General features: G+C 41.3%; 49 protein-coding genes and 2 pseudogenes (2 of these 51 running past the window's edge). 4 read left to right on the top strand and 47 right to left on the bottom strand.

The window, feature by feature from the left end; translation table 11 throughout:
• From Q0G26_RS02820 to Q0G26_RS02690, 27 genes and pseudogenes are all read right to left on the bottom strand, one after another.
• Positions 1-103: pseudogene (locus Q0G26_RS02820) on the bottom strand (4Fe-4S binding protein); its annotated part reaches 8 nt to the left of the window's first position; the annotation flags it as partial.
• 49 nt (positions 104-152) lie between these two features.
• Positions 153-617 (bottom strand): hypothetical protein, encoded by a 465-nt coding sequence (locus Q0G26_RS02815; protein WP_293828419.1) that lies wholly within the window; start codon positions 615-617, stop codon positions 153-155.
• Between the two features lie 8 nt (positions 618-625).
• Positions 626-1,033, bottom strand: coding sequence for a hypothetical protein (locus Q0G26_RS02810; RefSeq protein WP_293828416.1), 408 nt, complete (start codon positions 1,031-1,033; stop codon positions 626-628).
• Positions 1,034-1,449: 416 nt separating this feature from the next.
• Positions 1,450-2,250: a hypothetical protein gene (locus Q0G26_RS02805; RefSeq protein WP_293828414.1), complete on the bottom strand. Its 801-nt coding sequence runs from the start codon at positions 2,248-2,250 to the stop codon at positions 1,450-1,452.
• Positions 2,251-2,537: 287 nt separating this feature from the next.
• Entirely contained in the window at positions 2,538-3,113 is a 576-nt protein-coding gene (locus tag Q0G26_RS02800; protein WP_293828412.1) for a 4Fe-4S binding protein, read from the bottom strand.
• The gene (locus Q0G26_RS02795) at positions 3,106-3,297 is read right to left on the bottom strand and encodes a 4Fe-4S binding protein (protein WP_021719326.1); all 192 of its coding nucleotides are present in this window, start codon (positions 3,295-3,297) and stop codon (positions 3,106-3,108) included. Before Q0G26_RS02795 ends, Q0G26_RS02800 begins: the two co-directional genes overlap by 8 nt.
• 13 nt (positions 3,298-3,310) lie before the next feature.
• Entirely contained in the window at positions 3,311-4,573 is a 1,263-nt protein-coding gene (locus Q0G26_RS02790) for an FAD-dependent oxidoreductase (protein WP_293828410.1), read from the bottom strand.
• Between the two features lie 47 nt (positions 4,574-4,620).
• Positions 4,621-5,382 carry a NifB/NifX family molybdenum-iron cluster-binding protein gene (locus tag Q0G26_RS02785; protein ID WP_293828408.1) on the bottom strand — a complete coding sequence of 254 codons (762 nt, stop codon included), beginning with the start codon at positions 5,380-5,382 and terminating at the stop codon, positions 4,621-4,623.
• Between the two features lie 99 nt (positions 5,383-5,481).
• Positions 5,482-6,000, bottom strand: coding sequence for a DUF6125 family protein (locus Q0G26_RS02780; protein WP_293828406.1), 519 nt, complete (start codon positions 5,998-6,000; stop codon positions 5,482-5,484).
• A 36-nt stretch (positions 6,001-6,036) separates the two neighbouring features.
• Complete coding sequence (locus tag Q0G26_RS02775) at positions 6,037-7,152, bottom strand: Coenzyme F420 hydrogenase/dehydrogenase, beta subunit C-terminal domain (protein WP_293828404.1); 1,116 nt, start codon at positions 7,150-7,152, stop codon at positions 6,037-6,039.
• Positions 7,153-7,441: 289 nt separating this feature from the next.
• Positions 7,442-9,235: a nuclease domain-containing protein gene (locus tag Q0G26_RS02770; RefSeq protein ID WP_293828402.1), complete on the bottom strand. Its 1,794-nt coding sequence runs from the start codon at positions 9,233-9,235 to the stop codon at positions 7,442-7,444.
• The gene (locus tag Q0G26_RS02765) at positions 9,219-11,063 is read right to left on the bottom strand and encodes an AAA family ATPase (protein WP_293828400.1); all 1,845 of its coding nucleotides are present in this window, start codon (positions 11,061-11,063) and stop codon (positions 9,219-9,221) included. Before Q0G26_RS02765 ends, Q0G26_RS02770 begins: the two co-directional genes overlap by 17 nt.
• A 44-nt stretch (positions 11,064-11,107) precedes the next feature.
• The gene (locus tag Q0G26_RS02760) at positions 11,108-12,259 is read right to left on the bottom strand and encodes a hypothetical protein (RefSeq protein ID WP_293828397.1); all 1,152 of its coding nucleotides are present in this window, start codon (positions 12,257-12,259) and stop codon (positions 11,108-11,110) included.
• A 213-nt stretch (positions 12,260-12,472) separates the two neighbouring features.
• Positions 12,473-14,956, bottom strand: coding sequence for an excinuclease ABC subunit UvrA (locus Q0G26_RS02755; RefSeq protein WP_293828395.1), 2,484 nt, complete (start codon positions 14,954-14,956; stop codon positions 12,473-12,475).
• A 497-nt stretch (positions 14,957-15,453) separates the two neighbouring features.
• Positions 15,454-16,293: a MerR family transcriptional regulator gene (locus Q0G26_RS02750; RefSeq protein WP_293828393.1), complete on the bottom strand. Its 840-nt coding sequence runs from the start codon at positions 16,291-16,293 to the stop codon at positions 15,454-15,456.
• Between the two features lie 11 nt (positions 16,294-16,304).
• Positions 16,305-17,300, bottom strand: a complete 996-nt coding sequence (locus tag Q0G26_RS02745) for an ABC transporter substrate-binding protein (protein ID WP_293828390.1) — start codon at positions 17,298-17,300, stop codon at positions 16,305-16,307.
• The gene (locus tag Q0G26_RS02740; protein ID WP_293828384.1) at positions 17,293-20,715 is read right to left on the bottom strand and encodes a cobaltochelatase subunit CobN; all 3,423 of its coding nucleotides are present in this window, start codon (positions 20,713-20,715) and stop codon (positions 17,293-17,295) included. The genes Q0G26_RS02745 and Q0G26_RS02740 overlap by 8 nt, the downstream gene beginning before the upstream one ends.
• 27 nt (positions 20,716-20,742) lie before the next feature.
• Complete coding sequence (locus Q0G26_RS02735) at positions 20,743-22,860, bottom strand: TonB-dependent receptor (protein WP_293828382.1); 2,118 nt, start codon at positions 22,858-22,860, stop codon at positions 20,743-20,745.
• Positions 22,861-23,432: 572 nt separating this feature from the next.
• Positions 23,433-24,614, bottom strand: coding sequence for a metallophosphoesterase (locus Q0G26_RS02730; RefSeq protein ID WP_293828380.1), 1,182 nt, complete (start codon positions 24,612-24,614; stop codon positions 23,433-23,435).
• An 18-nt stretch (positions 24,615-24,632) separates the two neighbouring features.
• Complete coding sequence (locus Q0G26_RS02725) at positions 24,633-25,397, bottom strand: tRNA(His) guanylyltransferase Thg1 family protein (RefSeq protein ID WP_293828378.1); 765 nt, start codon at positions 25,395-25,397, stop codon at positions 24,633-24,635.
• A 3-nt stretch (positions 25,398-25,400) separates the two neighbouring features.
• Positions 25,401-25,949, bottom strand: coding sequence for an RNA 2'-phosphotransferase (locus Q0G26_RS02720; RefSeq protein ID WP_293828376.1), 549 nt, complete (start codon positions 25,947-25,949; stop codon positions 25,401-25,403).
• Between the two features lie 14 nt (positions 25,950-25,963).
• Complete coding sequence (locus tag Q0G26_RS02715; protein WP_293828374.1) at positions 25,964-26,155, bottom strand: hypothetical protein; 192 nt, start codon at positions 26,153-26,155, stop codon at positions 25,964-25,966.
• A gap of 103 nt (positions 26,156-26,258) precedes the next feature.
• Entirely contained in the window at positions 26,259-27,203 is a 945-nt protein-coding gene (locus tag Q0G26_RS02710) for a WYL domain-containing protein (protein WP_293828372.1), read from the bottom strand.
• Positions 27,204-28,457 (bottom strand): WYL domain-containing protein, encoded by a 1,254-nt coding sequence (locus Q0G26_RS02705; protein WP_293828370.1) that lies wholly within the window; start codon positions 28,455-28,457, stop codon positions 27,204-27,206.
• 313 nt (positions 28,458-28,770) lie between these two features.
• A complete protein-coding gene (locus tag Q0G26_RS02700; RefSeq protein WP_293828368.1) occupies positions 28,771-29,019 on the bottom strand; it encodes a hypothetical protein in 249 nt (82 codons plus the stop codon).
• A gap of 72 nt (positions 29,020-29,091) precedes the next feature.
• Positions 29,092-29,895, bottom strand: a complete 804-nt coding sequence (locus Q0G26_RS02695; protein WP_293828364.1) for an MBL fold metallo-hydrolase — start codon at positions 29,893-29,895, stop codon at positions 29,092-29,094.
• Between the two features lie 121 nt (positions 29,896-30,016).
• Positions 30,017-31,348 (bottom strand): RNA-binding domain-containing protein, encoded by a 1,332-nt coding sequence (locus tag Q0G26_RS02690; protein ID WP_293828357.1) that lies wholly within the window; start codon positions 31,346-31,348, stop codon positions 30,017-30,019.
• Positions 31,349-32,047: 699 nt separating this feature from the next.
• Between Q0G26_RS02690 and Q0G26_RS02685 the strand changes: the two genes are divergently transcribed.
• The gene (locus tag Q0G26_RS02685) at positions 32,048-32,716 is read left to right on the top strand and encodes a DUF6198 family protein (protein ID WP_293828355.1); all 669 of its coding nucleotides are present in this window, start codon (positions 32,048-32,050) and stop codon (positions 32,714-32,716) included.
• 151 nt (positions 32,717-32,867) lie between these two features.
• Here Q0G26_RS02685 and Q0G26_RS02680 read toward each other — a convergent pair whose 3' ends face one another.
• The 4 genes from Q0G26_RS02680 to Q0G26_RS02665 all read right to left on the bottom strand — a co-directional run bounded on the left by Q0G26_RS02680 (position 32,868) and on the right by Q0G26_RS02665 (position 36,754).
• Positions 32,868-33,644: a ZIP family metal transporter gene (locus tag Q0G26_RS02680; protein WP_293828353.1), complete on the bottom strand. Its 777-nt coding sequence runs from the start codon at positions 33,642-33,644 to the stop codon at positions 32,868-32,870.
• A gap of 104 nt (positions 33,645-33,748) precedes the next feature.
• Positions 33,749-34,759 (bottom strand): hypothetical protein, encoded by a 1,011-nt coding sequence (locus Q0G26_RS02675; protein ID WP_293828351.1) that lies wholly within the window; start codon positions 34,757-34,759, stop codon positions 33,749-33,751.
• A 164-nt stretch (positions 34,760-34,923) separates the two neighbouring features.
• Positions 34,924-35,637, bottom strand: coding sequence for a response regulator transcription factor (locus Q0G26_RS02670; protein WP_293828350.1), 714 nt, complete (start codon positions 35,635-35,637; stop codon positions 34,924-34,926).
• Positions 35,627-36,754, bottom strand: coding sequence for a DUF4118 domain-containing protein (locus tag Q0G26_RS02665; protein ID WP_293828349.1), 1,128 nt, complete (start codon positions 36,752-36,754; stop codon positions 35,627-35,629). Before Q0G26_RS02665 ends, Q0G26_RS02670 begins: the two co-directional genes overlap by 11 nt.
• Before the next feature lie 119 nt (positions 36,755-36,873).
• Between Q0G26_RS02665 and Q0G26_RS02660 the strand changes: the two genes are divergently transcribed.
• Both Q0G26_RS02660 and Q0G26_RS02655 read left to right on the top strand, forming a co-directional pair.
• Complete coding sequence (locus Q0G26_RS02660; RefSeq protein ID WP_293828348.1) at positions 36,874-38,214, top strand: potassium transporter TrkG; 1,341 nt, start codon at positions 36,874-36,876, stop codon at positions 38,212-38,214.
• A 20-nt stretch (positions 38,215-38,234) separates the two neighbouring features.
• Positions 38,235-38,882: a TrkA family potassium uptake protein gene (locus tag Q0G26_RS02655; protein WP_293828346.1), complete on the top strand. Its 648-nt coding sequence runs from the start codon at positions 38,235-38,237 to the stop codon at positions 38,880-38,882.
• Between the two features lie 148 nt (positions 38,883-39,030).
• Here Q0G26_RS02655 and Q0G26_RS02650 read toward each other — a convergent pair whose 3' ends face one another.
• The 4 genes from Q0G26_RS02650 to Q0G26_RS02635 form a co-directional block, all read right to left on the bottom strand.
• A complete protein-coding gene (locus tag Q0G26_RS02650; RefSeq protein WP_293828344.1) occupies positions 39,031-39,927 on the bottom strand; it encodes a Sir2 silent information regulator family NAD-dependent deacetylase in 897 nt (298 codons plus the stop codon).
• On the bottom strand, positions 39,872-40,651 hold the full coding sequence (locus Q0G26_RS02645; protein WP_293828342.1) for a protein-ADP-ribose hydrolase: 780 nt from the start codon (positions 40,649-40,651) through the stop codon (positions 39,872-39,874). Before Q0G26_RS02645 ends, Q0G26_RS02650 begins: the two co-directional genes overlap by 56 nt.
• Positions 40,652-40,653: 2 nt before the next feature.
• A complete protein-coding gene (locus tag Q0G26_RS02640) occupies positions 40,654-41,262 on the bottom strand; it encodes a 4Fe-4S binding protein (RefSeq protein ID WP_293828339.1) in 609 nt (202 codons plus the stop codon).
• 66 nt (positions 41,263-41,328) lie between these two features.
• Positions 41,329-41,724, bottom strand: a complete 396-nt coding sequence (locus tag Q0G26_RS02635) for a pyridoxamine 5'-phosphate oxidase family protein (protein ID WP_293828337.1) — start codon at positions 41,722-41,724, stop codon at positions 41,329-41,331.
• A 278-nt stretch (positions 41,725-42,002) separates the two neighbouring features.
• Here Q0G26_RS02635 and Q0G26_RS02630 point away from each other — a divergent pair, with 278 nt between their 5' ends.
• Entirely contained in the window at positions 42,003-42,335 is a 333-nt protein-coding gene (locus Q0G26_RS02630) for a helix-turn-helix domain-containing protein (protein WP_293812083.1), read from the top strand.
• A 72-nt stretch (positions 42,336-42,407) separates the two neighbouring features.
• On the opposite strand, the gene Q0G26_RS02625 is transcribed toward Q0G26_RS02630, so the two are convergent.
• The 12 genes and pseudogenes from Q0G26_RS02625 to Q0G26_RS02575 form a co-directional block, all read right to left on the bottom strand.
• Positions 42,408-42,977 carry a hypothetical protein gene (locus Q0G26_RS02625; protein WP_293828334.1) on the bottom strand — a complete coding sequence of 190 codons (570 nt, stop codon included), beginning with the start codon at positions 42,975-42,977 and terminating at the stop codon, positions 42,408-42,410.
• 265 nt (positions 42,978-43,242) lie between these two features.
• Positions 43,243-44,763, bottom strand: a complete 1,521-nt coding sequence (locus tag Q0G26_RS02620; RefSeq protein ID WP_293828332.1) for a DUF2130 domain-containing protein — start codon at positions 44,761-44,763, stop codon at positions 43,243-43,245.
• Positions 44,764-44,834: 71 nt separating this feature from the next.
• Complete coding sequence (locus tag Q0G26_RS02615; RefSeq protein WP_293828330.1) at positions 44,835-45,110, bottom strand: hypothetical protein; 276 nt, start codon at positions 45,108-45,110, stop codon at positions 44,835-44,837.
• An 846-nt stretch (positions 45,111-45,956) separates the two neighbouring features.
• Positions 45,957-46,367, bottom strand: a complete 411-nt coding sequence (locus tag Q0G26_RS02610; protein WP_293828327.1) for a protein rep — start codon at positions 46,365-46,367, stop codon at positions 45,957-45,959.
• Positions 46,368-46,542: 175 nt separating this feature from the next.
• Positions 46,543-46,815: pseudogene (locus tag Q0G26_RS11460) on the bottom strand (DNA methylase); the annotation flags it as partial.
• Positions 46,816-46,817: 2 nt separating this feature from the next.
• On the bottom strand, positions 46,818-47,942 hold the full coding sequence (locus Q0G26_RS02605; RefSeq protein ID WP_293828325.1) for a cysteine desulfurase family protein: 1,125 nt from the start codon (positions 47,940-47,942) through the stop codon (positions 46,818-46,820).
• A gap of 10 nt (positions 47,943-47,952) precedes the next feature.
• Complete coding sequence (locus Q0G26_RS02600) at positions 47,953-48,150, bottom strand: hypothetical protein (RefSeq protein ID WP_293828324.1); 198 nt, start codon at positions 48,148-48,150, stop codon at positions 47,953-47,955.
• Positions 48,140-49,591: a BREX system Lon protease-like protein BrxL gene (gene brxL, locus Q0G26_RS02595; RefSeq protein ID WP_293828323.1), complete on the bottom strand. Its 1,452-nt coding sequence runs from the start codon at positions 49,589-49,591 to the stop codon at positions 48,140-48,142. The genes Q0G26_RS02600 and brxL overlap by 11 nt, the downstream gene beginning before the upstream one ends.
• 12 nt (positions 49,592-49,603) lie before the next feature.
• Positions 49,604-51,934, bottom strand: coding sequence for a BREX-4 system phosphatase PglZ (gene pglZ / locus Q0G26_RS02590; protein WP_293828321.1), 2,331 nt, complete (start codon positions 51,932-51,934; stop codon positions 49,604-49,606).
• A 12-nt stretch (positions 51,935-51,946) separates the two neighbouring features.
• Positions 51,947-55,972, bottom strand: coding sequence for a hypothetical protein (locus tag Q0G26_RS02585; protein ID WP_293828317.1), 4,026 nt, complete (start codon positions 55,970-55,972; stop codon positions 51,947-51,949).
• 28 nt (positions 55,973-56,000) lie between these two features.
• Entirely contained in the window at positions 56,001-56,153 is a 153-nt protein-coding gene (locus Q0G26_RS02580) for a hypothetical protein (RefSeq protein ID WP_293828315.1), read from the bottom strand.
• A gap of 14 nt (positions 56,154-56,167) precedes the next feature.
• Positions 56,168-57,671, bottom strand: the 3' portion of a protein-coding gene (locus Q0G26_RS02575) for a phosphoadenosine phosphosulfate reductase family protein (protein ID WP_293828312.1). The gene runs 857 nt beyond the window's last position; the window shows 1,504 of its 2,361 coding nt (coding positions 858-2,361); its start codon lies off the right edge, out of view; the stop codon is at positions 56,168-56,170.

The following is a 57,671-nucleotide window of genomic DNA, read 5'->3' as shown; positions in this document are numbered from 1 at the left end:
TCATTTTGCAAATCATCTGCGTCATAGTACCCATCGGGCAAAAGGTGCACCAGGTTCTCGGCTTGAACAGCGCCATTACCACTAAGCCCAGCAACATAGAGGATTGGCTTTTATTATGTAAAAACTTTTAGCAAACATCCACACTAATCATTTTAATTCACTCCATATATTATTTTGTTTAATAAGCTAGTATCATCATACCCTTTAAGTTTTACACTTATTTTTATCACTCCGTTTCCCTCTTCTTCCAAGTAATATAGTAAGTTATTTTTTGAAAATATTTGTTTACTACTTTCAACCCTCTCCAATTTCCAATCATTATCTTGTAAAAGCTTAATGTATTTCTGTTTTACATCTAAATTATCATTACCATATTTGTAAATCGCCGTAACCGACCAATTAGCTAAACTAGGTTCTGAAAACATCACCAATTCACACGGTTCATTTACATAAATATTATGCCATGTATAATATAAATCTTTAGTATATCTTTTATTATCACCTAAACATCTATAACGAAGCAAAGGTGCAAAAAACATTCCTATAGAAATTATAGTTATCATTATCATTGCTAATGTTATAATTATCGTTTCCTTAGTAAAAAAAGACCTAAACACGTTTTCTCCTATCTTCTGATTACAGATACTTCCAAACTATTATCTTTGTTTCTTATTATGCAGTGGTTGCTTCCGTCTTTATAGCTAATAGTATTGCTATTTTGAGTCGACAAGCTCTCAGGAAATTCTTTATGATAATAATCAATTATCTCATCATTATTCATTCCTTCAATCCTTAAATTTTTCTTTAGCACGACAGCACGCTTTCCCAAGACTTCTTTTTTTATGTAAAAATCTATCCATTCACTATTTCCAGGATCCCGTATGCACAAAAATGTCTTATATATACTTAAATCAGCGTTATTTGTAATATTGCATCCGAAAATAATTTTCCAAACTACTATACAAAATATAGTTATGCTAAAAAAGCTACCTACAAAAATACCTGTTCTAACGTTCCTTCCGCAAGCAATCATCCTATCAACTCCAAATTTTAATCTTGTATACTATTTTTACAAAAAAGTCACGCTTTGAACCTTTTCAAGGTTTACTCAAACAAAATATAAGTAATCCAACAGTAAATATGAGCATCCCTTTATACACATCATTTCTTTTTCCGTACTCTAAAGTTTGAGCTTTTTTTTAAACCGATACATACAATACTATGAGTAGTACAACAATATAAGAATGCCATAATTTTATATTGCTTTTCAACAGAACTCTTATATCTTCATTAAAGATACTTGCTGCAACAATCGGCATGATGATAAAAGAATTAAGCAGCTTACTTTTTCTTGTAAAGATAGTTTTCTTGTTCTGTTTACACTTAAAACCGCTTTAAAAAACATACCAATAATTACAAAAGCCAAAATCTTCATTTTATCGCAATCCTTCATTTGAATTTTTTAAGCTCGTTGTTAAGCTTCAGTACTTGCTCACTCAGCCACTCTTCTTTGTTCAAATAGTCCTTCTCTTGATTTACAAGCTGCTGATAGCTTCTAACTACTTCGTTATCAACACAGTGCTCCTCTAGTTGCGCTTTCAGCACTCCCATATAAAACTGTAAAGCTGTGTCTGGGAAAAGTAATTCTGATTGATAAACACATTTAACTTTTTTAACAATTTCATCTTTATTCACTTTTATCAAATCTTTTGTGTACGAGTAAACTTCTCCATATAACCCAGAAAAGGCCATTTCTTTTGCCATTTCTTTTGTTATATCAGAAGCATCCTCATACATCTTATATAAAGAAGCTTCCCTAAGTTTTTCTCTATAATATATTAACGCAGCTTCAGGATAAAAAACACTTCCTGGTTGAGCATTGCCTAATTCATCTTTACCTTCAACTATTCTTATTACTTTCTCCTTATTTCCATCGCCCCAATGATATATTCTAAATTTATTTTCAGTATCTATTACGCTCTCATAAAAATCTGGCCACTCAAAATTAGAATCAATCTTAATGTTTCCTATTTTTTTCCATTTGTTATCTTCAAAAATCATGATTGTTGACAACCATGTTTTCTTAGCTATTTCTTCTACACCATATCCTGCAACGCTAGGAATAACAGCACATAATCCAAATAGTTTATAGTTAAAGGGATTCGATTTTGCTAAATATACTATATATCCCTTATTTTGATTATTATCTAACAAAACCTCTAGTACATCCCCTTGTTTCAATCTAGCCATCTTACTTCCTTGTATGATATTCATATAAGCTAAAATCATACTTTCCTTTCTTTTTATGTTGCTATTAAACACATCACGATTTAATCCACCAAGCTCCTGCTTTTCGGTACCGCAAAATCTGCACTTTTACTTTATTAAATTCGCTTCTGCAAACTTTTTTCCTGCTATAATTCCAATTACATTTTAAATCTAAAAAAAACTCCTGCAAGCAGCTTTTTCTGCTGCATACAGGAGGTTCATTTATATACACGCTATAAAAATTTTTCGTAGGCCTTGTTCCCAACCCTCTACTGCTTCATTTTGCAAATCATCTGCGTCATAGTACCCATTGGGCAAAAGGTACACCAGGTTCTAGGCTTGAACAACGCCATTACCACTAAGCCAAGCAGCATAGAGGTCAGCATTACGCTGTAAAAGCCAAAGGCATACTGCGCAACCCACGCCGAAGAGCTGCCGGAGGTATAGGCCCACGCCCAGGGAACCTTAAACGTCCAGAGCAGCGTCACTACCTCGCGCAAAGACTGTGCTTGTGTTGCTACAAGATACGTTTGCCACAGCATGTTGCCGAACATGGCCATAAAGAAGCATAAAAAGCCGAAGCGGAACCATTTGGCGACAAGAAGTTCCGGCGTAGCGCGGTTGCGTGACCATTTCCACTCGCCGCCCAGCTTTGCCAAAAGCAGTCCACGTCCGCAATAACGATTGCAGAACAGCTTGTTGCCGCCGAAAAGCGCCAATAAAACAGGCACCATAAAATCAATCATTCCCAGCCAGGCAAAAAGGATATTGAAAAAGCCCAGGACAAAATAAATTATCGGCCATAGCCAAAGATAATCATACCAATGCTGTACTTTCTTAGCCATCTGTTGCCACCCTGATGCTGCCTGCAGGACAGGTTTTGGCGCAGAGGCCGCAGCCTACGCAGCGCTCCCTATCCACTCTTGCAAAGCACCCCTTGTATATACTGATTGCCTGACGCGGGCACACCTGCGTGCAGGCACCGCAGGAAACGCATCTGTCCTCGTTTACCACTGCAAATCTTTTCATAACGCCACGTCCTTTAACGCAAATACTTCAATGCACTCTGAGCCGCAATAGCACCGTCATTAGTCGCCGTTACAACCTGACGCAGCACCTTGTCGCACACGTCACCTGCACCATACACACCGGGAACCGCAGTCGACATATCGCTGCTTACAACAAGATAGCCCTTGTCATTGGTAATACCCAAATCACGGCAGAAATCTGTTACAGGGTCCGCACCGATATACGGGAAGACGCCCCTTGCCAGCATCGTTTCCACTGCTCCCGTCTGTTTGTTGAGCACCTTGAGCCCCGCAACGCGATTATTTTCGATAATAACCTCCTGCGGTACCCGCCAGGTCAGCACCTCAATCTTCGGATTAGCGGCCACCTTTTCCTGCGTAATCTGCTCCGCGCTGATAACATCACGACGCGCCAGAATCGTAACCTGCGACGCAAATTCCGCAAGATACAGCGATTCCTCAAAGGCAGCATTGCCCGCGCCCACGATAATCACAGGCTTATTGCGGTAGAACGCCGCATCGCAGACAGCACAGAAGCTGATGCCGCGACCGATCATCTCCTGCTCACCCGGAATGTTCAGCAAGCGCTCCACAGTGCCGGTAGCGATAATCACAGCAGGTGCCGTAAACTCCGCACCGCTCGCACAGCGCACGCGGCGCTCCGCTCCTTCCATCTCCAGAGCAGCAACCTTCTCATAAAGATAGGTCGTGCCTAAGGCCATCGCCTGCTCGTAAATATCGTAGGCCAGCTGGGAGCCGTTGACGTTCTTGATACCGGGCCAGTTTTCTATTTCAAAGGTTTTAATCAGCTTGCCGCCGGGAGCAAAGGATTCCAACACCAAAGTCTTTAATCCCGCACGCCGCGCGTAAACAGCTGCCGTCAGCCCGGCAGCACCGCCGCCGATAATAATCAGGTCATAGCTTTTGTCAGGAGCCTGCTCCACCGGAGGCTCGTTGCCCAAGAGCTTTTCCAGTCTTGCCTGCAATCGTTCCTTCGGCAAAAAGCCTGCGTAACGCGAAGCAACCTCGCCGTTTTTGATAAAGAACAAACCGGGAATAATGGTTATGTCCATCTCCTCCGTCAGCTCCGGCTCCTTATCTATATCAATCTTGACGATGTCTATGCGCTCGCCCATCTCCTTGTTAATGTCCTCCAGCACATAGCTAAGCATCTTACAAGGACCGCACCAGGTCGCATAAAAATCTGCCAGAAAGGTTTTCTTTTCGGCCAGCATCTGCTTGAACTCTGCAGCCGTCGGGTTTACAATAATCGCCATTTACATCAGGCCTCCTTTTCAATGAAGTATTCGTAGTTTATCTTATATCAGTGATGTCCGCCGCAGCCATGCTCGCCACAGGTGTGACCTTCGCCGTGCTCCCCATGGTGATTGCATTTAACAGCGGGATTGTAGTCCAAATTACCTGCCAGCAAAGCCTCTACCGCTGCGTCTGCGCTGCCGCTTACGCCGCCGTACAGCTTAATGCCTGCAGCAGCCAGCGCCATCTGCGCACCGCCACCGATACCGCCGCAAATCAGAACGTCTGCCTTCAGCGCCGTCAAAACGCCTGCCAAAGCACCATGACCTTGGCCGTTGGTATTCACAACCTCGGACGCAACAACTTTGCCATCCTGCACATCATAAACCTTAAACTCCTCAGCATGTCCGAAATGTTGAAAAATCTCACCGTTTTCATAGGTTACTGCAATTCTCATAATATCTTCTCCCTTTTCCTTGTATTTTTCATATAATTTTTGCTTAAAGCAATCAACACAGCCGCAGCCTGTACTGCTGCCGTTACAGAGCCGAAAATCTCCGCCTTCAATACGCAGCGGCCGTCCTTCTACGACAAAATCCGCCAGCTTCTTGCGCGCTGTTTCGTAAATGCGCTGCACTGTTGTCCGCGCAATCTGCATAAAGGCCGCACACTGCTCCTGACTCATGCCACGCCTGTCAATCAGGCGAATCGTTTCGTATTCGTCAACAGTCAGAACAATCGGCTCCTGCTCTGCATTATTGTTTTGCGGCAAAAACTCCAGCGTTTGCGGGTAATGGCAAACCTTTCTGCATTTCACTTTTCTTGGCATCTGATTTCCTCCTCTCTAAGTCCATTATAAAGATGAAACGGGCATATGTCAATTATATTTTTGACATATGCCCATTTTAATTTTATAACAGCAAATATTCTACTCTTCTTCCAGATAAAATTCCCACGCACAGCCATCAGGACTTTCCGTACAATCTGGGAAGCAGCTCAGACAACGGCATTTAATGCGCGCGTCAATCGTGGCAGCAAAACCGCTATATTCATAAATGCCTAACGATTTGCATGGATGATACGGCATGCCCTTGCGGCTACGCGCCGTCTGCACACGGCAGTCGCGGTTACGGTAAACGAGCCTGTTGCCTTCACGAATACATTCATGCTCGTTCAGATTTCCGTAAAAGCGATAGTGCAGTGCCTGCTCCAATCCCTCTAAGCCAGGATTCTCCGGCAGCTTGAGGAATTCCTTGATGCGCTTGGCTTCGATGACGGTAAAGCGCTTCCACGCCTCCTCGTCATGGTATATGGCCTCCGCCATGCCGAATTTGCCTTCAATCGACTGGAACCAGACGCCGTCATGCGCCAGCCAGTTTTTTGCATAAATCTCTATCAGCTCCAAAAGCTGCTCCTTGCTTAACTCCGCAAGATATTTGTTGAACATGATGCATAACCTCCTTTTGTGGGGGGAGTTGTAATTTTAAAACAACGGTTTCATCTTTCCTTCTTTATCCCCCAAGCATCTCTCCACCATCTCTTTCAGCGTATACTCATCAAGATGCTCAAAGAAAAATGCCCGCTTAGGATGCAGCGGCAGCGACTTGCTAACCGCCACATTATACTCCGCACCCTTGGCAAAGTCTGTTGGCAAAAGCTCCGCTTTATCCTCAACCTGCGCCAGCAATTCCGCTCCGGCTTCACTGTTCACCAGCACCAGCGTAACGCCCTTATCATCATCAAATTCCGGGAACTGCTTATCAATGCCCCAATAATCGGCAATCGTGATATCCGCCAGGCTGCGCTTATTATTAAACGCACACTCGCCGCAAGACGGACGAATGCTGATGTTATTCAGGAACAGGCGCATATAGGTTTCCTGCCGCTTGCTCGCACCAAAACGCTGATGCTCTGTAAGAAATAATGTTTCTCCCTGCTTCCAGCCCTTTGCCTTATCGCGGAACTTCACCTGCACAACAGGCTCGCCTGCCTCCTGCGCCAGCTCCCGCAAATGCTTTTGATAAACCTTTGGACTAGGCACACCATGGCAGACAACATCAACCGTCAAAAGATTCTCCGACGGCTTTACCAAATATTTCTTTAACCCGGCAATCTGGCAAGGCGTACCGCTGAACAGAACTTTTCTGCCTGCACGCAAAATTTGCCGTACCTCGCTGTAAATCCTGCCGATTTTACTCTGCACATATTTCGAACCACGCAGCTTGGGCAAATCGTCAAGGTTATCCACCAGCACATGCTGCACATTAAGCTGTTCATCCAGCGCCGCGCCGACCACAACGCCGCCCTGCTGCAAAACTCCTTCAGCAAAAAGCGTGAACATTCCCCCGCTGGAGCTGTTAAAGCGCACAGAATTATCATTGTTCTTGGCGCCATAAACAGCAAGCAGCTCATGCTGCTGCGGCTTGTGCAGCATAGGGCAGACATTTTCGCATAAACCGCAGTCCATGCACATTTCTTCATTGACCACCGGATATAAAAAGCCTTCCTCGTCCGCAGTCATTTTTATACAGCCACGCGGGCAGATATTGGCGCAGGCACTGCAGCCTGTACAGTTTTGCTTGCTGCTCAGCTCAATCATGTCTTTAACCTCCCTGTTGCCATAGCTTGTTGTAGCTTTTATTTCAGCATAATACTCTGCTTAAGTGATTTTTCTTTTATTATATCACAAAATTCCCCTCTTGCTTGCACTATCTGCGAGTTTGTCAGCAGGCGCCGACACTGCTTGACAGCATAAAAAATAGCTATTCTAGCGCACAACAAACAGAGCTGACTTCCGCACTTCGCCAAAGTCAGCTCTTATTTTATACGTAAAGCAATTCTATATACGCCAGCATAATAAATCATCAGTGCAAGCCGCCGGGCACTTTTTACATAGAAGCTCTCCCGACCGCTTCTATCTCCGGATAAATATAGTCTTCCAGAACACCTTGCAAATGCCTGGTAATAAATTGCTGATACCCGGGAACAAAAGAGAGCAGTTTGATAAAGAGATTTTCATCATTCTCCTCTTCATCAACATTGAATCGGTCAGGATACAAAGCCCATACAGAAACAACTGGCCTCATACGTAAGCTGCTCATTTCATTTCTATTGGAAATATTTTTTGAACGAGTATCATTAACATAGCTCATCAGCTGATGACGACAATTTTCCCTGTAATTATTCCAAAAAGCATATTTAGAGCGATATTTAAAGTCAACTATCAGCGAACCCATATAAAGCTTCCTGTCTTTAAGATTATAAAAATAGTCAATCTTACAATCTGGTGTAACATGCTTGCCAACCGTATATACAGGATCAGACTCTATGCCAGATTTATCCTCAGCAGCTAAAAGCGTCGGTTCATAGCTAACTTTTATCTCCAGGCTATCCCTTTTCAGTATAAATGAATTGCCTGAAGCAAGACCTGATATTTTCAACTCATAGCCTATTCTATCTACATTTAAGCCCTCAACAAGCTCAAAGCCAAGATTCTGTAACGCTTCTACAAGCTTTATAACACCCCATAGCTCATAAAGCTTGGCAGAATTATGCCAGATAAATGATAGCCTGTTATCCATGTCATATTTTATAGTCAATCCTTCAAGCTCTTTGCTTACCCTGCTCAATATAGCATATCGTGGGTCAAGCATACTTTGGCTGGGAACTCGCTGGATAATATTAGCATTAACCTCTTTAAACCACAGAGCTTCCTTAAGCTTATTGATAATGCTGATGATTTTTCTTGCTTTTGAATAATACAGCTCTAAAAAATTAAGACTTCTGCAATTACGATTATATTCATAGGTATTTTTATCTTTACCATAGAAATCATTCGCAACTTTTGCTTCTAAAAAAATCTTTTTTTCATTAATTTCCTTAATGAACAACCGCATAACCTTGTCTAAAGAAAGCACCATACGCTTCACATACGCGTTTTCAGTAAGCTGGTAGTCAGTATATCTCAGCGGTATATAACCCCTGTCAATATTAATCTTCATCGAATTCAGCTTATTGCACTGAAAATCTATTGAATGCTGCTCAGCCTTACTTGAAAGCACATATTTTTTTGATATTTTACTGTGAGGGTTAAGCCGCAAATCATCTAAAGCTGCTATCACTTTATGAAAATATTGGTCGATAACATTCATTTTCAGCAGTAAGACGCCAAACTCTTCACCTTCATAAAAGCTATTGGCAACACTTACCTTCTGAACAGCCAGTTGAAATGCCATCAGCTTAATGCTTTCAAAAACATCTGTTGCCATAATCTGCCAAGCCCGGTCATCAAGCCTGGCTGGCAAAACCTCAAAGCTGGTAAAATAGTTTTTACTTGCAGTCTTTACTTTGATTATGTACAAACCAGGAGGTAGCGGCGAGCTTTCATACGAGAACACCTTTACCTTACCCTCAGATGGCTGAAGATAGGTGCCATCATCATGCCTGGTTTCTGGTATATCTATACCATCAAAGCCGTCCATTTCAAGGATACAGTCAATATTAGAGCGAAACTGAAGAAAAACATTGGAGTTCTCACGTATTTTGATTTCTGCTTCCACTAAGCCATTATTGATATCTTCGATATCATCACAAAACGCGAAACCCTGAACCGGATAATCCCGTTCCCCAACCTCGTTGATTACCGCCAGCTTAAATGGCAAATTATTATACTGAATAACCATACAGCATCAACTCTTTCGCTTTGTTCTTCAGCTCAAGCTTAACATTAGTAAACTCTGAAACATCCTTATATTTTCCCAGCAAAGCCATAATGTCGCTTTCAACAAGCTTATCATTGCCATCTATTTTGCCAATAAGCATGCTTAACTGTTCTTCAGAACCTCTCAGCTTTGTAATAATCCTCTGCACAATCAGCCTGTCAAAAGCATTGCCCCTGCTAAAAGCTACACCCTCAGGTATTTTATTAATATAGCTGTTAATCTGCTTGATTATTCTATAGCCAATACCAAGCTTCGGATTTCTCTCTCTAATCATATTGTGCAAATCCGTAAGACATTGTAATTCCCTGTCACTTAAGCAGCATTCTTCCAGTACATCCTTCAGCTCTGTAAAAGGTCGCATGCCAAGCTTAATAACATTGGCACGATCAAGCACCTTATCAGAAAAATTGAATGTTGATTCATCAATATTCACTGTTCCAGCAAACAAAACATTATCTCCCAAGCTGATTGTTGCAGGAAATTCATTAGAATTATCCAGGACACCAGCCAAAGACCTGTTATACACAACTAATTGTCTTTCCGTTTCCGGATCCTCAAGAATAGACAGGAAGGAAGAGAAATAATGCTCAACTCGCGCCAGGTTCATTTCATCAAAGCAGATAACATACTGTTTATCCATGTTCTCGGCGGCCCTCTTCAAAAATGTTACCAGTTCCGTAGCAGCTTCACGATACTTATTGCCTTTATAATCTACATAACCCAAAAGATCTGAATCATCTGTCCAGGCAGGACTTACAGAAATAAATTTAATGCCATCATACTTATCTAACCCCAAGGCTTTGGCATAAACCTTGATAAGCCTGGATTTACCAGTACCGCTCATACCTGCCAACACAACCAGATTAGAGGAATGTGCAGAAACATAGAAATTAATCAAATCCTCATCACTATATACAAGATGCATTTCCTTAGCAGCAGCCTTCATTTTTTTCAGAATACTGCCTTCCTCTTTCCCTAATGGCTCTTCTTTATGGGCAACAGCTTCTTGCTGAAGGTTTGCTGAAGGCTTATCTGCTTCTTGCTCAGAAGCAATGTTCTGCTTAACAACTTGCTCATCTTTGGGCTCAGAAACAAGATATTCTTCTGCATCAATATAGTCATTGCGATGACGTTCTACATAATGATCATAAAGCACTGCCGGTATAAAAATAATATTGTCATCTACGTCATAAATAATGTTATTGATATCTTCTATATCAAGCTTTATTCTGTGATATTCAGGCTGTTCAATCAAAAGCTTAGACGCGCCATCCCTAATAGCCATACTAATAATATTAAAATAGAGATACAAATCGTACGAATCTCCATCTGAAGCCATAATCTTGGCAAATACACATTCCGGTCTGTCATCTGTTTCATCTGAAATACAAGGCTCTACTAATAAGGCCTTTGCATTTTTGAGGCAAGAATGAAACTCTTCTACAGATAACCCAAGCTTCGGCAAATCAAAGCAGGGGACAGCAACATATCTTTCATCTAATACATCAGGACTGCATCCTTTGGGGAGCAATCGCTGCTCATAAGCATAGTATTCTATTTTACTCTGCATCGGTTTGAAGACAAAAAGACGTCTTTCCAGAATCGAAGCAACTCTTTCTTCATCAATGCTATTCAGCTCAGCATCAAGTCTCGAGCACAGACATAATACTTTGTCTATGGGAGGATAATTCGACGGAAAAGCAGACAGAGGCTTTAAGCATAAAATATTGTTATCATTAACATCTCTAAAAACATTAGTATAGTGCTCCGGTACACCTAAATCATACATCTCAGCCTCAGTCATTAATCTGCCAAGCACACGTATATTCTCACTCATCTCAGCACCTCTAATCCTAACTCCTGAATTTCTGTCAATTTCATTTCACTTACAAGACATTGATGACCATACTCTCTAGCCTTAGCTTTGATAAAATTAATTCTAAGCTCATCCAACATATCCTTCTGCACCCATACTTCAGTAAAATTAGTATTTCCAATATCTCCTGTCAACAATTTACTTATCGTTGCTACCTCATAAGGATATGGAAAATACTTATCATTCATAGGCTGCATATCTAGCATGATTACATAAGTTCTCTTGAAAATCTTCTCAAAATAACGAGATTTTTTCTCTATTTCTTTTTTGTAATCGTTATATTCTGCACTAAGCTTTTTATAATCAGAGGTAACAGTATCAAGCTTAGCATTAATCTCACTAATATCCTTAGAATGCTTTGCTTCCATCTCACCGACTTTAGCTTTATGCTTTTTATCTGCATCCTCTTTGAGCTTTTTCTTAAGAGTATTTTCCTGCTTAGCAAGCTCCTTGTTCAGCTTCCTATTTTTCTGCTCAAGCTCCTCAATTTTATCATTCTGCCGGTTAATTGTTTTCTGTAATGTTTCTATCTCTTCATTGGTAATATTTTCAGAGGCATCACCAGCTTCAACTACTAATGAAGGAATAAGCTCATCCTCTATGATTAATTTTCTTACAATATCTACGTTATAATCAGCATGTAAATCAAGTAGTAGCGTAGCTCTATATAAAGGCAGGGATTCTGTCTTTACTTTTTCATATTCATCTAAAGTATTTACATTACTATGGCCACACCTCTTTTTAATTTCAGCTAATATCTTATTGCGTGCATAGCGAAGATTTTTAGAAACTGCATTTTCTAAGCTTGAAAACCCCTGAATAGAATTTAAATCCATAATTTGACCTACCATAAGCAGCTCTTTAGGGCCAAACACTTCAAAATATTTGGTGAATAAATCAACATTTCTAATTTCATTTTGCTCTTCCAGTCCATTTTTCTCCGGCAAAGCCTCTGAATTATTGGCAGAATTATCTATAGCTTCATTTACTTTTATTAGGTCTACAGCTTTCCCTATATCTGTATTGTCAGCATTTGTATTATTTTTGACTTCTTGGGAATCTTGCGTATCATTCTGTAAAGATGTTGGTGTCGTATTATCTAAATTCACTTTTAATACTCTCCTTCCAAATTTTCATAAAAATTTTGTTATACTTAAAATCATTCGCTAGACGATTTTATTTTCCTGCCTTATCGAGAAAAATTTATACGCTATGGTCATTAAATAATCTATCCTTCTAGCGCACAAAAACAGAGCTGACTTTCGCACTTCGCCAAAATCAGCTCTTACTTTTTTACTATTCTCTTATCAATCCAAGCGCAATCATAAAAATCTGCCGGTAATACTATTTGCGTTTGCTTTAATCTCTGCCGGCGTTCCGCATGCCACAAGCCTTCCGCCTGCATCACCGCCGCCGGGGCCCATATCAAGCACATAGTCAGCGTTACGGATAACATCTAAATCATGCTCAATGACAACAACAGTTGCCCCATTGTCCAAAAGCGCCTGAAAAACCTCCAGCAGTACCTGCACATCCAAAGGATGTAAGCCAATAGAAGGCTCATCAAAGACAAAGACGGAATCATGCTGCGTCCTGCCGATTTCGCTGGCCAGCTTCAAGCGCTGTGCTTCACCGCCCGATAAACCCGGTGTTTCCTCGCCCAACGTCAGATAACCAAGACCAAGCTGACGCAGCACGTTCAGCTTTTGGCTGATGCCTTTCATATTTTTGCAGAAGGCAAGAGCAGTGTTTACGTCCATAGCCATCAGCTCCGGCAGCGAAGCACTCTCCCCCGCCTCGTTCGTCAGCCTGATATCGTAGGCCGCCTTAGCGTACCGCGAACCGCGGCAGTCCGGGCAGGGTATATCCACGTCCGGCAAAAACTGTACGTCCAGACTGACAACGCCTGTTCCGTCACAGCCTTGGCAGCGAAGCGAGCCTGTATTGTACGAAAAAGCACCGGCCTTATATTCATGCGCTTTGGCTTCGGGCAATTTGGCATAAAGCTTGCGCAAATCATCGTGAATGCCTGCATAGGTAGCGACAGTAGAGCGGACGTTAATTCCGATAGGTGTCGCATCAATGAGCTTAACGTGCTCAATCCCATCGGCATCAATAGCGCGGATATGCTCCGGCAACGGCTTGCCGTCAATCGCCGCAGCCAGCGCAGGCACAAGGCTTTCCAAAACCATCGTGGTTTTGCCTGAACCCGATACACCGGTGACAACCGTCAAACGTCCCTTGGGAATATCTATTTCTAATGGTTTTACTGTATGTATCGACGCTGTAGAAAGATGAATAGCACCATCAGCGAACAGCTCCTGCTTCTGAGCTTTATTCTGTCGCGTTGCAGCTGCCTTGCCCGCAAGGAACGGTCCGATTTGAGAAGCAGGATTTGCTTCTATCTCCGCTATCGTTCCCTGAGCAATTACATGACCACCGCCGGCACCTGCTTCCGGTCCCATTTCCACAAGCCAGTCTGCTTCCTGCAAAATCTGCGTATCGTGATCCACAAGAATTACAGAGTTACCGTCCGCCACCAGGTCATGCATCACACCGTTAAGGCCCACGATATTTGACGGATGCAGACCGATGGACGGTTCATCAAGCACATAAAGAACTCCGGTAGTACGGTTGCGGACAGCGCGCGCCAGCTGCATCCGCTGCCTCTCTCCCGTAGAGAGCGTAGCAGCGGAGCGGTCGAGTGTAAGATAACCGAGTCCCAAATCCATAAGACGCTTGGCTGTACCGGTAAATGCTTCGCAGATGCGTTCCGCCATAGGACGCATTGCCTCCGGCAAACTTGGTGGAATGCGCTGCACCCACGTCACCAGCTGCGAAAGCGTCATGCTGCAGGCCTCGTCCAGCGATATGCCTAACAGCTTCGGCGCGCGTGCAGATGCGGAAAGACGCGTTCCGTGACAATCGGGGCAGATATCCTCCTTCAAAAACTTTTCTACGCGCTTCATGCCCTTTTCGTCCTTAACCTTGGCCAACGCATTTTCTACTGTGTAAACAGCGTTAAAATAGGTAAAATCAAGCTCGGCAAAATCGTTGGAGTTGCTTTTCTTCGGATGGTAGAGTATATGCTTCTTCTCCGCAGGACCGTGATAAACGATCTCCTTCTCCTGCTCCGTCAGCTCGCAAAACGGCACATCTATGCGCACGCCCATCTCCTTGCAGACATCCGTCATCAGCGACCACATGAGGCTATTCCAGGGTGCAACAGCGCCCTGCTCGATGGTAAGCGATTCATCCGGCACCAACGTGCTTAAATCTACCGTGCGGACGCTGCCTGTACCGCCGCAGGTTTTGCAGGCCCCCTGCGAATTGAAGGCCAGCTCCTCGGCAGACGGCGCATAAAACTGCGCGCCGCACTCCGGGCAGGTCAGCTTCTTGCCTGCGGCAACCAAAAGCGTTGGCTCCAGGTAATGTCCGTTGGGACAGCGATGGCTGGCAAGGCGCGAATACATGAGGCGCAAGCTGTTCAGCAGCTCCGTACCTGTGCCGAAGGTGCTGCGGATTCCCGGTACACCGGGACGCTGGTGCAGCGCCAAGGCTGCAGGAACATACAGCACCTCATCTACAGACGCTTTAGAAGCCTGCGTCATGCGGCGACGTGTGTAGGTAGAAAGCGCCTCCAGATAGCGGCGTGAGCCTTCGGCATACAGCACGCCAAGCGCCAAAGAGGATTTGCCGGAACCGGATACACCTGCAATGCCGACGATTTTCCCCAAGGGAATGTCTAGATCAATATTTTTCAGATTGTGGACCTTAGCGCCACGAATAAGCATTTTATCAATCATTTTTCTGCTCCTGTATGAATTGCTTCTAAAGAAAAAAAGAATTTATTCATTTTGCATACTTAAGCAAGGCACGTAACCTTGTATGCTTCAATGCGGAATTAGTCATAAAAAAGATTCTGCATAACATTAGGACTACATCCGTCATTCCCATCGTCAAATCCTGTAAAAAGTATTCTATCATTCGATATCCTATTATATTCCCAAAATCCTTTAAATATAATTGTTTATCATTTTCCAAAATTCGTCAAGTGCAAAAGCCTAAGTATTTTATAGAACTTATATTTAAATAGCTTTTCGGAACCAAGAAAAAGATTACCAGTATCTAAATACGTAGCTGACTGTATTAACCGCTTACGAAAATTACGGATACAATACCACATAGTTAAAAGCGGCCTCCCTTATGCCCGAGAAACCGCTTATCTCATAGATACTGTAAATATAACTAACTCATACACTTAAAAATATTTATATATTATATTATTTTGCTAGTTCACAAATCATTTTACAGGTATTGATAATTTAAAAACATATTCATTCTTGTCATTAGTAATCCAATAGTCCTTTTCAAAAGAAACTATTGTATCACCATTTATCTCAAGTTCATTACGTTCAATAAATTGAAAACACTTTTTTATCCATGCTTCACAACAATGATGATAGTTACCCTTTCCATATATCGAAACATAGAATTGATTTTTTGTCTTATGATTAACTAGTTTTCGGAAATCATCAATACAATTATAATTATCCATAGCAAAGAACCTGCTTACAGGACTACATTGAAACTTTTTAGTGTTATCTTGACTCAAAAACCAACCTGTAGTCAAATCACAGTTATTGAGCCTAAAAAGATTTTTCATGAAATTCAACCTTATAATAAGATTATTTTTATCACCATCCACAGAAGATAGATTTTGAGAAACATACATATCATATTCAGGCAGTTGTTCCAGCAAAACTCTATCCAATATCAGATTTCTTATGTGATCCGTTTTCCTGAGAATAGTTTGCACACTTTGCAATTTTTCCATAAGCTCTTTCTGTTCAAGAATTAATTCTTCTTGTTTTTTCCTCAAAAGATTACTTAAAATGTTTTCATCACGGTAATGCAAAAACTCACGTATATCCTTTATAGAAAAACCTAATCGTCTCATGCAAACAATCATTTCTAACATATGATGTTCCGCTAGAGAATAATACGCATAATTATTATCTTGGTTTCTTTTAGCAGGCTTTAACAGTTTTTCTTTTTCATAGTAACTCAATGTTTGCTTAGAAATATTAGCAAGCTTTGCAATTTCGCCAGATGTAAATGTATTTCTAATTGATTTTACCATGGTACCCCTTCTTAATAACCCTTTAACAATTTTTCTTCCTTCATATCAAAAGTAGGTCCATAAATACTATTATACAATCCCTTGATAGCATAAACACAGTTCTGCGAATTTGAATAAATATATCTATCAGGTATCGCTATTACTCTTTTAATTCCTTTCAGATGTTGAAAAGCAGGATCCTCTAAAAATTCTTTTCTAAACTGAACATCTTTGGCTTCTTCATATTCTCTACCTGCAGAAACAAGAAAAACATCAGGATTTGATGCTATGATAGATTCTTTGGTTACGGTTTCGCCATAATGTATTCCCTGCATGCTAATTGCATTTCTTATTCCGGCATGCTTACAAATATCATCATAGACACAGCCTATTCCTCCATACTGTCTCATTCTGGATGCTAACATAACAACCGGCTGTTCAGCTTGTTTTAATTGAATTTTATCACGAACTTCTGCTAGCTGTCTATCCATTTCACGTATTAATTTATCACCGTTTTCTTCCTTACCCATAGCCTGAGACATTAGTCTTATGTTATACCTGATATCATCAATACTATTGGGACCTTTACAGACAACTGTCTTTATACCCATTGCTCTATAAGATTCAATAACATTTTTATCTAAAGTGTCAGGTACAAAGATAACCTGAGGATTCATCGCCATAATTGATTCTTCACCGAGCTGCTTAAACACCCTATATTCTGTCTTTATATTCTTTGTTTCCTCAGCAATATACGAAATTGCTGGATCCTTATCAAGGTAATGTTTAGCTACTAAATAATCTGCAGGCACAATTCCCAAAAGAATAGTGTCATACGTAAGATTATAACATAAAATTCTCGTAGGCTTAGCATCGAAAAATGTTTTATAGCCTGAATCATCAACAACGAAATAACTATTTTTCCTATCAGTCTGATTAACACCTATAATATATACAGTTATCAAGCAACTCAAAAATAAGATAAAAATACTGAAAAACAATATATATTTTTTGTTATATCTATTCATCGCTTAGTTCCTCTAAATCGCCCTCAATTTCTAAAAACTCTTGCATAATAGCACTCTCAAGTTCTTTAGGCGTATTCCATAACCCTCTTTGTTTTGCTTCTAATAAAACAGCACACATTTTTCTTAAAGCCCATGGATTTACTTTTTTTAACCATTCTTTGACATCTTTTGAAAGGACATACATTTTAGTCAAATCATTATACATCCAATCCTCAATAACATTGCTGGTTGCATCCCAAGCAAAGCTATGACTTACAATATTACATAAATCAGCTGCACCCTTATATCCATGTTTCTTCATTCCCTGAATAAATTTAGGATTCAGTACTTGAGATAAGTATAACTGTTTCATTTCCTCTGATAAACTTTGAACACTAACAGCATCCTTTTTAGACAAATTCCCACAAAATGACTTGGGAGCTTTTCCTGATAAACTACGTACTGCAGCAATCATGCCACCATGAAACGCATTATAATCATCTGATTCTAACATCGTTGTCTCGTAATGGTCTTCATTTTTTAGCGTTAAATCAACTTTGCTAAGCTGTTTGGAGAAAACTTCTGGCAGAAATTGACCTTTAATTTGCTTACCATAAGCATAACTTCCCCAAGATACATATACATCTCTTAAATCATCAATACTTTGCCAGTTCCTGCTTTCTATTGCCAAATTAACACCAGCACCATAAGTTCCAGGTGCACTGCCAAAAATTCTGCATTGCAAATTATCGTAGTTTGTTGTCTCTAATTCATTTGCATCCTCCATTATATGCTTACGCGGGTAATTAACATTCCCGTCCTCATCTAATTTCATAATACCTTGAATACATTCATCCAAATATTCTACAGTAGGATACAATGAATCTCTATACATACCGCTTATTCGCGCTATAACATCTATACGTGGTCTTCTCAAAACGTCTACCGGAATAACCTTAAAACCACTTATTCTCCCATTAGTATTCCATTCTGGCGAAACACCTAAAAGCGCCATTGCCTGAGCTATATCGCAGCCTTTGGTACGCATATTGGTGCCTGACCAAAATATCATAGCAATACGTTCGGGATATCTTCCTTCTTCCTCAATATACTGTTGTATAACCTGATCCGCTAATTGCTGACCAATAATCCATGCTGACTTAGATGGAAGTAAGCGTGGATCTACACCATAAAAATTTTTACCACTTGGAAGACAATCCAACATACCTGTTGAAGGAGCACCTGATAATCCGCTTTCAATATAGCAACCATCTAACCCCCTAAGTATATTTACTATTTCTTCATCAGTATGACTCAATTTTTCCAAAACAAATTCTTTAAGTTCCTCGTTACCCTGAGTAAAACTATGAACCAAGTTTTTTAAATCTGCTTCAGAACCTAGTTTACCTAATATATGCAAACCTGTTCTACATTGATTTGAAGATATTTTTTCAAGATAAGCATGTAGATTTTCCATCTGCACGAAAAAATCAGTTTCATTATCTTTATCACAAAAATGCTTAATATCTTCATTACGTAACAATTCCAATATTACCTGCTCTAATTGCGAAACTGTAGAACTTTGTAATCTATAAGCTTCTAAATACTGCTCTACCAAATCGTATAGTTCCCGCATTTTACCATATAATCCGGCTTCTTCACAAGGAGCCGGCAAATGATCTATTAATACTGCAGCTCCACGCCTTTTAGCCTGAAGTCCTTCGCAAGTAATGGACATTAAGTACGGATATAAATTGGGAAGACTATCTATAGCCAAATATGGATAGCTGGCTTTGCACAAACCTGTACTTTTACCCGGTAGCCATTCAAGGCTGCCATGAGTACCAAGATGTATTACAGCATCGGCTTTAAACTCTTCTACTAACCATCTATAAAAAGCCAAATAGTAATGTGTAGGTGGAATATCTCCATTATGAAAACTTTTTTGAATATCACCAAAAGCAATTCTTGGCGGTTGGACTCCTATGAATATATTTCCTTGTTTAAACCCTGCAATTTTAAATTCTTCTCCTGTATCAGTAAGAAACGAATTTCCTGGCATTTCGCCCCAATTGTTTTTAATATGGTTTCTAGTGTCCACGCCTAAATTTTTATACCATTGTTTATAATTCCCAACAGGATATTTGCCACATGGCTCAAGATCTGATTTTAAAAATTCGATCTCATTAGTAAAACAAGACAGCAGTTTTTCAGCAAGCCACCCTGTTTTCTTAGGTAGTGCATCAGTTTTGTAGCCAGCTTCTTGAAGTTTTTCTAAAATCAATTCTCCACTGCGAAGGGAGTCTAAACCCATAGCAGTTCCAATAGTAGCATTTCCTGCAGGATAATTATGAAAAATAAGAGCTATCCTTTTATCTTTGTTTCGCTTGAGTTTCAACTGTGCCCAACAGTAAGCTCTTTTTGCCATTAGTTTTATATTATCATAAATTGGCACCATAGTTACCAGAGCACCATCTTTTTTTTGACCAGCTAATGGTACACCATGTACAACTCCATCGAATTCCGGCATAATAATATTTGCTTGAAGCTCGTTTTCATTTAAACCGTAACTAGACTGTTCCCAGCTTTCTACATCTTGTAGAAGTATTTCACCTTGAAGTATCGGTATATTTAATTTCTGCAATAACTCTTTGTCTTCAATATCTCTACCAACAGTCAGAGAAAACCATAAGCAATTTATTAATACTTGTGGTATAAATGCACCTTTTAAAAAGGCTAATTCTAAAAAATTATTTTCAAAACCTGGTATATTTCTCTCTCTATCACGATTCCAATGAGAAAAAACAGGCAATACATTACATTTCAATTTTCGTAATTCATTAACCAAACTGTCTATGTATAAAGTATGTCCCCAAGCCCAATGTTCTCTAGGAAAATTAATTGCTACAGTAGGCAAAGAAGAATTATAATACTTCTCAAAAAAAACCTCTTTTTCCACCACATTATCCTCTTCCGGCATATAAATACCAGACCAAGGCAATGTCTCAGGATTCTTGTAAATTACATCTAGCTTCAAAAATTTATTAAGTAAATACAAGTATAAGTTTTTAATATTATACATACCGCCATTATCCATATATGAAGCAATTTGGTCAGCACTATCATCAGTCAGTAAATGTATTGCCTTATCGTTACCATAAGTAAAAATTGCTAATAACGGAATCGCTTTTTCTCTTGCAAGTTTCAAAATATGGAGAACCATTTTATCATCCTTTTGTCCCATCCAATTGACAACTATACCCTTGCAGTATTCGTTTACTTCATTGCTATCCATATAAGTTTTTTCTGTTCCGCTAAACATCTGAAATTTTATATTACTTTCACTTACTCCATTGCTTACAGCGAGGTTTTTCCAGGCAGCAACATAATATGGATTAACACTTTCTTTATTGGATACGAACAAAATATAATTCATAATTCCTCCATACGCATAACACTTAAATTAGAATCTGTAATTAATTTCTACAGAATATGTACGTCCAGGTTGATAATAATAATTAAAGAAATCTCTATCTAAAATATTATTTACCGATGCAGTTAATGTATAGTTCTTGTTAAATGAATAGCTAATATCCATATTCATAATAAAGTATGGATCATAGGAACCATAGACTCCATTAACTGTATCACTGTTATCTGTTTTGCTGAATCGTTTGCTGATGTATTCTCCGGTTAGCATGCCGCTCCATTTATTGTCACTATAGGTAACGCCTGCACGGAATACTTCTTTAGGAATAGCCGTAACATATTTATCCTTCTCAGTCGCCTTTAAAGCTTTTTTTATTACAGGATTTTGATAGGTATAATTTAAAAAGGCACTCCATTTATCATCAAAATTATGATTTAATTCTAGTTCAAAGCCTTTCGCTTCTGCTTCACCAGCGTTTTGGTAGCATGTAGCATTCATACCATCTACCACGCCCAAAGAGTTTTTATACAGCAAGCCTTTATACTTTGTATCATAAACAGATACACCTATTGCAGACTTATTGTTTAAGTCTTTTTTATAGCCCAATTCAAAAGTCTCAGCCTTTTGTGGTTTAAGATTAGGATTTGCAATATTATAGACATTGGAGCTATAACTGGAAGAATACATTCTATATAATGACGGAGCTTCAAAAGCTTTACCCCATGACAAATATACACTGCTGTCAGCTTCCGGTTTATACATAACGCTTAAGCTCGGGCTCCAATTATCATAAGTAGACTCGTCATAATTAATGGCTTCAGTTTTATTAGGTAACAGAATTCTTCCGTCTGTAGACCATTTATCATAGCGTAAGCCTGCTGTAGCTGTCCATCTGTCAGAAAATTTATGCTCATCCATAACATAAGCAGAGAAAGATTTATTTTTTCCGCTAGCCATAGAATCCACTGCTATCTTACTGTCACTGTTAAACTTATCTGCCAGCTTATAGACAGTAGCATCCATCTTATCTTTTCTGTAGTTTAAGCCAAATACTGCATTGTTATTAGCAGAAATTGTTTGGTTTTTTTGTAAATCAAAAGAAAATCTGGTATTTGGTTTAGATGAATCAGTTGCTTTAGAAATACTTGTATCATGCTGCTTGTATTGATCACTATAACCTACTACAGCTTTCCAGCCATTTTCGCTATCATTATAAGTCATGCTGTATTTATTAGATGCTTTTTCCCCTGGAGTAGAAAAATATGTGCCAGCTTTATTTATAATGTTATCGCCAAAGTAACTTGTGGGCGCAGAATAAAAATACTCGTATTCATTTTTAGTAAAATCTAAAGCTAAAGATTTAGATTCATCGAAATGATATTTCAATCCAACTCCAACAGTGTTTTCATCCCATTGTCTTTTACCCTTATTACCGATTATCCATCTCTTAGCTCCGGTGTTAGTAGTAGTAGTTTCAGCTCCAGCAACAGCTTTAGAGCTCAATACAGGATCGGTAACATAACCATCAGTTCTTTTCTTTTCATAGTTAACATTAAAATCTAATTTATCACTGGCTTTTCCGGCAACATATAAGCTATGATTTTGAGTATTATTAGATCCATATGACAATTTTAAATTGACGGATGTTTTATCCACATCTTTAGTGATAATATTAATTACACCGGCAAGTGCGTTACCACCATAAAGAACAGATGCAGGTCCACGAAGTACTTCTACCCTTTTTACCATATCTACAGGAATAGCAGACCATGTTACGGAACCATTATAAGAATCATTTACCTGAACACCATCGACCAATACTGCTACAGAATTCGCTGCATTAACACCTCTCATTACTGTCTGAGAAGTAGTTGAACCAATCCCGCTTAAACGACCTACATATACTCCCGGAATCTTGACAAATGCTTCATCCAAATTATTGATATGCATCTTATTTAAATCTTTATCAGTAATAACACTGACACTAGCAGCAGTATCTAATAATTTCTTTTCACTACGTGTAGCCGACACTACCATTTCATCTAAGACAAAATTTTCATCGAGTACATCATTATTCTGTGCAAAAGCATTCATAGAACTGCCTAAAACAAATAACATCATTAATGTACTACTAACTCGCTTAGTACTCATACTACAGCCCCTTTCTGATACCAAATACTACTTTCCTATTTGTAGTAATACTAACGATATATCACATCGTTAACAGTATTATAAACCAAATAGTAACATGGCAGTCAACTATTTTTTTATCTACTGCAATTGCAGTCTTGATAGGCTTTATGATTAATTCATTTTTAACAACTATTATTCTTATTAATCAAAGCAAATTTTATTTTGATATGTACTGTACAAAGTGTATGCTAAAACCGACTACTTACTATGTACTTTGGCGTAATTACTATAAATTAGATACTCATTCACTCTGCTATAGAAATATAAATTAGGAAGCATATAGTACATAAGCCATTGTCTATGTAACATATTTGCTTAAACGTTACTTTAGAAAAATTTGCGCAATCAAAAAGACCTGATAAAATTAGCTATCAACTAATATTATTAGGTCTTTTTTATATTACTCTATATTAAAGTAAAAAAATCTGCCACACAATTTTCCGGGTGATACATAGCATCAATAACACGCAAGCCTTCGTGATGCCAAAAATCTGATTTTCCAGGCTCGCTTCAGTTTCAGCTTTCGATATTCATAGCAGCTTGCTCGAAGCAATCATCTTCGTCACAAAGCCATCCTCGCTAAGCTCCAACGCCCGCAGCTGACCGCCCATTTCCACCGCTCCGTCCAGATTAAAGCAATGCTCGTTAACCTCCGCAGGCACACCCTCATAATTGCGGTGTCCGTGAACCTGATACTCGTTATCAGCGGCGTGCTTGGCAAAGGACATGTCAACATCCAACGCATCCTCATACACGCCGGTACCGTAAATCAGCTCCGCTGTTGCCACCAAGGATAAATTCTCCGGCATACGCGCCAATCCGCCATGGCTTACCAAAACCTTTTTTCCCTGATATGTATAGTAAAAGCACTGCGATAATTTCCTGTAAAAATTATATACCGCCTTCCTGCTCAGGCCTGCTTGCGCCAGCTCCGGTGCCGTCTGCAGGTGGAACTCCTTCGAAGCAACGCCATCTGCCAAGCCGTAATCCCGCAAATTGGCTTCATGGTTGCCCTCCAGCAGTGTAACGTTATCTAACGCGGCAAGCTGCAACAGTAATTGCAGAACCTCGGCATTCTCACTGCCTCTGTCAATATAATCGCCAAGAAAAATATAGTAATTCTGCGGATTGATTTCCTCAAGATATTCCTTCAGCGGCTGATAGCAGCCATGAATATCGCCGATATGAATTACCTTTTTATAGGCAGATAAATCGCGTGGCTTATACCAGATTTGCGCCAGCTCCTCCGGTTTAATTACGGTAATACCGGACGGAACCTTATTATCCGCCAGCTGAGCATACATTCTTTCAATAACATTTTCCGGAACCTGTTTGTATTCCTCACGCAACAGGTTCCTTTTCTTGGCTTCCTCAATGGTAATATCAGTAAAATCAACCACATAAATGCGATATTTATACTCATTGGCGAGCTTTTTATACGCAGTCATATCTCTGCCGCGGATGTTGGTAGCATCCACGACCGTAAAGCAGCCACGCTTCATGCGCTCCTCCAGCGTCTGCAGCAAAAACGGCCACATCTGCTTGTCAAAATGCGGGCTGATGCACCATCTGCCTGCATTATCCAGCATCGGCGAAGAGTATAGCAGGCGCAACGCATCTGCGCTCAATGTATAGGGCTCCAGGCCCTGCTCCTTTATAAACGTGCTCTTGCCGGAGCCCGGCACACCACGCATCAATAATAAAATTCTCATTTCAATCACCTTACTTAACTAATGCTTTGCAGCTAAAAAACTGCCTATAAATGATGAATACTTTTCAGCTATGGGCAATTCATAATCTGCCTCAAAGCTCTTTCTTTTTACAGATACTATTTTTCCCGAAATCGGATTGTAGCCTTGGCGAATATACTCCTTGCTGTATATACCGATGCCTCTTTTCTGCCATTGCGGTACATCGTTGTAGTTTATATTCCTTGCAAAGAGAAGCTCATTTTTGAAGGCAACACTTTTCGCCCGCAAATACTGCGTAGCCTCATTTTTCGACATGCCTTCCTTACGTAACGTCCAATAACACCAGGAGTTCAGCGCATTTCGATTTGCGTCCTCCTGCCGCCACAAAAAATAATCCTTTACGAGTTCAATGTTAGGCAAAGGCACAACTCTGCAGTCAAAGCAGACCGCCTTACCAAGTGCCAAGGAAAAATAACCGCTGGCCTCACCTGCTAATATAGTATTTATTTTGCGTACTTTGTTAGCAAAAGCGCTGTTATCAGGACTAAACAGCAAGGATATTTCATCACTTTCCGTATAACCGTACAAAACCTTGAAACCGCAATTCATAATATGCTTTGTTGTATCAACCATCAAATTACGAAAGCGCGTGTCAAAGGGTGCCTCAAATTTGCATATCTCCCGCGTTAATTTGGTAAAACTGCGTCCGTCAAGTCTTGCTACTATATACATTCCCGGAACTATATATTGATCAATGCTCTGTTCATACACTCGCATCCGTTTATCAAAATCATCAAATTTCATTATCTAAAGCTCCTTCCATTCCCGTAAAAACTTCTTGGGCACGCATTCTGTCAGCCACACGCCGTTTGCCGAAAGGTAAAACTTGTAGCCTGCTCTCGCCATCTCGCCTGCCAGCACCGTGTAAATAAACGGCTCTCCATGTCTTTTGCCGACATTATGCGCTGTTTCGACATTTTCCGACAAATGCACATACAGTCTTTGCTTGGCGATAAGTCCCTGTCTGTTGATGCTCGCAATATATTTAACGCCTGTTCCGTGATATAAAAGCTCCGGCGGCATAGTCTCCTGCAGCTCCACATCAACATTAACGGAATGCCCCTGATTCGCTCTTATTCTTTTCATATCCTCGCTGAACGCAAAACGCTGCTTATCATCTTCGGCAACAATCTGCTCCAGCATAAGCATATTAAAAGCTTCTATCCGGTTAAAGGCAGCCAGCAGCGCTTCCACCTGCGCCCAACCATGTGCATCCAGCTTAATGCCAACAACCTCCGGTTTATGCCGCAGCACCAGCGCCAAGAATCTTCCCCATTCGTTTAAGCTCTTGCTCATAGCATTTCCCCGCCTTATAAAAAAGCAGAACTCCCGAAACTATAGCCATAGTCCCCGGAGTTCTGCGCTTTCTTACGATTATAAATTTTTGCCGAAGCCTTAACCTTGGTAATCGGCTTCACATATCCCCAGCTGCCTCGCTTGGAGGCGTTGACTATCTTTTGCTGTTTTTTTGACATTTTTTCATAGCTTACAAATCTTTCCATATGCTTATTCCTCCATTGTCTGTTCTGTTTTATAAAAATAGCTTGTTGCTATGTTAATCTTAACACAGCAGCAAGCTATAATCATGGAAAAAAACATGCGCACTTAAAATTGTGCGCTGCATTGCATCTGCTCTCTAAGCTTTTTCCTGATAAGCTCCTTAAAGCACTCAGGCTCACGCACTTTAACCGTAGGACCGAAGCTCAGTACACGGAAGATCATTTCGGTTTCATCGCCCTTGTCATATTGCACTTTAAGCAGGTAGTGCGACTCGTCCAGCTTTTCCGTTTCCTTCGCCAGGTCAGAAAAATGCATCAGCGCGCGTACCATCGTACTGCGTTCATCCTCAATTTTCAAAACCAGCGTCTGCTCGGCAAGCTCTCCCTTCTTCAAGGTTTTTACATGCTCTACCGCCTCTCCCGCTTCTACGGAAATTATTCTGCCTAAATTCAGCGTCACCAGCTTACGCTCCGCAACCGCCTGCACGCGGAACTTATCATCCTTGGCCGAATATTCCAAGGATACAGGCACCAAATCCGTCCAGACGATAATCGTCCCCTTATTGCTCCTGTAGGAAGCATTCAGATAGCGCTTTTCCCGCACGGCATGAAGAATTTCCCGGAAGCTTGCTCTGTATTTGGGATTGGTATAAGCATCGCCATCTACAAAGCGGTCGAAAAAGACAAACTGCTCAGGCCTGTACAAAGGCTCCACAGACTGCAAAGCAGCCTGCTGCCTCGCAATCTCCTCATCAGAAAAGAATAAGCTGATTTTTTCATCAAGCAGCAAGGTTTTCAGCCATCGTTTCTGCAGAGCAGTCAGGGGCATCGTCGGCTTATTTTTCAGCGGCGTCCCAAGCTCCGGCGTCAGCAGCTTCCATGTACCGTCAGCAAGCGCAGGCAAAAGCTGCAGCATGCTGTCGCCATAGGCGCCCTCACGGACAAGCTGCTGCATGCTTGCTGCAGACAGCTTTCCTTCAAGCGCCTGCGTCAGCACCTTCGCCACAACTTTATAATAGGTTCCGTAAACCTCACTGAACACTGTGCTCATCTACGCTTCACCTGCTTTCTTCACACCATACATAGCGTACACCTCAGCCAAATCCTGCCAAAACTTTTCTTCCACAGCCTTATTGCTGCAAGAAAAGCTTTCAATGCGCCCGATAAAGGTACGCATCCAGGGCAGCATTTCGCCTGCATCATGCACATCGGCAATAAAACGATAATGCTCAGCATCTGTTTTTTCCACTCGTCCACAGCGCTTTTCCCGCTCCAGGCATTGTAAAATATACGGCTCATCACTGCTGATGCGCACTACAAGCTCCACATGCTCCAAAGCATCAGCATTGGCAGGCCCTCTGTTCATAGATACGCCCCACAAATGCTGCTCCATCTGCTCTGCCATAGCATAAAACTTATCGTAATTACGCACAGTCTTCGCTTCCAGAACACGCTCAAGATTATCCAGACGACAGAAAATAATCCTATGCGCCTTAAAGAACCAGCACATCACATAACGCCGGCCGCTTTGCGTGCTTACATAAATCTTCAGCGGCAGCACGCGGAAAGAAATTTTCTTGCCTCTGGAAGAACAGCTTTCAATACGCACGCACTGCCTGCGCTCCATCGCCGCCAGCAAATCAAGCAGCACATCACTCTCCAAGGCATGCAGCAGATAATGATGCTTATAGGAAAATACGCTGCTGCCAGCAGCAAGCTTATCCTCTATAAAGCTGCCAACAACACCAATCTGATTCGTTTCGGCAAAAAAGCTCACGGCCTCGCGCCAGGCCGCCAAATCAACTTCATCCCTGCTGCGCTCATAATATAACTCTCGCCCGCATTTTTCATTTTCTATTAAACCAAGCTCTGCATATTCTGCCAATTTCTTACGCACAGTGGAAATGTCCAGCGCCGCCGGTTCATCAAAACAGGATAAATACGCTGTATCAAGTTTATCCATCAGCTGACGCAAAGTAAATTTTTCACCAGGCTGCAAAATATCCAGCAGGAAGAAATGCAGCATGATATCATTAGCCGTAAAGCTCTTCGCCTTCAACGCCTTGTAAAAAGGATTCTGCCGGATTTTTCTGCTGTCTACGGAAATAAAGCAGTTCTTGCCACCGGCATTCTGACGAAAATACATATACTCACCCAGCCAGCTTTCAATGCGCCTGCGCTCATTATCATAGCTGCGGGCGCTTTTATCCGCAAAATCAGCTCTGCTCTTAAAGCCAAAGACATAAAAATCACGCATCAGCAGACGTATATTATCAAAGTTTTTTATTAACTCATTAAAAGCCACAAGCAGCTCACTCCTTCCGCAGCAAATCCGATAAACGATATTCCAAAAAATGTGCTGATAACTCAGCGCCACTTTTTCACTTAAGCACTGATTTATCCTTAGTATATCACATAATAGTGACAGATTTTGTCTATGTCAAATAAGTGAATGCGCCCTAAATGAAAAAGTATATGCAGCTTTTTCACAGGCAGCAAGAAAAGCGCAGCTATCAGCATGCTTTATGCATGTGTAACAGCTACGCTTTGGAGTTACTGCAGACAAAAACTTACGCACTTGCGAGCTTAAAGGTTATGTGCGAATTTTGCCGAAAGCCTCAGCCCTCATCCTTGATGTTTTGTATTTCATCCTGCACATCATTGCGACGCTCTTCCAAATCGTCATAGTCTTTACCATTGGCCTGTCTTTCTGCTATTTCATCCTCTATATCGGACTTTTCTTCTTCAAGATCCAAAAGCTCTTCTCTCGAAGCATATGCATAGTTATCTTGAGAAAAAACAAGCGGCATAACCGCAAACAACGACATTATCAGCAAAACCTTAGCTATTATACTTTTTACTTTCATAATTGCACCTTCCCGACATATTTTTCAAATCGTCATTGCGCATGTTCCTGCCAATATGTTATCTATTTTTGCTTACCACTCCAATGTCAGGCCAACACCAACTTCTTGCACCGTCAGTTCCTTATGCAAAGCAAATTTTGCCGCCAAATTAGTACAATGGCAGGGATAGATAGTCCCTTCAACATTTTGCTTCAGATAATCTACTGTTGCCAATGTCTGCTGTGAGTGGCCGCTGAAAAGATGCAAGCCACCAATAATACACTTAATCACACTGCAACCAGTTACCTGCTTAGCATACTCAGCAATATTGCAAATACCTGCATGGGAGCAGCCTGTTATTATATATATTCCGTCCTTCTGCTTATAAACCAGCGCCGAATCATCCAGCACATAATCATCGTGCCAGCCATCCGCCAGGCAATGCTCTCCCACAGGCTTTTTATTTTCAAAGTCATTCACTCTGGGAATCTCTCCCAAAAACACAAGCTGCTCATCAAGCCATAGAGGCTCTCTTGTCAGCTTAAACGCAAACCTGTCCTGAAGATAAGCCTCCGATACGGGAAAAGAAATGCTCAGACCTTCTGCTTTTTTAGGCTCCATAATTTCTGGATGAGCTATAAGCAAGGGCTTGTTCTGCCTCTTGGGGTAAAAAGCAAGGCCGCCGGTATGATCATTATGCCCATGTGAAATAATCACAGCATCAAGAGATTCAAGCTCTATCCCCAGCCTTTCCGCATTCTTCAAGTACACATCGCTATAGCCGGTATCAAAAAGATATCTTTTATCGCCATTTTCTATGTATATGCTTAAAGCAGGTTCAGCAAAATAATACTGATCAATGTATGTATTATTGTCTGCAAGAACTACCAGTTTCATTAGCATTCTCCTTATTTTTTATTGCTTTAATTATACCACGCTCAAATAAATCCTAACACCTATATTAAAAGAAAGCCCGCCCCGGTGCAGTAAAAGCAGCGCGAGGACGGGTTTTAGTTTATCATTGTACCAAATGATAGCTTAAATTACGTCCGCTACCATCTTTAGCCAGCAAACCTAAAGCCACCATCTTTTTGATTAATAGCAGTGCAGTAGATGTTGATACCTGTAAAGCATTTTCTATCATGTTCCTTGTAATCTGCGAATGCTTCTGTGCCAAATCCAAAACAACATTCACTCGTTCCTGCTGCTTTTTATCAGCCTCCCTTTCATCGGCAAGCTGCATAGAAGGCAGCATTGATTTTGAAGGAGCAAAATTAACGTTAGGCAATGTAATCTTAAAGGCATTGTTTGTTACTTCAATCTTAGGCTTGACCGCTTCATCAGCATAGCATTCATGAATCTTGAGCAAACCTGTGCCGTATGCTTCAACCAAATGCAGCCTATAAAAAACATTCGCCAGATTCTTATTTCTTAGAACAGATACTCCCAGTTGAATATCTGCCAATGACATCCCTTTTACCAAGCCGCCAATATTTACAAATTCGATACGGTCGTCAAATAAGCTAATCAACGTCGGCCCGCCAATACCATAATCGCGATGAATCACTGAGTTAAGCAAAGCTTCACGCACAGCCTCTGGAGGATAATTACGTTTCTCTACTCGCTGTAAGCCAGGGAACTCTGCACGAGTATAATTGAACTGATTAATATAAGCATAGGCATCCTCTAATTGCTGTAAAAGCGAGCCATGTAATTCTCTGCGATCGTGAAATATTGTCTTGTGACTGCCTTCAAATACAGCAAGCTTAATACTTGCAATGCATTGATCAGAAAGCAGCATCGCCAGATTGGAATAAGTTCCATCCGCATTGATTAAATGCAAAGACCGCTTCTGTGCTTCACCAAAGGAAATCTTGGTATTGGCAAAATAAGCATCAGCAGACTCGAAAGTGAGCTGCTGGTTAAGGGAACGAGATTCTTCGTAACTATCTCCACTGGTTTCCTTAATCATTTGTAAAATAGCCGTTTCTGAAGCAGGTACAGAAGAAGCACCCTGACGTACATAAACACCAGCAGGACGAATTCCCTTGCTTGCTAAGTAATAAGGTCGAGCAGTTCCTCTTTGAACAGTTAGAACAATAACATTCTTTTCTTGCATGCTTTCTACATCACAAGCCACAGCAACAGTAACATCCGGATGTATAGCATCCCGAATCATGTTCATCGCCTGCAACATAACAGCATCAGGATTTTCCACTCCTTGCACGCTGCCGTCATCATTAATGCCAATATAAATTTTGCCACCATCCGTATTAGCAAAAGCAAGTACAGCATATTTTATATCATCTACATACTGACGTTTGAATTCTACAGTTTTATTCTCTAGCATTATACCAGCTCCTTTCTGCTTATCTTTCTAATTATAATTATAACTAGTAATTAGATAGATAGCAAGATAAAATTCATTGAGTGAAAGCAGCTCATTCCTGCAATGGCAATATGCTATGACAACTCCTTATAATATCCCTTTATCTATCTCCAGTTTCTTTTCCTTATTATATTAATTATATCATGCTTATATAAATCATAACACATGAATCAAAAATGAAAAGTTATAAACCTCAAAACATCTTCAGCTAGAAACTTTTCAGCCAACAACTTTTTGCATGCCAAGCACAGTTATAAGAAATCATATGCTTTTTTACTCTTTAACTCGTTGACAGCAAAAAAATTGCCTGCTAAACTATATTCGAAAGGAATTTCTTCTTCCGAAGTATTCCCTATCCCGCCATCTTTCAGGGAAGCTGTCTCTGGGATGGCGGGGTTCTTAATGTATATTGAGTGAAGGCCTCGCGGAGTCGACGTCTTTTCAGACGCCTGCCGTGTTATGGATTCACTTAATAAAAGGATGAGCTTGCAAGCCATAGTTCCGGTTAAAAACGGGAGTAGCCACGGTTTGAAGCTCATCCTTTATTTTATAATAATCTTAGAAAACTTTCTTCTTCCCAAAATTGCCAAACACAAAATTTAGTACTATAATAGGAAATGCATTTTTGATATATTTATTGTTTTCGAGAGGGGTTAAAAAATGCTTTTAAACGAAAAAAATTCACGTCTGACATTATGCGGTGAACTCGCACTTTTGGTTGCAGTAATCATCAACAGCTTCAGCGTTGTGCTCATGCTTTACTCCGGTTCCGGCATCAGCGCCATCAGCAGCGTTCCTTTTGCCTTCAGCGAAGCCTTTCCCAAGCTTACACTCGGTACCTGGACCTACATTTTCCAGGGACTGCTTATCGCCAGCCTGATGTATCTGCGCAAAAAATTTATTGCGTCCTATATGTTCAGCTTTGTTGTAGGCTTTGTGTTCAGCCAATTCCTTGATTTGTTTGAGCTGTATATAAACATGCTACCGCAGGCTTTTTCCTGGCGCGTGCTGTATTTTATCGTAAGCTATATTTTAATCTGCATCGGCATTGCTTTGTCCAACCGTTGCGGCCTGCCTATTATCCCGACGGATTTATTTCCGCGTGAGCTGAGCTCCATTATAAAAATTGAGTACGCCAAAATCAAAATCACCTTTGACGTCACCTGCCTGGCTATCACCGCGCTACTAACACTTTTCTTGCTGGGACATGTAGACGGACTGGGAATCGGCACTATCCTGGCAGCCTTTACCATGGGTAAAGGCGTAGCCTATGCCGGTCAATACCTGGATAAAAATTTTCAGTTCATGCCCTATTTAGAGAAAAACTAAAAAGAGATTACTGTGAAGTGCAGCATTAAGAAGCTTGTTTTTATTGACAAATTTCTTAATGCTGTTTTTATTTTTCACAGCAACCTCTCGTTTCAAGATAACTTTCAGGCTCGCCTTGATAGCGTTTGCAAGCAACAACTAAAATTATTCTCTACCCTAACGCCACATCCAGCACCATCATCACACTGAAGCCTACAGCAAAGAAGATTGTACCGATATTGGAATGCTCTCCCTGTGACATTTCAGGAATCAGCTCCTCCACAACAACATAAAGCATCGCACCGGCAGCAAAGCTCAAAAGATATGGCAGCACCGGTATTACAAGTTGGGCAGCAAGTATCGTCAGCACTGCCCCGATTGGTTCCACTACACCGGAAAGCACACCGCCCCAAAACGCTCTGCTCTTGCTTTCTCCCTCCGCACGCAGCGGCATGGAGATAATTGCGCCTTCCGGGAAGTTCTGAATAGCAATGCCGATGGACAGGGCAAGCGCCCCTGCCGCCGTAATTGGCGTATTCCCCGCCAGAAAGCCGGCATATATTACACCGACTGCCATTCCCTCAGGTATGTTGTGCAGCGTGACTGCCAAAACCATCATCGCAGTACGGCTCAAATTGCTTTTGGGGCCTTCCGTCTGCTCACTTCCCACATGCAGATGGGGAATCATGTGGTCAAGCAGGAGCAAAAATAAGATGCCAATCCAAAAGCCGATAAACGCCGGCAGAAAGGATAACCTTCCCATGCTTTCAGATTGCTCGATAGCAGGAATCAACAGGCTCCAGATTGATGCTGCTACCATTACACCAGCAGCAAAGCCCGCAAGCGAGCGCTGCACCTTATCACTCAGCGATTTTTTCATAAAGAACACGCACGCCGAACCAAGTGTTGTTCCGATAAACGGAATAAGAATTCCCATGAAAGTCTCCATTACTTCACCACCCTTATATAAAAAGTTTCTTTCGTTAATCTAATTATACTACAATAGTAGGAATTATGATACCTAAAGCTGAGAATTGTACCAAGCAAAATCAATTAACAGCTATACAGCTTTCTTCTCATTCTTTTCAAGATAGCCTCATTAGTCGCAATAGTCTCTTGTAATCTTCTCAGTTTCAAGACCTTGCTCTTTCCATACTTGCAGAATACCTTCGTCCCTATCGAAGCAAGCAGACCTACCACCCAAGTATTGGTAACCACTGCTGCTGCACCGCCTGCTATATACGCAATATATGACTGCACATATCTGTCGGCGAATTCCGAGCCTTTTTGAAACGATGTAAGGTTATCGTTTTTATAAACAGAATAACCAATAAGCAGCATTGGTATTACCGGAAGGGTCCAATCCATATCCAGTGAATTGCTTTCCAGTGCCTCATAGACTACCTGCTCCAGCTCCTCATTAGAAATGCCGCTGTTTACTAAATTATCCGTAAGCTCCTGCATAGCTAAGCTGTTATAGACCTCCTCCGTAGTCACAATATTGATTTCCGGATATCTTTCCAACGCTGCTTTTACATAGCTGACAGAATCAGTTGCCTTTAGCTGTATTTCCTCAGCAACACTACTATCAGCACCAAGTACCGCTATATCCCAGCCCGGATTAATCGCACTCTCTGCAAGTACAGCCTGATAGCCATCAGGAATATGTCCGTCATTCAGATAATCTACATAGCGAAGCTCGAACAGCTTACCCTTTATACCGTTGACTATACCTGCCAGCTCTGCATCATCATAGTTTTCTATAATATCCTCCAGGCTTTCGCTCTGAGATTTTAGCGGATAAGCAAGCTCATATGCTCGCAACACCTCGTCCGGTAGCTTATCCACAAAAGCATAGCTATGAAGAAAGCTTGCGCTTATCCCTAAAGAATCAAGCAGTATTTCTCGCTTGGAAAATCTTTTTCCAATTTCATCTGCAAGGTGCACGTATTCTTTACTTTGTGCACGCAGAGTGCCCAACAGCGTGGCAAAATCCTTCTTGTTGATAGTAAGGCCATAAACATTTTGTCCAAAATGATATAAGCCCTTTGCTCCGCCTACCACTCCACCGGCTATTTCCTCTTTATGATTCCAAGCCTGCTCCGCAGTCCAAATTGTACCTTTAACTGTCGCCTTCCCTATAGCTGCAGCAACTTTGCCAGTATGCTTGAAAACTTTTTTGTTATATCATCCATTTTATTAGCCCCCTGTACACTTTCCAGCAGATCTTATTCTTCATCTTCTGCCAGCATACGATAGCCTACACCAAGCTCATTGACGATATAGCGTTTTTCTCCTGGTGTCACACCCATTTTCTTCCTGATGTTTTTCATATTTACCTGAAGCTTTTTGACGCTCCCATAATCAGAATATCCCCATACTGCCTGGATTATGGCAGAATACGTCAGCACCTTTCCCGCATGAATGGAGAGGAAAGTCAAAATATTATATTCCGTCTGTGTCATGTCGATTTCGTCACCAGCAACAAAAACCTGCCTTTTATCGTAATCAATCATCAAATCTTGAAATTGAAATTTACCGCCGTGGTTACCCTCGTTTTTTTCGCTGTACCGATGACTGCGAAGAACTGCGCGGATACGAGCCATCAGCTCCTCAGTTCCAAACGGCTTGGTAATGTAATCATTCGCACCAAGGTCTAAGGCTTCCACCTTGTCCATTTCGCCGGAACGGGCAGAAAGGACGATGATGGGAACAGTATCCGTCTCTCTAACATCCTGAATTAGGCTCAAGCCATCACGGTCCGGCAACCCGAGATCCAGAACAATAAGGTCCGGATGATAAGAAGCGTACATCATCATGCCGAGCGCGCAGGTTTCTGCACAGATTACCTGATAGTCGCTTATTTCCAAATTTGCTTTAATAAAGCTTAGAATGTTAGCTTCATCCTCTACGATTAAAATTTTGAATTTATTATTGCTCATCGTCACACCCTCTTGCCAAAGAAAAGCGGAATAGAGCACCGCCGCCCTTCCGATTTTCCACAAAAATCTCGCTGCCATGCGCCTTAATAATAGCAGCACAAACCGAAATACCAATGCCCATATTGCTACGCGTTCCGTCTATCGGTGCTGCAGACTTTTTATAGCATCCGGTAAAAATCTTGTTCAAAATCTCTTCCGGAATACCACACCCGTTGTCGGCAACTTCAAATATGGCCTTATCTCCTGCAAGAGAAACCGATAGCTTCAGCTCTGTCATACCTTTCGCATGAAACACAGCATTTTCCAAAAAGTTCAGCAGCACCTGCTCGATAAGGATAGAATCCATCGGAATATCCACAAAGTCGGTCGGTATCTGCGTAATCACCTTCTGATTCGGGTGCTTTTTGGAGAATTTCATCAGAACGGAGTCAATCAGTTCATCCAAAACGATTGGCGTTTTCACAATCTTGACCTTAGCACCGTCGATTCTTGTAACAGCCAGCAGGTTTTCGACCATGCGGATAAGCCACTCGCTATCCTCTTGAATTTCTCCTAACAGCTTTAGCTTCTGTTCTTCCGAAAGTGCATCCTTCTTGGAAATCAGCGTAGAAGATGAACCGTATATTGATGTAAGAGGTGTACGCAAATCATGAGAGATTGCCCGCAGCAGATTGCCCCTCATCCTCTCCTTTTCGCTTTCTGCCCGCAAATTCTCCTGGTCGCGTATCCTACTGTTCAACGTACTGGTGGAAACGGCAACAACCAGCATAATAATGGCGGACAAGATGCTTTCTTCTACGAAAAAATCTAAAGTATAATAAGGATAAGTAAAGGCAAAATTCACGGCAAATACGCTTAAGACCGCCGAAACAATACCATAGCAATACCCGTGCGTTTTCAGCGATATCAGAAATACGCCGAATACAAAAATCATAGGAACCAGCGTTTGCGTTGTAAAGAGCTTCCGAATCAGAAGATTAATGGCAAAAGCGCCGAAAAAGACACAGGCAGAAAATAAAATATCTTCTTTTCGTTGTTGATGCTTCATAATGCTTCTCCTAATTATTTTTACAAACCCATTATACTTCACGAGCCAAAGCGCTTCAAGGTGCAGCATCGGATAATATTACTCCATCCCCGTTTCTTTACCAAATCTACACCACAGAAATGCTATGATAGAAACAAGCAAAGCAACGCTCAATAAACACATCACTTGATGAACAAGAAGGTGTAATTATGTCAGAAGAAATAATCGGTAGAAGATTTCAGCTTTCTTCTTTTCAAATTATCATATTAGGTTTTGCAGGAGTCATCCTGCTGGGTGCATTACTGCTGATGCTGCCAATTTCTACGCAGGAAGGCTGCACAACGCCGTTTAACGAAGCGCTTTTTACCGCAACCTCCGCAGTTTGTGTAACAGGTCTTGTAATACATGATACTGGCAGCTATTGGTCGGCCTTTGGTCAGACAATCATTCTGACGCTAATACAGATTGGCGGTCTTGGTGTTGTAACAGTAGCGGCATCATTTGCACTCCTGTCCAGACGAAGAATTTCTTTGATGCAGCGCACCACCATGCAGGACGCAATATCAGCGCCAAATGTAGGCGGTATCGTCCGGCTTACGAAGTTTATCCTGTGGGGAACATTTCTGATTGAACTGATTGGCGCACTTGTTATGCTGCCGGTGTTCTGCCGCGACTATGGCTGGCACGGTATTTGGATGGCAGTTTTTCACTCTATCTCCGCCTTTTGCAATGCAGGCTTCGATATTTTGGGAACCGCTGAGAACCTCTACCCCTCCCTTACCGGTTACGCGCAGAATCCTATAATAAATATAACGATTATGCTGCTTATCATAATTGGCGGTATCGGCTTTTTGACTTGGGAGGACATTTACGAAAACAAGCTGCAGTTCCGGCGCTACCGAATGCAAAGTAAAGTAATTCTCATCTTTACATTAATTCTGATTATCTTACCGGCAATTTTTTTCTTCTTTGCTGATTTTGCTGCCCTTCCTATTGAAGCGCGTCTTCAGGCAGCTCTCTTCCAGTCAGTCACAACAAGAACAGCCGGCTTCAATACAATAAATTTATCTGCTATGTCCAGCTCGTCGCAAGGCATTATGATTCTTTTGATGCTGATTGGCGGTTCACCGGGATCAACGGCCGGCGGTATGAAAACAACAACCTTTGCCGTCCTGCTTGCCAACATTGTTGCGACCTATCGCCAGCAAGACAGTGCCCATTTTTTTGAGCGCAGAGTCGATTACAATGCCATCAAGCTTGCTTCTACTATCCTCACCATGTATATTGCACTATTTTTTTGGGGAGGAGTTTTTATCAGTGCCTATGAAAACCTGCCACTGTCATCCTGCTTATATGAAACAGCATCAGCGTTGGGAACAGTCGGGCTGACCCTGGGAATTACACCGCTGCTGCATATACCCTCGCATCTGATACTGATTCTACTTATGTATCTTGGCAGAGTAGGCAGTCTTACGCTCATGTATGCAGCATTATCCGGCAAAAGAACAGTTAATACAAAGCTGCCGCTGGAAAAAATCACAATTGGCTAAACAAAAGGAGTTGATATCCTATGAAAAATATTTTACTGATCGGAGCAGGTCATTTCGGACGACATATCGCTATGCAGCTTTCACAATTGGGGCATCAGGTCATGGCTGTTGATACTGACGAGGAAAGAATTAACGATGTCCTGCCGTTTGTCACCAAAGCACAAATCGGTGACAGTACCAATGCAGAGTTTTTACGTGCTCTTGGCATCAGAAATTTTGATGTTTGCTTCGTAACTATCAGCGGTAATTTTCAAAACTCGCTGGAAACTACTTCGCTTTTGAAAGAACTGGGAGCAAAATGTGTAGTATCTCGTGCTGAACGCGATGTTCAGGCAAAGTTTCTGCTTCGTAACGGTGCAGACAATGTAGTCTATCCTGAAAAACAGATGGCTATATGGGCAGCCAAACGCTACACTGCAGACCATATTTTCGATTATATTGAAATTGACAAGCAGCACGCTATTTTTGAAGTAGAGGTGCCCAAAGCATGGGTTGGTAAAAGCATCGGTATGTTGGATGTCCGCAAAAAGTTTGGCATCAATATTCTTGGCATAAAACGTTTGGGAAAAACCGATGTTTCAATAACACCGGACACCATATTATCCGAGGATATAACCATGTTAGCATTAGGTGAGTATACAGCACTGCAAAAGTGTTTCCGTATATGAACAGGCTACGCAAAATTTCTTAAGCACGAAATATTTACGGCAGTAAAAAGGCTGACGCCTTGCATAAATGCGAAGCGTCAGCCTTTTTGCGATGCTATGAATTATGGTTATAAATGCCTAAAAATTTATAGCTTGTTGATTGGGGATATTAAGAAATGTCCTGCACAGAACATCTATCAATAATCTTCTGTAAAACTCCCCCTATATCCTCGTTAATGCAAATTGATTTTGCCTCTATTTCTTCCGGCGCATAGGCTTCGCCTAGATTGATGCAGGCATAAGCGCCATTTTCCCACTCATTTGCCAAATGCCAGAAAGGAAATTTTATAATCGCCGGCGTGTTCATCCCAACGCCAAGTTCCAGAAACAGCACCCTCAAGCCCTTATGCTGCTCAAGGAACTCCTTGTACCGCTGCGACGCACGATACCAGCCATCATCCTGCACAAAGGTAGCATCGCAGTGCAGGTTCATCGTCATAGGCTTGCCACAGATAGGGCAATACGGAATCAGCTCAGCAGAAATTCGCATATCCTTCTGCTCTTCCAGCATTTTCCGAATGCTGATTTCATTATCATACGTTTTCCGGCAGCATGGCTCACTGCACTGAAACAAGCCATAATCTCCCTGCATATAGAAAAGCCGCTTTTTAGCAAAGCCAGCTTTCTGAAAGCAATGGTCTACATTAGTTGTGATGACAAAGTAATCCTTATCTGCCACCAGGCGCAAAAGCTTTTCATAAACAGGCTTCGGTGCATTCATATAACGGTTGATAAAAATATAACGGCTCCAATAACCCCAAAACTCTTCCTGCGTAGGAAACGGATAAAAGCCACCGGAGTACATGTCACGAATGCCATATTTCTCCGCAAAATCTGCAAAAAACTTTTGAAACCGCTCCCCTGTGTAGGTATACCCAGCCGCTGTCGACAAGCCGGATCCTGCACCGATAACAACAGCCTCGCATTCCTGCAGTGCAGCATGCAAACGCTTAATTTGCTCCGAGTAATTTTTGGTAAATGTTTTTGTCCAAATCTTTGAAAACATTGAATATCACTTTCTTTACGCCCGTTTGTAGCCTAAAAAACTCCTTAACACTCTGCACGGCAATCTCTGCCGCCAACTCATTGGGAAAATGGAATTCACCTGTAGAAATACAGCAGAATGCAACACTTTCTAATTTATTCTCCGCCGCCAGCGCCAGGCAAGAGCGGTAGCATGATGCAAGCAGTTCTCGCTCGTGCTTTTTTACCTTGCCGCTGATAACAGGACCTACGGTATGCAATACATACCTGCTTGGAAGATTAAAAGCCGGCGTAATTTTAGCACCTCCTGCAGGTTCAGGGCAGCCTTGCTGCTCCATCAAATTCTCGCATATAAGGCGCAGCTGCATGCCGGCGAAGGTATGAATTGCGTTGTCAATGCAGCGATGGTTGGGAATATAACAGCCCGTCATACCGCTGTTGGCAGCGTTCACAACAGCATCACATTTCAGAGTAGTAATATCTCCTTGCCAAAGGTATATTCCTTGCTGAACAGACGTAAGTTCGGCAACATCCGTAATGCCCTTAGCCGCAATTTCGTACTGCAGATATTCATCCTGTATACGCAAAAACTCCGTACCAATCTGCTGCGGAGCGCGAACATTCATCAGTGCCCGCAGCAGCTGCTTTTGCTGCTCGATATCTGACGATATGCTTATATCCCTATATTCCGTTCTTTCCTGTAAAAGCGATTTAATGAGGAAAATTCGCCTCTCACTCTGCTTCATGCTCAGGCTCTCTTTCTTATGACCTGCTTGGGACAGATTTCGGCACATCTGCCGCAGCTAAGGCAATGCTGCTGATTGATGACAACCGGCTTTTGCGCAATATCTATACACTTTTGTGGGCAAACAGAATAACACAGCTTGCAGCCTATGCAACCAGCGCCTACATAGTAGCCCGCTACGGCCTGCGCTTGTTTACCTATGGTAATACTGTCACGAACTATATGCGCCGGATCACTGATGTCAAAATATTCGCCCTCTGCTTCATAAAGGCAGAAAACCTCTAAAGCGCTGCGGGTATCTCCAGGATAAATAGCTTGCATATAAACATTCTTCGTAAAGATTTCATCCAGCCTGCTGTTACCGATATTCTTTATTTTTCCCCGCAGCGAAACAGCAATTTTTTCTTTCGTTGCCGATAGCGCTACATATCCCTGCTCCATAAGCTGAGCGTAAAAAGCCTTGCCTTTGGCGGTGAGGAAATATACGCCCTGCTCATCCCACAGCATCATATCTATAATTCGCGTTTGCGGATGCCCGTCTGCCCCAATGGTTGCAAGCGTAGCAGAATGAATATAATCAACCAGCAGCTGCAAATAATCAGCGTTCTGCATTTTATCAGCCGTCCTTTCTAGAGCATTACAGCAGCCTCGCTTTCGCAAAGGCTGCTGCATTATTTTTTAGAATTCGTAGGGAGGATTTCCTGAGAAGTCAGCAATAATCCCGTGAGCGTTTTCCAGATAGAATACCTCAAAGATGGGATTGGTGGCTTCACCATACTGACCTTTTACAATGGGATTCTGCAGGCACATTTCCTTGGCTGGCATATTGTTTTCAAAAACAGCCTTGCCATGCAAACGAATCCATGCATACTCCGGACTGGACACGGAAAGCTCAACTTCCGGATTGTTCAACATATCCTTATAGACATCCTTTTGGTTATTAGTGCAAAACCACAGCTTGCCGTCAAGCAAACCTGCAAACATAAAGGGACGGCATTTTGCCTTGCCATCGCGGCCAACGGTGGCCAGATATTGCACAGGGTTAGCATTCAGAAATTCTACTACTTTTTTCATTATTAGTACCTCCAAGCTATAGTATGTTTCGTGATGCTTTTATTGTAATACGCATTGAGCAGCTTGTGAAGTACGCACAATATTGTGGTATGGTTACCTGCCGGTGACTATTAAAGACTTCCTCTTGCCATATTTTTACTCTGGCCTTATAATAATGCCATAAATATATTTCATGAAGTAGGCATACGCTTGCGCCAAGCAAAGCTACGCGAAAATGATAGCTGCAGCGCATAGTATGCCTTGAATATACCATTTTGCAAAACAGGAGGCTAACGAATATGAGCGAAATCAATAAAAAAGCTGAGCTGCCCGCCTGCCCGGTGGAAACCACTCTGACACTCATAGGTGATAAATGGAAGGTTTTAATACTGCGTGATTTACTGACCGGAACAAAGCGCTTCGGAGAGCTGAAGAAATCCGTAGGCAATGTTTCCCAAAAGGTTCTGACTGCACAGCTGCGTGCCATGGAGGAAAGCGGACTTGTCCATCGCCAGGTCTACGCCGAAGTACCGCCGAAGGTGGAGTATTCGCTGACTGAGCTCGGTCTAAGCCTTAAGCCAATCCTTGACTGCATGTTCACCTGGGGCGAGGCATATAAGGCTAACCATTAAAGTGTTTTTGTGCAAAAAGGCTGACGCCTTGCGTAAATGCGAAGCGTCAGCCTTTTCTTATTGTAAACTTATTTATCCTACCTTTCTTTCACATCTATAATAAAAATCATAATCAGGGAGCAAAAGTTTCTGCGCACGCAGCATAAGAAAAGTCAATCTTACAGCAGTCATGTCCTGACTACGCAGCGCAATTCTCTGCCCCATTTGGTACGGATTTTCATCAAGCTTCCTCGCACCGATATTGATAACCGGTTTAATCAGCTTAGCCTTACGCATTACACCGAATAAATTGCAATAATTTGCTGACCAATGCTTGGTAACCAGCTTGAAGGAAGCATAGCTGAGTCTGCCAAGCCTGTCAAGCAGCAGATTAATCTCAAGCTCCTTCTGAAAGTTTCTTGCTTTAAAATACTCTTTCAAGGCTTTATTGAGATTATACTTTCCATGATTAGAATAAGCATCGAACGAAGTCTTCAGAAGTAGCTCTGACTCCATAGCCATAAATTCCAAATCCAGCTGCTTCTGCTTTAAGCTGATTTCATAACAGCCTCGGAAAAACTCCTCGCTATCACTCTGATGCTCACTCTTCAAAGACAAAACTGGCTGGAACAATTCGCTCCAACCATTGAAATCAAATAACACAAACTAGGTCGACCACAAAATTTGGACTAGCTTAACCCACATATTGTAATAGGTTCACACCAAAACTGCGGACCAAGTCGAACTACACTCATGTAACAGATATACCCACAAAATTGGGACCATTGCCATTCTCCATAAGTCCTTTCGACCTAACTGAGTATCAGCTTTATTACTCTTATCTCAGCTTATAAAATACTTCAACTGCATAAACGTACATCTCGCCGTTCAGCTCATAAGCATAAGCCTCCTGCTGCAACTTCTCCCGCTATTTTTCTTTCAACTCAGCAAATTTTTGAGCCATAGTAGGATTACCTTTTGTCAAACGCTTAATTGTCAAATCTGCTGCCTGACTATTTGCTTTGCCCAAATGATTGCCAGAAGTAACTAGAGCATCTCTAACCTTCTGCAGATGCTGTATTGTCTTATCTATTTCATCTATAGCTTCATCAAATCTCTTCTGAGCATTGGTATAATGCATCCCCCACAAACGCTTAAACTCGTCTATTCCTGCTTCAAAGTTTTCTATATCAATATTTTGGTTCTTCATTTCAGCCAACTGTTTTCTGTATTCCAGGGAATTACGAGCTGCATTACGCAATAAAGAAATTAACGGAACAAAAAACTGTGGCCTAATCACATACATTTTCGGATAGCGATGAGATACATCAACAATCCCCTGATTATAATAGTCATTGTCTGCTTCCAGCAAAGTTACTAAAACAGCATATTCGCATTTTTTCTCTCGTCTATCCTTGTCCAGTTCTTTAAAAAAGTCCTCGTTTTTATGTTTTTTCTCAGTTGCATCAGCTTCATTTTTCATTTCAAACATAATAGAAATGTATTCATTACCCTCATCATCAAAATCTTTAAAAATAAAATCCCCCTTACTACCACTTCTAGCATCATTATCTTTTTCAAAATATGCTGTAGGAAAACCAATATGACGCACTTTATTGAATTCATTGCTACAATGTACTTCAAGACTTTCTCCAATCATCTTAGTCGACTGTCTAGCCTTAAAATCTCTGTACTGCTCTATCTGCTCATCTTTGTTTTTTATAATGACATCATATTCTCTACGAATACTATTCTCCCTTATTTCCAGCTCCTTATTTTTAGATTCTAAATCACCATTAAGCTTAGCAATTTCTTCTTTTTTCTCAGCTAACAACTTAGTATATTTAGTTTCCACCTCACTAACAGCTAAGTTTTTGACGGTTTCATTATTGGTAATTTGAGCACTAAGTGCATCAATCTCTAATTGTTTTGCACTTTTCAACTGCTCCATATCATGTTTATGATCCTTGGTAATATTACTTATCTGATTCTGAAGTTCAGCAATAATTTTGTCCTTTTCAGCTTCAGCCTCTTTGACAATGTGCTTTTGCTCGTCATCTTTAGCTTGTAGCTTAGTATTAAGCTCAGAAATCAGTCTATCCTTTTCAGCTTCAGCTTTTTCGAGTGCCGTATTTTTTTCAGATTCCGCAGCAGCAATTTGTGCATTCAAATTTGCAATTTCAAGTTTTGTTTCATTGGATTCACTATCATGCTTTTTTTGTAAATCCGCAATTTCTTTATCTTTCTGAGCTATCAGCTGATTAAGATCTTTTTCTGCTTTAGTTTTTGCAACTTCTAAAGCATCCTCTTTTGCTATTTTAAACTGCGCTTCCCGCTCTTTAAGCTCTTTATTAAACTCCTTATCGCGAACCTGTTTAACAATAGCTGCATAACCAGCTTCATCTACCTGAAATACTTCACCACATTTTGGACATTTAATTTCTTGCATTTAGAAATCACTCCTTTAATCAATGATTTTACGCCTCTACTTCAGACACTAAGCAATCGTCCTGCTCCAGTTCATCTGCCAGCATTTTCCTCATACCCAAAAACCTGATTTACCTTGTCTTCAAATTCTTTATAAAAAGGCGCTGCCTCCGCATCAAACTCCAAATCACTCATTGCCTTCACTGCTGCATGATAATACCAGCTCTGAATATCCTTGCCACGTTTGAAGCGCTGCCATAAGTCCTCGCCGTAGTTAGCATAATCACGCGCAATCGCACGCATATTTGCCAGCTTATCTGCCAAAACCAGCTTCTGTTCACGCGCATCAGCCTTTGCCAGGTGTGCCAATGCTTCCTCTTTACGTTTTTCCCAAGGATCTTCCTTATGCTTTTCTGTATGGCCTTCAACTAATGCGCCACAGTGATATCAGTGATATGTACGTAATGAAAATCTGCAGACTTAATTCTAATATAATATAAAATGGTATAAATTGATAACGCACACATAGCATAATCAAAAGAGGCTAGGACAAAACCTAGCTTTAAACAGAAAAGCCAGTGGAGATTTACCATCAGATGAATTACCACTGGTTTTTTAGTACAAGAATTTTAGAAAACACTTAAACTATAGCGATTTTTCAATCTGTGAAGTCAGTTTTGTCCTAGCCTCCTTTGAATCTATAATATCATGATTGATTTAATATTGCATATTAATCAACAATAGTATTATAAGTTATCGGATCATATGCATACGCATCCTCATATCTCTTATCAGACCATATAGTTACACTTATATAATACGGTAATCTAACAATTTTTTTCTTTTTACGCTCCTGGTCGCGGAGTAATTTCCCAAGATGCTGAGATGACTGCATCAGGTTAACATTAGTAAGTTGCCTTTTCAATTCTGCCAAATCCTTGACGGGTACATTAACTACGTCAATACCCCTAGCACAATAACCCACCAAATTCACCAGATGCTTGGGCGTCTCTATCTTATTAAGCAATACTACGGGCTTATAATCAATACTGTAACCACTTTTTTCTTTTTTGCGACAAAAAGTCTTATAAAATCCATTTTCCCAGGCTTCATGCTCGCAGGTTATATCAGATTTTGCTATGTTGTTATTGTAAATACAAATCACATGTAGATGTACATTATACGCTTTATCTTCTCTTGCACCTGCATTATATTTTACATGTACATAATAAGAGTAATCCAATATTTTTTTTTGAAATTAACTCGACGAATCATTTTGGCCCAAGCACTTTTAATTATTTTAATGGTCTTTTTTATACAATTCAATCCACAATCTTCCAACGTAAATATCAAATGGTAATGCCCATGAGCAGCGAAATCGTATTTTTTTAAAAAATCTCTCATTTTGCGTTTTTGCTTATAGGCGTTAATTCGATTGCAAATAGGGCAAAATTTACTTTTGCAAAAATTGCTAAGGTGCAGCGCTCTGCTATCAGCAAAGTTTTTATACGACACATATGTAGCGCAACTACTCAGTAATACGTAATCCTCCTCAAGCCCCGCCCTTCGAAATTTATCAGCAATGATAAGATTCTCTTTTTTTAACGTAGCAAAATCAAGACCCATATAACACCTCCTGTTGATTTCTAAATTTTATCAACATAGAGGTTAACAAATAGTAAAAAAAGAAGAGGCTGGGACAATGTGATATGTGATATGTACCCTGCCTCTTTTATATATTATTGAATTAAGATTTTATATCCGCGTTATATTTGATGCTTACGTCAGAGGACTTGTATATAAATTGAGCGCCAGAAATTCTTCTCTGACGCTCACGATTAACCTCTTTAACCCGCTGGACAATCTCAAATAGTCTTGCCCTGCCTGAAATACCGTATGATTTGAGGGAGGGAGAAACCGCCAGGCATATTGTTTTTTCAGTGCGGCTCATATATGCCACGGCAATGGTTGTCGTCAGCGAATCAAAGCCACGCTCATTGCATTCTACCTAAGCATAAAATGACTCCAGGTCGATTGCAATATGGGTTTTCTCAGCCACGCAGTTCAACTCCATTCTTACCTGACGATTTTTAACAGCGCCTTTCCAACACTAGTTGCGTCTTGCATAGTGTTATTCTTTCCAAATGATACCCTTATCGTTCCTTGGGCTACACTATCAGAAAGCTGAATAGCTTGAAGAACATGAGAAATCTGAGTTTCCTTGCTGTCACACGCTGAACCTGTAGACACGCAAATACCCATCAAATCCAGCCTATGAAGGATGGATTCTCCATTGTGTCCAGGGAAAGATAGACTAATGTTTCCAGGGATGGTATTGCTTCCACCATTTCTGATGAATTCCACCTTTCCCGATGTTAATAGGTTGAGAAGGCAGGCTTCTAAGCTTCTAAGATGTTCCATGTTAGCCGGAAGATCTTGAATATTCATTTTCAGCGCATGAGCCATCCCAACAATCGATGCTATATTTTCAGTTCCTGCCCTTAAACCACGTTCTTGACTTCCTCCGCTCATATATGAGGATATATCAGTGCCACTCCGTACATACAGAAATCCCACACCCTTGGGGCCATTAAACTTGTGAGCTGAAGCCGATAGCATATCTACCCCTAACTCTTTTACATTTATCGGGTAATGCCCAACCGCTTGAACTGCATCCGTATGAAAAAGCGCTCCTTTATCATGAGCAATTTGAGCAAGCGTTGAAATATCCTGTATCGTGCCTATTTCATTGTTACTGAACATTATTGACACGAGACGAGTGTTCTTTCCGATGGTGCCCGCCAGTGTTTGAGGCTGTACGGTGCCTTGTTTATCAACTGGCAAATATACTACAGAATAGCCAAGTTTTTCGACATCTTCACAAGCTCTCAAAATCGCATGATGCTCTATTGACGATGTGACGATTTCATCTTTGTTGATACCTGAAAACGCACTTCCTTTTATTGCCCAGTTATCACTTTCTGTACCTCCAGAGGTGAAGTATATCTCCCCTGGCATCGCACCAATACATTCTGCTATGACTTGTCGGGCCTCCTTCAAAGCAGTCTTTGGTGCTCGTGCAAACGCATACGGCTGTGAAGCATTTCCATACTCATTCAACAAATACGGCTTCATCTTTTCAAAAGCGCTCACATCAAGTTGGGTCGTTGCTGCATTGTCAGCATATATAAAATGATTCACATTTCTCACCTCACATGAAGAGTTTACATCCCTCTTCTTTAAATTCCTCGATTTTATCCAAGAGATCCTGTACATTACATCCTAAGTATTCAGCTAAACAGTCCATACAGTAGAAATTATTAATAGACTCACCAAGGAGTTTTTTGTTGATACCTATCGTATCCTTATCCAATCTTTCTTTACCGCAGATAACACAATCAACTTTCATTGGGAATCTCCTTCAACGAGAAATTCGGAACATCCTTTCCCTTAAACTCGACATCCAAGATGCCAAGCTGTCTCTTGATTATTTTTCTCATACGGACAGCCGGACGCAAACAATACTGTTGAAACTTTCTCGGATTTATATCTTGCACAGTTCTTACATTCGGGAACAGTAGCTTCAGATATGCGGTAGTAATGCGCTTTACAGCTTCCGTATCACGGGTATCTGCTTTTTCTGGCACATCTACAATCTGATCAACTATCGCACGATAGCTTACATCATTTCGCAACTCATGCAAAATTGTGCAGAAGTATTCTGAATTCAACGCCCAGCCCGAAATTTTAAGATCATCGTTCATACGAGGTATATCCCAACCCTTAATGAATCCATGGATTCGGTCAACAAGCGCACTTTCTTGAAAGAGAGTAGGAAGTTCAGAGAACATATTCTGATACTCATCCATATTGTCCTGAGCAATGTTTCCGAGGAAAATAACTCCAGCATCGGACTTACCCTCATAGCCGCCTATATTAAACTGGCCATACTCCATATATCCTTGCATGATAGAGCGCATTTCATTCACATCACCAAACTGAACCAACTTCACTTCGTCGATGGCAACGAAATCGTTACCGGTAATAAATCCCGGTGTTTTTCGTGCAGTATCGTAAAACATCTTCGCACGAGTTACTTTGCCTCCATCTGTAAGTAAACCATATTTACTTACATGACCAAAGACATAGGATTTTCCTGTTCCTTTAGGCGCAAGCTCAATCAGGTTCAGCCTTTTTTCGACAAATGGAAGGATGCGAGTCAACATTGCCAATTTCTGCTCTTCATCAGCATACCCTGCCGCATTGTAATCCATGGCACCTAGCAATACATCAATCCATTCTGCCGTGGTAAATTCGTTTCTGACATCCTTATAGTAATCAAGGTCTATCGTATAAGGGCAGAAATTCGTGAATCCTGTCAACCTGATTTTACCGGGTAACTTCGGCTTTACAGTATCATCAGGGGGACGATAGCCGAGTTCAACAACACCCCACACTTCTTGCCCACTGACCAGTTCACCACGATACTGTTCCCATGTAGAATTATCAATCATGGTTTCTTTATTCGTTAGACCAAAGTCAGATAGTGAGAATGTGATTTCGCCTGTTTTTATGCTAATATCCACAGATATTTTTGTCAGCAGGTGAACTCGCTCGTTATCGTTAATGATTCGATCCTTTATCCGCACCCATTCTTCCTTGTTTGGAAGATAAGTGTGGATAAATTCTGTCAGCTTATCGAGATCCAGATTTCCTTCTTCATCAGCAAACTTTTTCAAAAGCCAGTCACGCAAGAAGGAAGGAAGACCAAGCGCTGAAAAAAAGTTGCTTTTCCTTAGATCTTTATAGACGACCATTTCATCGAAACAGTCTCTCAGTTTATCAATCATCAGTGTCCCTCCTTAAAGAATGCTTTTTTCACTACCGCTTTCTTTTTTCACTCGAAGCGGAAGTGCAGAGGCGACCTTATTGCCACAAGCATAGACATCTACCTCATAAGTCTTTGCACGACGAATTTCCGGCATAGACTCAACGATATAGAAATTATTATCGACAGCTTTTGCATCATAAACATGACCATCGATTTGAATTGAAACATCCATGAGTTTCTGAGTCGAGAAAATTTTAATTGCCGCTTTCTTTCGAAAACTTACCAGAATCTCAGGGGTTCCACTAAATGTCACAGTAGCATCAACAGGCATAATTCTTATCTCAACTGCTTCAGCAAAGTATGTAAGCTCTATGATTGGAACTACAACTTCTTCAAGGGTTGCGCCTCCGTGAACCTCAACATTTGCCTTGCGGCTACCTTTGAATCGGTCGTAATTTGCAAGAGCCCAGAAATCATCAGCATCGGTAGCGTTGTCTGGTTTAACGTCAACATCACTTTTAGGGCAGCATCTTCCAGAATGCTGTCCGTTAGATTCCATTTTCACAAGATTTTCAGTTTCGTGGATTACAGCAAGTCTACTTGCACCATGATCTGCGACCAAAATCGCCTTCTTATAAGTTCCACTGGCAAGATCAATCTTGATATTTTCAAGCAGATCATCAATCAGCTGCAATTCTCGAATCAAGTGAAAAGGCAACTTCCGGTCAGCACGGCTGTAGTCATATCCTTCTTCTCCGTGATGCTTAATTTTATCGAGCTTATTAAATGTAATGATAGGATATTGAGCCGTTGATAATACATCCCAGAAATCCTTGTTACGACTGGTAATGGATGGTAACTCAGATCGACAAACATGAACCTTCGCCATTAGATGAAGACTTTGGCACTTAGACATAATGTATCCAAGATATTCAACACCCATTGCATCCGTGAAGAAAGTCTGAGCATCAAGTGTGTCAATACTTTCTATCACAGCGCTTCTTGGTTGCAGTATGGCGTTATAATCCCGTGCCACTGCTTGATTCTCAACAACCTCCATAAACTCCGGAAAAATCTTGTTAATGACTTTTTGGTACTTGTACTCCTGAAAATATTCATTCAACAAATCATTCTTGAATCGATATGGCAAGAGATATTCATGCAAACTCGGATAGATATTTGCCAAGGTCTCCATGAGTGTAGTTCGGTCGTATTCGAGACCATACTTATCTAGTATTCTGAAAATCATTTCACGCTCTTGAAGCGTGTTGTCAGTTAGATAGAATATAGCCTTTTCTTCCATGCTCAGAACAATCTTGCAATATCTTACAATCTCATCAATCGGATTACCGATTGCATTCAAAATCGTCTTTCGACTTTCGTAGAGAAAAGCAAAATTCTGATCAGTCGGTTCGTAATCGAGAAGTGTCCGAAACAGATTCCTGATAAATTCTTCCGGAGAGTTTGTTTTTTTCGTAACTGCATTCAGGTATATATCAGAAGCAGAACCGAAAAGTTTCAGGCCAACGAAATAGAACCATAGCCATCTTTTGTCGCTACGATTGTTCTTATAATTGGAGATAACAATATCCAGGCTATGAGCATTTCCAACTTTTGCAGAAATCAACTGTTTCCAGGATGGATAGGACTGAAATTCCGAAAGAACATATTTCCAGTCCTCGCTTGATGCGAAAGCCTTTGGGATATGTGTGGTAAGACTGTCCTTACTACAAAGGATTTCATAAGGATCTATCATCTCGCTGATTGAATAGAGCGAAGACGGGAAGTTGCTTTTGTTTTTCCCAGTTTCGATAACAATCACACCCTTAGCGGAAGACTCGACCAATTTTGCAATCTTGTCGATACCACAAGTTATCGCGTTGGTCTTGCAAAAGTTAACATCCTTAGCTGTGAATACCAACTTGGGAATATCAGCATGAACGCCATCAATGACACAAATTCTGTTATCAAGTCGCCTGTCATTCCGAATGATAGATGTAAGGAATGAATTGCATTGATATGTAAAAATAACAACATGACCCGCACTGCTCATGGAAAGAAATTCCATGAGCATTTGCTTTAATTCTGTTTCACCCTTCAACCGGAAAAACGAAGATACCTCTTGGACAAAATAATTCCCTGTCTCATTGCCCAGAAAATTCATCAGTGAAGCCATGTCCGGGAATTCATCTGCTTTGCAGAACCGAGTATCCGAAGCACAAATAAACTCGTTTTGAGGAAGATTATAATGCGTAACAACCGCATCTAAGTCTTCACTGTTCTGCACATCTACGACCAGAGGCCCGATATTCTCTTTTTTGAGATACCTGTCTATCTTTTTGAAGACCGCATCAATAGTCATATAGCGTCCTCCTTAGTTGCCTTTAATAATCTCCATGCCAACAACCATATTGTCCTTGATGAGATCTTTCAAATATTTCTTCACATCCGCAATATCCATTTCATCAATCTTAGCAAGCGCCTGTTCACATCCACCACGATTGTATTTAGCTTCTGCCATCTGCTTCAGCTTTTTATCAACCTCTGGCAGTGCAAACCAATCGTATGGCTCATCTGTGATATGAGAATCAAGATAATCTTTCACCTCGTCAGTGTCAGTTAGCATGACAGAGTAAGACTTAATAACTCCTTCTCTAAACGCTTTGTCCAGTGCGCCTTCATCATCAAGTAAATCAAAGAACTTCGCTCTTGCAAAATACTCCAATGCTTTATCAATGGCTGATTCATCGGGCTTTGTGCGGTTGACTGCCCCGAATGCAGCTTTCGCTTTAGACAACTCACTGTCAGGAACTAGACACAGAATTGGCATCTTGTGCTTTCTAGACCATGCACGAGGATTTTCAGAATCAGTTCTCTCCCTCCAAAGCTTCTTCAGCTGAGCACTCTTCAGCCCCTCCTTATATGCCTTGACTTTCTCCTCGACCTTATTGAAATACTCCAATTTTTCGTAGGTAAAGGAACCAGCCGGAATGCTGCTGAAAACATCCTTGATCTCTTCACCAGTGAGTCCATCCAAATAGTATCCACAAACGCGTTTGAATAGAGCAACCTGATTGTTGTAGAATGCTCGGAATGCCTCGCCACTCGTAGTCAAACGATTCAAGAATTTCTGTTTCTGAGAATCGAGCAGGGTTCCGGATTTTTTGACAGTATGCAAAAGCTCCAAGAAAGCTCCTAGCTCGTCCAAATAGTTCTTGGCCGCAGAGTACGATATTCTGATATAGCCACACTTGTCACACCACTCACGAATAGTGGCATCAAAGGAAATATTCTTGGAGATCACCTTATTGCTTTCAGCAATAATTGTATATTCCAGAATTACCTCACGAATTTTCTGTTGTGCGGTTTCAACATTCCACACCCAATTTGCAGCATCTGCGTCAAATTTTGTGCGGAGCACATTGATGTATTGTCCTCCATCACCGACTTCTGCCGCGAGAGAGGCCAGTGCTCCTTCATCAAAGGTTTTCAGATACTCTATCATTCCGAGAGTACATTTTTCCTTGTTAAGCAGTCCCTTCAAATCATCTGCTGCGTCCGGATTAGCGATTGCCAGCTTACCGAGTTCCATGGCAATGTCGCTATCAGACTTTGCAGCCCCCATGTTATTGCTGTTTGCAATACCGCAGAAGGACTCGATGATCTCAGCAAGAACAGCTTTATCACTCTTTACCGTCTCAGTATCAAGAATTGACTTCAACGTCCAAATTGGGAAAGAGTATTCCTTCATCTTGCTGCGGATGCGCTCTCTGGTATTAGGCACAGAAGTACACAAATTGAGGGAAATCCCAAATGCTACAGAGGTAATCTCGTTGAACGCCTTTTCTTCGCGAGTCATTGCAACGATATACTTATCCTTGTAGCGAGCATTCGGAGTAATTTCTAGACGAATAACCTCGTCGATCATCTCCTTAAGCTTATTGACGGTCAAAATATCATTGGTGAGACCATCACTCCAGCTATAAGTTCCATCCGTATATTCCTTCAGAAGGAAGCCCATCATAAAGGCAGACAGGTTGCATGGCATAAATCCATACGGCGCAGCCTTCAAATCATCAAAGATACGTTTGATGGAAACACGCCCGCCACCGTTCTGGAATCCCTCATTGATGATTCCATCTACATACTTCTTGATTTTAGAAATCAAGAGATGCGGGCTGACTTTCCAGTAGTCTTTAACCTTCCAAGCCCCTTCCAGAGCATTTTCCAGCTTTGTCGCGGGACTGCCGGAAAGGAATGTACCCGCAGTTTTCTGATTGCATCCACATTCAACACCCTGTTTCATGCTGCTTGGAGTAAACATGTTTGCAATGACGGTATATGCACCTTCCAGACAATCTGGAAACTTTTTCTTGTTGATCTCTGCAAGCAAAGCATACAGAGCATCCAAGGTTGTTGCACGCTCGCCGTCACGCTTTTCAGCTGTATGAACGATAAATTCACCCGCACTGATTCTGGACTTCCACTTTTTCAGAGAGTCCTTCGCATTGCTAGCATACTGATTGGCAAGTGTGTTATCCTTACCCTGCTGGGACATGGAAAGAGCCATGTCGTGACGGTAGGTTTCATAGCAATCTGCCCCAAAAGGTGTTCGAGAAGCATCAATGAAAATCATGTTGTATGTTCCCGCAGAAAGGGCATCTCGAATCTTTTTGCCGAGTACAACACTTTCAGCATCATCCTTGGCAAAGCACACAACCGCCACGATTTTATTTTCGTATTTGTCTTCAGTATTACGCAGCTGCTTGATAGTCGAATCAAAATCAGAGGAAGAAACAAATCTCAATTCATAGCGTAGTTTGATCGGGCCACTGAGCATAATTGCATCAACAATTCGAGTCCTATCGGATAATTCTTCTGTGATGAACGCAGATGTACTCTTTTTGTCAATCTGGTCCTCAAAAGGCTTAACATCAACCTCGCCCTCATTGTTATATGCTGCGTATTGGAACTTGCCACCACCCAAGGACTTCGAGAACAATACCTTGTCGCGGATAAGCTGATCTGCGCAGCGAGAAGCAGAGCCATCCATATCTGTTCCCTCAAAGGCATTGTTGATGTTCTTCTCATTCGGAATGAACAGTTCTACAGAGTCACCCGCATACTGGGAGATTGCCTGAAGGAGCAGAACAGTTTTCAGCACGCGTTTCTGGTCAGAATCAAGGCGTTGGTTTCCTGCGCGCCCAAAATAATCCAGGATGGAACGAATGTCATGCGCAAGGTATTCCTTACCCTTATCATAGAAGAACTCCCAAAGCATATCAACTGTAAGCAGTGGATTATCATTCTCTGGCCCATAGTTGTCGATAAACCACTGGAATCCCTTGATTTCATCTCCGCGGTCATTCTTAATAAAGTCAAACATACTGCGTTGGTTAGAGTCAAATGCAGAAGAAATATGTTTCAGCAAAAGTGCAGCATAAGGGTGAATAGGCAGAATATCCACCATTTCTTTATCCGTGATCCGAGCGATGGATTTCACCAATTTGCGGGATTCCTTGGTTCTATCACCCAGGTCACCAAGAACATCTTCCCAATCGGCTTCAACTTCCGGATCGTCATTCTTTTCCATGGCAGCACCCATCAGCTGAAAAGCAATGTTTTCTGGCAGACTGATAAGGCTGTGCGGACTGACAAAGCGTCCGTTCAGCTTAATAAAGTCCTGATCTCTTTCATGGAAAAGACCCTGGGTCACATGGGTAACAAGAATAAAGTAGAAAGGATCGGTTTCACTGATTTCACAGAGTTCCTGGAACCCAGTCAGGTTACGGGCATTATTATAGAAATACTCCGTAAACTCATCCCACATGAACATAATTGCCTTTAGATTGTTTGCCTTGATAACTTCACGAATCCAGTCACATAGGTCAGAAACGCTCAAAGACAATGCCTTGATTTGGCGTTCATCGGCAACCTTGAAGATATTGTCCATGACTTTTGACAGGGCATCTCCAGAAAATGTATTTAGCTTTTCAATTACGGCGTCTACATCATCACCACTGAACAAATCGGAGTAGGTTCCGGTGATCAAACTGTTAAAGTAAGCTCTGTTATCTTTATCGGACAGCCAGGCAATGGTGGCATTTTTTAGGGCATTACCGCCCTTGTTTTCAATACCAGCGTCCAAAAGGGCTTTTTCCACACTTTCCTGAACAGCAAATACAAGGTTATGATCTCCACGAATCGTGGCAGAGCCATAGCGATGGACGCTCAGAATGCGTCCACTGTTTTTAGCTGCCTGAAACCGCTTGTACAAATCTTTATCCATGTTGTAGCGATTAAAATATTCCTGTGTATCCTCTTCACTTGCGTCAAGGAGCTTCTTCAGCGTGAGAACGGCATGAGACTTACCGGTGCCATAAGCACCTTCTACCCACAAGCAGAGCTTTTGTTTACGATCAAGGACATCAACTGTATTCTTTACCAGCTTTATAAAAGTCTCGTGCGGAAAAAAACTTTTTCCACATCTCAGGATTATTCATAATAACTGCTTCATTTACAGCTGGAAAGTAGTCCGGATCAATATCGAAATAATGACGGTACATCTCTAACATCGGCATGTTCGTTTACCTCCTTAAAACAAGCTCAAAACATCAGCCGATGTCTTTTCGCTATTTAATGTGATATTATCCAAATCCAGCGTGAAGCTTGCGTTGATGAAATCCGGATAGTTGATGGAAAGACCGTTCAAAATCTTCTCCATCTGATCTCTTTCGAGGCCGAAGATTTCCGTTGGGCTTACGCCATCGCTGTCAATATCGTGATTCAGCAATCTGGACAGCGTGAACTGATAGTAATCACCACATGCCTCGGCAAATTTGAACAGAGAATAGAGAATCACAAGAGGATTTGGAGCTTTCCAAGGCAAACGAACGACACTATTCCAAATACGCTTGCCTTTTTTTAGTTCGTAATCGCATGAACCAAGCCCAATTTCAACACCCAACTGCGGTGTCGAAATTAAGATATTCTTATACGCAGAAACAATATGACTGCGAGAATTCTTGCTCATAGTATCATCTAAGAGCGCATAGATTGAATCCGGCGTGTGGGTAACATTAAAGTCAATGTTTTTTATCCACCAATTGAACTCGGAAGAATATGTAAGATTACAAAGCATCAACGCCCACGCATCAACAGAGTCAATCCCAATGTTATCAATAACAGAACCAAAGCCGCTAAAGCTACCCTTGGTTGTGACCTCGCTATCATTAAGAAAACTCTTGAGATTTTTCACCTTATTGGTTCCCAAGCTATGCGCCGAAGTCCAAAATTCATCCTTGGATTTAAAGTATTCTCTAACCCAATCAAGTTCGACACCCATATTCCCATATCTATCAATACTACCCATCTTTTTTTCTCCTTTCGGCAGTCTCATCGAATTTGCAAGCAAGCACCCATAGAACACATCATGACATTTTTTACATTTTACGCACTTGTCATCAATATAAACATTTCCATCTTTCATCGTTATATAGCCATTGGGACAATTTGCTTCGCACACTCTACATCCGATACAGTAAGCACTTTTTCTAAATACGGTTTTCAGTGCAGACATAAAATAGATGTCCTTCTGAGTATTCGAACCTATATTTACCGTTACAGTCATTCCATCTTCATTCTCTGTAATCTCAAGGTGATAAAGCTTTTGACTGTATAAGATTTCTACATCTCCATGTTCCAGAAATGTTATATCACCAACAGTTTTGATCCATTGTTTCCAATCTGTTTTTATCCTAAGAAGTTGAAGCGTGAAGATTCCTTTTTCAAAAGAATCAATCATGTAATTCTTTGCAAAGGATAATTCTTTTCCGCTTCTTCGAGCCTTCCAACCACCAATATCCATGAACTCCTTTACAGCACTCTTATTTGATAATTCCTTGGAGGTCGTTTCCAGAATAATATCGTTAAATGTGGTTGTGGTACGATGACCATCATCACCGCTACTGTAGGACTGCTCTTTGAAATACATATTTTTTGATGCAGCAAGGGGACAGACCAAACATCCAGCTCGACTATTTCCCTTTTTGTACGCATCGTTTATCAGAAGGTCTCTGTCATAAATATACGCAAAGAGT

It is taken from the genome of uncultured Phascolarctobacterium sp. (assembly GCF_934190775.1).
Classification (GTDB): domain Bacteria; phylum Bacillota; class Negativicutes; order Acidaminococcales; family Acidaminococcaceae; genus Phascolarctobacterium_A.
Note: the sequence above shows the minus strand (reverse complement) of the source record. Positions and strands in the feature narration are given on the sequence as shown.

Bases quoted from the DNA above. Each gene is read 5' to 3' on its own strand.
- Q0G26_RS02670 (WP_293828350.1), bottom strand. From the start codon at position 35,637: ATGAGCAATAATAAATTCAAAATTTTAATCGTAGAGGATGAAGCTAAC.
- Q0G26_RS02665 (WP_293828349.1), bottom strand. From the start codon at position 36,754: ATGCTGCACCTTGAAGCGCTTTGGCTCGTGAAGTATAATGGGTTTGTA.
- Q0G26_RS02770 (WP_293828402.1), bottom strand. From the start codon at position 9,235: ATGGTTATTCAGTATAATAATTTGCCATTTAAGCTGGCGGTAATCAAC.
- Q0G26_RS02690 (WP_293828357.1), bottom strand. From the start codon at position 31,348: ATGCTAGAGAATAAAACTGTAGAATTCAAACGTCAGTATGTAGATGAT.
- Q0G26_RS02715 (WP_293828374.1), bottom strand. From the start codon at position 26,155: ATGGAAAGATTTGTAAGCTATGAAAAAATGTCAAAAAAACAGCAAAAG.
- brxL (WP_293828323.1), bottom strand. From the start codon at position 49,591: ATGATTGATAAACTGAGAGACTGTTTCGATGAAATGGTCGTCTATAAA.
- Q0G26_RS02805 (WP_293828414.1), bottom strand. From the start codon at position 2,250: ATGGCTAGATTGAAACAAGGGGATGTACTAGAGGTTTTGTTAGATAAT.
- pglZ (WP_293828321.1), bottom strand. From the start codon at position 51,934: ATGACTATTGATGCGGTCTTCAAAAAGATAGACAGGTATCTCAAAAAA.
- Q0G26_RS02800 (WP_293828412.1), bottom strand. From the start codon at position 3,113: ATGGCTAAGAAAGTACAGCATTGGTATGATTATCTTTGGCTATGGCCG.
- Q0G26_RS02745 (WP_293828390.1), bottom strand. From the start codon at position 17,300: ATGAATAGATATAACAAAAAATATATATTGTTTTTCAGTATTTTTATC.
- Q0G26_RS02645 (WP_293828342.1), bottom strand. From the start codon at position 40,651: ATGAAGCAGAGTGAGAGGCGAATTTTCCTCATTAAATCGCTTTTACAG.
- Q0G26_RS02775 (WP_293828404.1), bottom strand. From the start codon at position 7,152: ATGATTGAGCTGAGCAGCAAGCAAAACTGTACAGGCTGCAGTGCCTGC.
- Q0G26_RS02725 (WP_293828378.1), bottom strand. From the start codon at position 25,397: ATGAAATTTGATGATTTTGATAAACGGATGCGAGTGTATGAACAGAGC.
- Q0G26_RS02780 (WP_293828406.1), bottom strand. From the start codon at position 6,000: ATGTTCAACAAATATCTTGCGGAGTTAAGCAAGGAGCAGCTTTTGGAG.
- Q0G26_RS02655 (WP_293828346.1), top strand. From the start codon at position 38,235: ATGAAAAATATTTTACTGATCGGAGCAGGTCATTTCGGACGACATATC.
- Q0G26_RS02695 (WP_293828364.1), bottom strand. From the start codon at position 29,895: ATGAAACTGGTAGTTCTTGCAGACAATAATACATACATTGATCAGTAT.
- Q0G26_RS02650 (WP_293828344.1), bottom strand. From the start codon at position 39,927: ATGTTTTCAAAGATTTGGACAAAAACATTTACCAAAAATTACTCGGAG.
- Q0G26_RS02640 (WP_293828339.1), bottom strand. From the start codon at position 41,262: ATGCAGAACGCTGATTATTTGCAGCTGCTGGTTGATTATATTCATTCT.
- Q0G26_RS02680 (WP_293828353.1), bottom strand. From the start codon at position 33,644: ATGGAGACTTTCATGGGAATTCTTATTCCGTTTATCGGAACAACACTT.
- Q0G26_RS02635 (WP_293828337.1), bottom strand. From the start codon at position 41,724: ATGAAAAAAGTAGTAGAATTTCTGAATGCTAACCCTGTGCAATATCTG.
- Q0G26_RS02700 (WP_293828368.1), bottom strand. From the start codon at position 29,019: ATGAAAGTAAAAAGTATAATAGCTAAGGTTTTGCTGATAATGTCGTTG.
- Q0G26_RS02735 (WP_293828382.1), bottom strand. From the start codon at position 22,860: ATGAGTACTAAGCGAGTTAGTAGTACATTAATGATGTTATTTGTTTTA.
- Q0G26_RS02810 (WP_293828416.1), bottom strand. From the start codon at position 1,033: ATGATTGCTTGCGGAAGGAACGTTAGAACAGGTATTTTTGTAGGTAGC.
- Q0G26_RS02785 (WP_293828408.1), bottom strand. From the start codon at position 5,382: ATGCCAAGAAAAGTGAAATGCAGAAAGGTTTGCCATTACCCGCAAACG.
- Q0G26_RS02580 (WP_293828315.1), bottom strand. From the start codon at position 56,153: ATGCCGATGTTAGAGATGTACCGTCATTATTTCGATATTGATCCGGAC.
- Q0G26_RS02795 (WP_021719326.1), bottom strand. From the start codon at position 3,297: ATGAAAAGATTTGCAGTGGTAAACGAGGACAGATGCGTTTCCTGCGGT.
- Q0G26_RS02600 (WP_293828324.1), bottom strand. From the start codon at position 48,150: ATGAAAGTTGATTGTGTTATCTGCGGTAAAGAAAGATTGGATAAGGAT.
- Q0G26_RS02660 (WP_293828348.1), top strand. From the start codon at position 36,874: ATGTCAGAAGAAATAATCGGTAGAAGATTTCAGCTTTCTTCTTTTCAA.
- Q0G26_RS02630 (WP_293812083.1), top strand. From the start codon at position 42,003: ATGAGCGAAATCAATAAAAAAGCTGAGCTGCCCGCCTGCCCGGTGGAA.
- Q0G26_RS02765 (WP_293828400.1), bottom strand. From the start codon at position 11,063: ATGTATGATTTAGGTGTACCGGAGCACTATACTAATGTTTTTAGAGAT.
- Q0G26_RS02755 (WP_293828395.1), bottom strand. From the start codon at position 14,956: ATGATTGATAAAATGCTTATTCGTGGCGCTAAGGTCCACAATCTGAAA.
- Q0G26_RS02720 (WP_293828376.1), bottom strand. From the start codon at position 25,949: ATGAGCAAGAGCTTAAACGAATGGGGAAGATTCTTGGCGCTGGTGCTG.
- Q0G26_RS02750 (WP_293828393.1), bottom strand. From the start codon at position 16,293: ATGGTAAAATCAATTAGAAATACATTTACATCTGGCGAAATTGCAAAG.
- Q0G26_RS02620 (WP_293828332.1), bottom strand. From the start codon at position 44,763: ATGCAAGAAATTAAATGTCCAAAATGTGGTGAAGTATTTCAGGTAGAT.
- Q0G26_RS02790 (WP_293828410.1), bottom strand. From the start codon at position 4,573: ATGGCGATTATTGTAAACCCGACGGCTGCAGAGTTCAAGCAGATGCTG.
- Q0G26_RS02740 (WP_293828384.1), bottom strand. From the start codon at position 20,715: ATGAATTATATTTTGTTCGTATCCAATAAAGAAAGTGTTAATCCATAT.
- Q0G26_RS02710 (WP_293828372.1), bottom strand. From the start codon at position 27,203: ATGAGCACAGTGTTCAGTGAGGTTTACGGAACCTATTATAAAGTTGTG.
- Q0G26_RS02610 (WP_293828327.1), bottom strand. From the start codon at position 46,367: ATGGGTCTTGATTTTGCTACGTTAAAAAAAGAGAATCTTATCATTGCT.
- Q0G26_RS02730 (WP_293828380.1), bottom strand. From the start codon at position 24,614: ATGAGAATTTTATTATTGATGCGTGGTGTGCCGGGCTCCGGCAAGAGC.
- Q0G26_RS02685 (WP_293828355.1), top strand. From the start codon at position 32,048: ATGCTTTTAAACGAAAAAAATTCACGTCTGACATTATGCGGTGAACTC.